The following is a 57,671-nucleotide window of genomic DNA, read 5'->3' as shown; positions in this document are numbered from 1 at the left end:
CTCCAGGTCGAGAACCCGTTCCTCTCCGTCCGGATCCGGCCTCACCTCCAGGCTCTTACTTCCGATACTGCAGGTAATATCTTCAATCATTTCCTCGGTACAGCCATTGCAGTCTACGGTTCCGCTGAAGGGAAGCTCCGACTCGTAGTATTCCATCGGATTCTCTTCATCCTCCGTGGTGTAAAGAATAAAGACCGGCAGCTCGCCTTTGATTGTAAATTTATCTTCCAGGAGCCTTACCTCCACATTGCTCAGGTTGACATCGGTAAATAAAAGGGTTCCGATATTTCCTTTATTGCCCGGAAGCATGATCTCATCCTTAATGCGGAAGGTGTCCTTTTTATTAATTGCTACGTTTGTAATCTCTATCTTCTTATTTATGTACTGTACATCCTCGGAGTCCTCCACCATGACCGCTGTTTCTTCATCATACAGCTCTTCCACAGCCACATACATCCGGACAACAGATTTGACACTGAGCTTCCGGGAATTGATCAGACCCGTGGACAGATCCTCCAACTCCCATTTCACAATGGGCTCATCATCGGAACAGTTAACATCCATGTTGATCACTTCATCAAAGGGAATGTCCCCCGCAATGTTATGAACCGGCCTCGGATCTCCCTCACAGAGATAGATTACATTAAACCGGAGGACTCCCTTCACCAGCAGTTTTCCGTTCATTGCCTTGATTTCATTGATCTTTACTTCACCCTGCCCAGTGATTATCCGGTCAATATCCGGTTTAATGTCGGGAACATTAAAATCATCGTCCAATGTAAGCTGCAGGGTGCTCTTACATTTCAATTTATTCATGTGAATATTTTTTTTAATCAAATCCACTGGTAATCCCTCCTTAGATTTGGACATACGACGGAATGCCTCTGTCATATCTTATTCGCTTTGCAAAGGATTTATGATATGGATTTGAAAAATAAAGAGCTTAAAAAAAGCTAAAACCGGGCAGGCTTTAGCTTCATTATCCAACAAATGGCAAGGGTTCTCCCCTTGCCATTGTTTTATCTTAACTGCAAAGAATCAGTTCCACATCCTTCGTAAGGACATCGGTGTAGCTATAAGAAACTGTTCTAACCGGCATCCCTTCGTTCTCTTGTATTTTAATTAAGAAAATGCTGGGATAGGTCTCGGAAATAATACCTTCTGTAATATCGACCTTATGGCGTCCCCTGTTGATCCGAATCTTGACCCTCTTTCCTGTCTGATTCATCACTGCATTCCGTACACAATTTACATCATTTTGCTTCATCATTATTTTCTCCTTATCAATGTCCACTCACCTTGGCTGGGGTTCCCATAGGATCTGTTCACATTTTCCAAATAAATCTGTAACAAACTACATGCTTCGCATGCATTATAACATAAATTGCATTTTCCGTCAATGAATTTTCAGACAATTCATAGTCTACAGCGGTAGTTGTGCACATAAATTTGCACATTAAAGTTTTAACTTTTTAGTTAAATTCATGGAATAATTTCACATACCTAGTCCATTTGAACCATTATATACTGGAGTTTTGCACAATTCCCGCACTTTGCAGCATCAAAAACTCAACATTTCGCCAAATTTTACAAAACCACAATATGTTGACCTTGGAAATAATTAGTCAACAAAATATTGTAGCTCCGGCCTATTCGCATCCATACTTTTACTGTTTTGGCCATCAAAATATCATTGGAACTCGATTTTTTCCTCCCGGAGCTCCAGCTTAACCACCACATAAGGATAGGTGACTCCCTGGGATACCACATCCTCCTGGGACGGACCGATGAGCGTGGTCTTAATATGGACGGCATCGCTGGTCAGATACAACTCATCCACTGAGATGCTGTAGCCCCCGCTGTTCTGTTTGCCATAGCCCCTCACAATATAGAGATTGTCCTTATTTCTATAGGACAGCCGGAAGGGCTCCTCCATCTTCTCATCGATGATTTCCTTCAGCTCTCCGGGCAGATCCGCATCCTCCACCACGGTAAACTCCAGATCCTTTATTTTCTTAGCCTCCGTTCCCTCCTGTTTACAGCCCGTAATTCCCAGAATTGTCATCATTATGGTAAGAAGCAGAAATAATATTCTGGATCTTCTCATCTTGACCTCCATAGATTTTTCCTTATAGAATTCTATGTTTCCATCGGCAAAATAATGAGGATTTTTCGCATAGACGATGCTTTTAAGAACCGTTACTGATTCCCCGGCGGTATTCGCTGGGGGAGACACCGAAGATCTCCTTGAACACCCGGTTGAAGGTCCGCTGGCTCTCAAAGCCGGAATCCACACTGATTCGGGTCAATGTATAGTTGGTGGATTGAATCAGTGCCTGGGCATAGTTTGCCCGTATATGGTTCAGATACTGGTTGAAATTAGTCTTCAGCTTTGCGGAAAACACACGGGACAGGTAGAATTTGCTCACATTCAGATGCTTTGCCAGCTTCGTCAGCGTCAGAGGCTCCTGGAAATGCTCCGCCACATAGCTGACAATATGATAAGTGAGGTCATAATTGCTGATATCCCGGTTTTTCATCAGAGTGATCACCGGAAGAATCCGGGAGAGTATTAGCAGTACAAGGGCGCGGCAGGCATTCAAATTCCTGCCCTCCCGGCACTCCTTCTCCAGCTCCAGCATCGCAAGGCTCACATTGGGGTGCAGCTGGTCAGCCGTCAGAAAGGGCTTCTCCGGGGAATAGCTGGTCAGCCTTTTGAAGAATTCTCCCGTAAGCTCCAGACTGCAGATGACGACAATGCTCCGTCCGGGCAGTCTTCCCTCCATTTTTCCATAGCTATGAACGGTATTGGGAAAGATGACAGCAAAATCACCCGATTCTAATATGCGGGAATGACCGGACGCTTCTACCTCGATTGCTCCGCTCTCCACATACAGCAATTCAATCTGACCGTGAAGGTGATCGGGAAATTGAAGATCATCCGAATAAAACACCCTTATTTCGTCCTTTATATTTTCATAGAATGCTTGCATAGCTATACCCGTGCCTTTCACTTTTTGATGGCCTGTTCAAAAAGTGAATAGGCCCTAATAAATAGTTTGAAAGTGACCTTTTTTCAAACCTTTCTCCTCATAATTTAAGTCCATACAGCAATATTTGGCTGATTATTTAGGTTTATTGTCCCTCATCCCGTCCAATAGATGTTATAATAGCATTATCAGACAATGCTGATATTCCAAGAATATCACAAAATACCAATTAAGAAAAGAGGTTTACAGTTATGGGACATAAGTTAGCAATCATCGGCTACGGCGGCATGGGTGACTGGCATTATCGCAGCGTAACCGATTCCATCGACAGCGCAACGGTAAAGGGAATTCTGGATATCCGTGAGGAGGCCTGCCGCAAGGCGGAGGAAAACGGACTTCATGTGTATCAAAGCCTGGAGGAATTAGTCCGGGATCCGGAGATCGATCTGGTGACTATTGCGGTACCCAATGATTTTCATAAGGACTATTCCATTGCCTGTCTGCGGGGCGGCAAGAATGTTGTCTGCGAGAAGCCCGTTACCATGAACGCAGAAGAGTTAAAGGAGATTATGGCTGTTGCAAAGGAAACCGGCAAATTGTTCACGATTCACCAGAACCGCAGGTGGGACAGGGATTACCGGATCATTAAGCAGCTGTACCAGGACGGAACCATAGGCAAGCCCTATTTTATTGAAAGCCGGGTGCAGGGTTCCGGCCAGATGCTCCACGGCTGGCGAGGACATAAGGTAAATGGAGGCGGCATGGTCTATGACTGGGGGGTACATCTTTTTGACCAGCTTCTGAATCTCATTGACAGCCCTGTGGTCTCCATTGCTCCCCATCTGGTTTATCTGTTCAATCATGAGGTGGATGATAATTTCAAAGTGCTTCTTACCTTTGAAAACGGAATCTCCGCCTTGGTAGAGGTTGCTACCAACTGCTTTATTAACCAGCCCAGATGGCATATGTGCGGAAGCGAGGGAACGGTTGTCATCAAGGATTGGGAATGCAACGGCGAAGTGGTCAGCCTGGCCAACAAGGATGCTCTGAAATGGGAGAATGATATCGTCTACACCGCCGCCGGGCCCACAAGAACCATGGCTCCCCGGCCGGATGAAACGAAGAAATTCTCTCCCCTTCCTCAGGTGGAGACCTCCTGGAGCGAGTTTTACAATAATATTGTCAATGTCCTGGACGGCAAAGCCGAGTTAATCGTAAAACCGGAGCAGGCACTGCGTGTTATGACATTGATTGATGCTATCTTCCTTGCAGCCAGGGATGGCAAGCCCGTGTCCTGCAGAATCTGATGCTGCGGATGCAGTACCCGGGAACATAGCACGTGTTTCTGCTGCCAGGGCATATATGGGTCTGTTCTTATCACTTACCATTAACCGTATTATAAAGGAGGTTACTCTATGTCTACAAACAAGAAAGTATTAATCTTACAGGGAGGCTGGGACGGTCACGAGCCGAAGCTCACCTCCAAGCGTTTTGCAGGACTTCTGGAAAAACACGGATATACCTGCACGATCTCCGATACATTGGATGTCCTTGCGGATGCCGATATGCTGACGGATCTGGATCTGGTGGTTGCCTGCTGGACTATGGACAAGATCGACAACCAATATGTTATCAATCTTTCCAAAGCAGTCGGCTCCGGTGTCGGCCTGGCAGGCTGTCATGGAGGTATGTGCGATTCCTTCCGCGACAATACGGAATGGCAGTTCATGACCGGAGGCCAGTGGGTCAGCCATCCGGGCGGTGACGGCATCGAGTATACGGTCAATATCAATCACGGTTCCAGTCCGATTACCGAGGGGCTGGAGGATTTCACGGTATGCAGCGAGCACTATTATCTTCATATCGATCCGGCAATTGAGGTGCTGGCCACCACCCGCTTCCCTTCGGTGAATTATTACCACATCTCCAACAAGCCGGTTGATATGCCGGTCGCCTGGACCAAGTTCTGGGGCAACGGCAGGGTATTCTATACCTCTCTGGGTCACCACGACGATGTGTTTGACAAATCCCCCAATGCCCAGATCATCATGGAAAGGGGCCTTCTATGGGCTGCCCGGGGAAAGGCTTATGCTCTTGAGCACAAGCTTACTACCGAACGCTTTGAAAATACAGCCAAGATGTATTAACAGATATTAACCCCGGAAAGGAGAGAAGCATCCGCGGTATGGTCCAATACCTCGGATGAAAGGAGATAATATGAATAATGCTAAAGTAAAAGCAGCAATGATCGGTGTCGGCGCCATCAGCGGCATTTATCTTGAGAATCTCACAAAGGTCTTTACAGAACTGGAATTAGTCGGCGTCTGTGACCTGATTCGGGAAAGGGCGGAGCAAGCCCGGGAGAAGTACGGGATTCAGAAATTATATGAAACCATGCACGAAGCCTTTGCCGACCCGGAAGTCGATATTGTGCTCAATCTCACCAGGCCTTATGAGCACTATGAAGTAACCAGTGCAGCCCTGCTGGCTGGAAAGCATGTATACAGTGAAAAGCCCTTGGGCGCAAGCTATGAGGAGGGCGCTAAATTAGTTGCTCTCGCCCGGGAGAAGAACCGGATGCTGGGCGGAGCACCGGACACCTTCCTGGGTGCCGGTATTCAGACCTGCAGACGCCTCATCGACGACGGCTTCATCGGGGAACCCATCGGTGCCGCGGCATTCATGATCTGCCACGGTCATGAGACCTGGCATCCGGATCCGGAGTTCTATTATAAATACGGCGGAGGCCCGATGATGGATATGGGTCCCTACTATGTCACCGCCCTGGTGAATCTCATAGGCGGCGTAAAGGGTGTCACAGGTGTGACCAAGACCAGCTTCCCTCAGAGAACCATCACCAGCCAGCCAAAGAGCGGAACCATCGTGGATGTGGAGGTTCCCACTTATGTTACCGGTATCCTGAGCTTTGACAACGGTGCGGTAGGAACTATCTTTACTACCTTTGATGTGCATTATAACCAGCAGGCCCGGCTGGAAATCTACGGAACAAAAGGAACCCTGCTGGTTCCCGACCCCAATACCTTCGGCGGCCCCATCAAGCTCCTTCGTCCAGAAGACGGAGAATACCGGGAGATGCCTCTCATGTATGATTACAGGGAGAATTCACGGGGTCTTGGCCTGGCGGATATGGCAAAAGCCCTGCAGACGGGCAGGGACTACCGGGCTGGCTACCCTCTGACCCAGCATGTGCTGGAGATTCTGACCAGCTTTGAGAAAAGCAGCGCCGAGGGCCGCTATCTTCCCCTTGAAACCCGGTATGAACGGGCTATGCCGATGAAAAACAATCCGATTCACGGCATTTTAGACTAATAACACCCCAAAAGGGGCTGTCGCAAAATAGACTTGCTGAAAATATTGCATAAAAAATGCGCCTTGACTAAGCTTCAAAAGCTATTTCAAGGCGCATTTTTGTGCTATTAATAGGATTATTTTGTATAAACTGCTATCATCGATTCATTTTGCGACGGCTCTTTTTCATCGGTTTCCGGTTGTATATAGGCCTCCTGATTATTATATCGTTTGAACCTTTGCGATCAAGGAGCTGCCGTCTGCATCAATGGTAATCGTATCCTCCGGCTCTACCTGGCCGCTTAATATAAGCCTTGCGCTTAAGGTCTCCACATTCTTCTGCAGATAACGCCTCAAGGGCCTTGCTCCATAGACCGGATCATAGCTCTGCTCCACAATAAAGTCCTTTGCTGCTTCGGTCAGATGAATGGAAATCTCCCGGTCTGCAAGGCGCTTATTCAGATCCGCGATCATCAGATCCACAATACTATGGATGTTCTTCCTGGTCAAGGGCTTAAACAGCACTATTTCATCCAGGCGGTTCAGGAATTCCGGGCGGAAGCAGCCCTTTAATTCATCCATTACCAGCTCTTCGCACCGGATGCTGATCTCACCGGACTCATCAATCCCCTCCAGCAGATAACGGGAGCCGATGTTGGAGGTCAGGATCAGAATGGTATTCTTAAAATCAACCGTCCGTCCCTGGGAATCCGTTATCCGTCCGTCATCCAGAACCTGAAGCAGCACATTGAATACATCGGGATGGGCCTTCTCCACCTCATCGAAAAGAATGACCGCATAGGGCTTACGGCGGATTGCTTCCGTCAGCTGTCCGCCCTCCTCATAACCCACATATCCGGGAGGCGCACCGATCAGCCTGGCTACCGAATGCTTCTCCATATATTCACTCATATCAATGCGCACCATATTATGCTCATTGTCAAAGAGGCTTTCCGCCAGGGCCTTTGCCAGCTCCGTCTTACCAACACCGGTAGGCCCAAGGAACAGGAAGGAACCAATGGGCTTCCTGGGGTCCTTAATTCCTGCCTTGGAACGCAGTATGGCATCCGCCACCTTATCCACGCCTTCATCCTGCCCCACAACCCGGCGATGAAGCTCGGTGCTGAGATTCAGCGTCTTAGTCCGTTCCCCTTCTGTCAGCCTGGTAACCGGAATTCCTGTCCACCGGGACACAATCCTGGCGATTTCCTCCTCACTGACATTCTCATGCACCAGTACCTTTTCTTCCTTCTTCAGCCGCTCCTCTTCCTGCTCCAGCTGCTTTAAGAGTTCCGGGAGTCTGCCGTATTTCAGCTCTGCCGCTTTATTCAGATCATAGCCCCGCTGCGCTACTTCAATTTCATTATTGAGCTCTTCCAGTGCTTCCTTGAGTTTATTCACCTTTTCCACAGAAGCCTTCTCGTTATCCCATTTTGCTTTCATGGAAGCAAAGCTGTCCCGCAGCTCTGCCAGCTCCTGCTGCAGCTCCGCCAGACGGTCGGCGCTGAGCCGGTCGTTCTCTTTCTTCAAAGCCGCTTCCTCAATCTCCATCTGCATGATCCGCCTCTGCATATCATCCAGCTCGGTAGGCATGGAATCCAGTTCCGTTTTAATCAGCGCGCAGGCTTCATCCACCAGATCGATGGCCTTATCCGGCAGAAACCGTTCCGAGATATACCGGTTTGACAGGATTGCCGCGCTCACCAGCGCACTGTCCGTAATCTTAACCCCATGGAATACCTCATAGCGTTCCTTTAACCCTCTGAGGATGGAAATGGTATCCTCCACCGTAGGCTCCTCTACCATAACCGGCTGGAACCTCCGCTCCAGGGCGGCATCCTTCTCCACATGCTGACGGTATTCGTTCAGGGTAGTGGCACCGATACAGTGAAGCTCGCCTCTGGCCAGCATGGGCTTGAGCATATTCCCGGCATCCATGGAGCCCTCTGCCTTACCTGCTCCCACAATGGTATGAAGCTCGTCGATGAAGAGGATAATCTGTCCCTCGCTCTTCTTCACTTCCTCCAGGACAGCCTTCAGCCTCTCCTCGAATTCTCCCCGGTACTTCGCACCGGCTACCAGTGCCCCCATATCCAGGGCGAAGAGCTTCTTGTCCTGCAGGGACTGGGGAACATCTCCCCGGACAATTCTCTGGGCCAGCCCTTCCACCACCGCCGTCTTACCAACTCCCGGCTCACCGATGAGAACCGGGTTATTCTTCGTCTTGCGGGATAGGATACGGATCACGTTCCGAATCTCACTGTCCCTGCCGATGACCGGATCCAGCTTCTGTTCCCTGGCTCTGTCTACCAGATCGTAGCCGTATTTCTCCAGCGTATCATAGGTTGCTTCCGGATTATCACTGACCACCTTCTGATTGCCCCGAACCGTCTGTAAAGCCTTCAAAAACTCCTCACGGGTGATGCGGAAGTCCTGAAACAGTGTCTTGACTTCCCTTCCCGGCTGGCGCAGCATGCTCAGAAACAGATGCTCCACCGATACATAGGAATCTCCCATCTGCTTTGCCTCGTTCTCCGCGTAGATCAGAACCTTGTTCAGATCATTCCCGATGTAGATCTGTCCTCCCGATACCTTCGGGCGCTTGTTCAGCAGTCCCTTCACCTGGGCCAGGAATACCTCCGTATTAACATCCATCTTCTCCAGAAGCTTCTTAATCAAGCTGTCCTCCAGCTGGAGCAGGCTGTAAAGCAGATGCTCCACAGCAATCTCCTGGTGCCCGTATTCATAGGCCAGCTTTTCACAATTCTCAACGGATTGGATTGAATTCTGCGTAAATTTACTGATATTCATCGTTTTATTTAGGAGGGATAGCCTTCCGGTTATCCTCCGTTCCTCCCTTCCCAACAGGTTTCCAAACATAGCAATCTGGTTACTATGTTTATGTTCGCATGTGTTCTATATCAACTATAACATATGAGACACAAATGTCAAGAGGTTTTTTTAACAAATATCATAAGGACAGCCAGGATGCTCACCAGCCCTTCCGTCGCCACAAACGCCATCCACACTCCGGTCATTCCCCAGACAGCGCTTAACAGGAATGCCATGGGAACAAGGATGACACATCCCCTGGCTACTGAAATAAGAAAAGCCTTCATAGCATTCTCGGCAGCACTCAGATACATACATACTATAATATTAACTCCTGCAAAGAAGAAACCGATAAAATAAATCTTCAGCCCCGGCTCGGCAAGAAGCGCAATGGACGCATTCTGTCCGCTGTTGAAGATCCCGGTCAGCCAACCGGAGCCGAAGTATACCAGGAGATAGATCGCGGATGCAATAACCAGGGAACTAACCACGGCATAACGGAGCAGCTTCCTGATCACCGGCTTCTCCCTCAAACCATAAGCCTTGCTCACCAGGGGCTGAATTCCCTGGGCGATTCCGGTGAATACCGAGATCCCCACCAGTGCCAGATTTGCAACAATCCCATAGGAGGCAACCCCCACATTCCCCTCCAGCTTCAGTATAATCCAGTTGAAGGTGATCAGAACAATGGCGGAGGACACCTCCGTAATAAATGCCGCCAGCCCCAGGCTCAGAATATCGCGGATCATCCTCAGCCGGCTTCTGACCCGCATCCAATGCAAATTACACTTTCCAAATATAAAGTGAAACGATAAGATACCAAGGCTGATCACAGGAGCCAATCCGGTAGCGAATGCGGCACCGAACATACCCATTCCCAGGGGGAACATAAACACATAATCCAAAATAATATTGGAGAAGCTCCCTGTCAGCATAGCGATCATGGATAATCTGGGGTTGTTATCATTGCGGACAAAGGCCAGCACGATATTATTCAGAATAAAAAACGGTGCGAAACATAGAATCGTCCGCAGATAATCCCTTGTCAGGGGCAGAGTCACCTCATCCGCTCCCAGCAACACGGCCAGAGGCACGGTCCACAATATCCCTATTGCGGCAAATACCGCCCCGGCCAAAATCCCCAGCTTTAAGCTGGATGTGAAAGCAATATTCTTCTGCTCCTCTTCCCTCTGGTATTTTAGGATGCTATAGCGGGTAGCTCCTCCGATACCGATCATCAGCCCGGTTCCGTGAATCAGACTGTAGATGGAGATGGAAAAGTTCAGCGCCGCTAAACCGGCGGCCCCCAATGCCTTTGATACAAAAAAGGTATCCGCCAGGATATAGCAGGAGAGCCCGATCATCCCAAGAATATTCAGACTCACATACTTTACATAATTTTTTAAGACAGATTGTTCCATTCTGCTTTCCTCCTTGAATAACGGGTCCGCTTACGGCCCTTCCTATACAATAAAAAGGGTGTCCCTTCCATATCCCTTCTAAGACCTGACGGAATATTTCAGAACACCCTGTACTCTTTACCCGGTGGCAAAGAGATGGTTTTTTCTTATACAACAGTTGTTATCATAATACATTTTGCTCCGTGTGTCAATCACCTCAGCGCCAGTTAATATCCCAAAGAAGTGATTTCAATATACTATTCTTCATGTTCCTACTTCCTTGCCAAAACAGGTCTATCCTTCCTTCTTTCCGCTCTTCTCCAGTGTCTCCCATATTCCCGTAAGATACATGGCTCCAAGTGCCCGGTCATATAAGCCGTATCCCGGCCTCCCCGTCTCACCCCAGATCATTCTTCCGTGATCGGGGCGCACGTAACCGTCGAAACCGTTCTTATGGAGAACCTTCATAATTTCCACCATATCCATGGAACCGCAGGGGGAATAATGAGCACTCTCCTCAAAGCTTCCATCCTCCAGCAGCTTCACATTGCGCATATGCATGAAATGGATTCTGCCCTGGGCGCTGTATTTATCCACCATGCTCACGATATGGTTGAAATCCGCCGAACCCAGAGAGCCTGTGCAGAAGGTAAGCCCGTTGTATTTATTATCCGCCAGCTTCAGGAAACGATCCAGATTCTCTTCCTTCGTAATGATTCGAGGAAGTCCGAAGATGCTGTAGGGCGGATCGTCGGGATGAATTGCCATCTTCACGTCACATTCCTCCGCCACCGGAATAATCTGCTTCAGGAAATACTCCAGATTGGCCCACAGTTCTTCCTCGCCCACGTTCTTATACTGGGCAAAGACCTGAGCCAGACCTTCCTTGGTATAGCTGGCATCCCAGCCCGGCAGGGAGAGCTCCCCTGTCAGCGGGTCCATCCTCTCCAACTGCTCCCTGTAATATACCAGCGCTGTAGAGCCATCCTCCAGCACCTTGTCCAGCTGGGTTCTGGTCCAGTCAAACACAGGCATAAAATTATAACAGATCACCCGGATCCCTGCCTCAGCCAGCCTGCGGATATTCTCCTTGTAATTCTCAATATACCTCTCCCTTGCCGGAAGCCCCAGCTTAATATCCTCATGCACCGGCACACTTTCAATTACTTCAAAATGCAGTCCCGCTTCCTCTACCGCCTTTTTTAGCTTACGGATACTCTCCCTGCTCCAAACCTCACCTACCGGCACATCATACACCGCCGTAACAATACTGTGCATACTGGGAATCTGCCTGATATATTCCAGCTTAACCGCATCCTCTTCTCCGTACCATCTGAACGAAAGCTTCATCGTATAATCGCTCCTTTCCAATTTCATCTTTTCCCTATTCTTCACTAATTCGTCTTCCGCGGAGCACGTTTTGCAACTCCAAACCAATCTTACCAAGATTTCCCGTCGCAATACAGCAAATATGCGTGCATTGTAACATATTTCTTTCATTATATCTGGACAATTCCTTAAATTCTATGTTATTCTTGCTTATAGACTTGCAAAAATTGCTTAGTTTAAAAGGAGCGTCTATGAACGAAAAAACACATGAATATCTGACCCGTCAGTACATGCTGCCCCGGGATTATGAGATATTTCATTATTCTAATACCGATCTGACCGGAGTAAGCCTCCACCATCACGATTTCTACGAATGCTACCTCTTCCTGTCCGGGGATGTCACCTATTTGATCGAAGGCAAAGCCTATTCCCTTAAGCCCGGGGATATCATTCTGATCAATTCCAGGGAATTGCACCAGGCATACGTCAATTCCAGGGAAACGGCTTATGAACGGTTTGTGCTCTGGATCAGCCCAGCCTTTTTACGCCATCTGTCAGCCGACAATACAGATCTCACCCGGTGCTTTGAAAATCCCGGAAGAAAAAACGTGCTCCGGGTCAATGTGGAGTGGCAGCAAAGCATCCGGGCGCTGATGAATAAGCTGATTTCTCTGGAGCATTTCCGGGGAATCGGCAGATCCCTCCTGTACCGGGCCTATATCACCGAGCTGATGGTATATCTGAATAATCTGACCTTCAATGATCAGGTTCTGTTTGATGTGGATGTTAAAAAGAGCCGCTTGATCGACAGCATCCTTGAGTATATCAACTCCCATCTTGAGGAGGAGATAGCCCTGGATACTCTGGCCAAACATTCCTACCTGAGCAAATTCCATCTCTCCAGGGAATTCAAAAAACATACCGGCACCACGCTTCACCGCTACATTCTTCAGAAGAAGCTGATCGCCGCCAAAGAATTGATCCTTAAGGGCCTTCCCATAATCCAGGTCTGTGAGCGGTGCGGCTTCGGCGATTATTCCAACTTTTTTCGCGCTTTCAAAAATGAATACGGCATGACCCCAAGGCAATTCTACGAGGCCATGAGAAAATAACTCCGCTTTCTTGCCATTTTCGATTTATTATAATATAATGAAGCGTAAGTGCACAACAAGCAGGATTATGAAATAAATATCAGAGAGGTCTTTTATGGCAAATAAGAAGAATTCCACTAAGGAACCACCAAAGCAATTCATTGATTTATTTTACATGACGCCGGCCAAGGTATCGGCGGCTGATATCGGCAGACTTTTTCACAATACCAAAGGCCTGACGGTAGAGCTATGGACTGACATGGATGTGATGGAGCTTGTTCTTCCAAACGGCAATTCAGTGGACCTGGAGGCTATGGAGGTTGATTTTCAGAGCCCCTCCGACGCCGCTTTTGTGAAGAACAGAGGGATACAAACCATTTTTGCCATCACCCTGTGCGAGGCGGATCTGTCCCTGACTATCCCGTATTTTGAGCAGCTTACCGCTGAATTCTCCGGCTTTGTCTGCGCCGACAGCGAAGACTTTACGCCCGTTTATGCCGGAAGCTCAAAAAGATAATGAGGCCGCCATTACCGCCTGGCCGCTACTTTACACGTCTAAGGAGCATACATTATGAAGCAGCACTCAGCAGCCCTTAAGGCTGCTTTTCCGCATACCATCCCTGTTCTTACCGGATACCTTGTCCTTGGAACAGCCTACGGCATTCTCATGAATGACAAGGGCTTCTCCCTCTTTTGGATCGTTCTGGCCAGTGTCTTTGTCTATGCCGGTTCCATGCAGTTTGTGACCGTTGCCCTTCTGGCTGTCGGTTTCGATCCTCTCGGCGCTTTTCTGATGACCATCGCCGTCAATGCAAGACATATCTTCTATGGCATCTCCATGCTCAACGCCTACCGGGGAACCGGCAGAATGAAGCCCTATCTCATCTTCTCCCTGACGGATGAGAGCTTTTCTATCCTGTGCTCCGCCAATATCCCGGAGGGAGTGGAGAAGCGATGGTTTTATCTGTTCGTATCCCTTCTGGATCACATCTACTGGGTCCTCGGCTCCATCCTGGGCGGTGTCCTGGGAAGCCTGCTGACCATTAATACCAGGGGAATTGATTTTGTGCTGACCGCACTCTTTGTCGTGATCCTGATCAATCAATGGAGGCAGACCTCCAACCACCTGCCCGCCCTCATCGGCATTCTCAGCGCCATAGTGTGCCGGCTTCTGTTCGGAGCCTCGGATTTTATTATTCCATCGATGATCTGCATCCTGCTATGCGTCACAATTCTGAAGAAACCTATGGAACAGGAGAGGAAGCAATGAACTATACCACACCGCAGTTAATCATCTTTTTTATAATTGTATCCCTGGGAACCTTGCTTACCCGGGCCCTGCCCTTTCTTCTGTTCCCCGAGAATAAACCCATCCCAAAATATATGAAATATCTGGCGGATATCCTTCCCTTTACCATCATCGGAATGCTGGTAATCTACTGCCTTAAGGATATCTCCCTCCTCAAGTCTCCCTATGCGCTCCCGGAGGCCATCAGTATTCTGGCCATTGTCCTGCTGCACTTATGGAAAAAGAACACCCTGCTCAGCATCGGAGGGGGTGCTCTTATCTACATGGTACTGGTTCAATATGTATTCGTATAGACCTTAAATTACTTCTTTGATGGAGAGCTTTCTCTCCTTGGATAAATCCACATAAACCTCTCCCACCTTTACCACCGGACGGGACAGGGAGAGACGGTTAATCATGATAACCTCGCCTTCCCGCCCATCACTGAGACGTACCATATTGTGGATGTAGGACTCTACCATCCTCTCCAGGAAGACCATCAGGTATCCCGGATCAAATTTCAGGAAGCCATCCTTCTCAAATTCCTCAATTACATCAAAGGGACTGATGGCATTGCGGTAGCGGCGGCTTGAGGTCATGGCATCGTAGACATCGGCAATTGCAATAATTTTTGCAAATTCATCGATTTGCTCCGCCACAAAGCCGTTGGGATAGCCGCTTCCGTCACATCTCTCATGATGCATCAGAGCCGCATATTTTACCCTCATGTCCACAGGGAAATCCTTCAGTACCTGAAAGCCCTTCATGGCATGAGTCTTGACAATCTTATATTCTTCCGGTGTCAGCTTACCCGCCTTTGATATGATCTCCGAGGGTATCAGCATCTTGCCGATGTCATGCAGCAGGCCGGCAATGGTCAGAATCCGGATGTCTTCCTTGGGAAGCTTCAGCCAGTTGCCGAAGACATTGCAGATCAGAGACACATTCAGACCATGTACATAGGTTAAATCATCATAATTGCGAATGCCGTGGAGCATCTCCAGAATATGGGCCCCGTTTCTTCCCTCTGACAAGATACGCTCTGTCTCTGCCAGCAGCTTACCGGGATCAAATTCCTGACCGCCCTCCAGAAGGCCGCCAAAGTTATTCTCCACATTCTGAATGGAGCCTACATAAGTACGGTTGAATTTCTTAAATTCCGGTGTACTGCGAAGCATTTCCATATAAGATACCGGCTCTACTGTTACTTCATTGGGATAAACCACAAGCCCATAAATATGATAATACCGCAGCCGGTTAATTGTTCGTCCGTCCAACACGGTTCCCTTCGGAATTATCAGCTGCCCCTGGGGGTTATACACGTCCGAAGCCGCCTTCATCCCAGCTTCAGCCTGATCCGTTCTTATTCTTATCGCTTCCATTGCACTCCACCTTCCATTCTTTTGTAGTTCGAAACTATGCTCCCCAATCCGGTCCGGTTCCGGTCTCTCGGTGCCCCATCTCCATCAATATCGCCCTGCAGGGCGCTCCTTCACATCCTCCCAGCTTCAGCGGCGGGGCAAAGAGAAAATAATCTCCCGGAGCAACCCCTTCCAGGCAGATACCCTCCAGCAGCACTACTTCCTGCCCCAACAGCTCCAGATGCACCGGCATGGTGTCGTCCTCTGAGCCCACACTCTGAGTCTCCACACCAACCAGAAGAATTCCATATTCATTCAGCAGTCTTGCCATCCCCGGGGTGATCTCGGTATTGCCCTTGATCAGCAGCCTCTTTTGGCTGGTCAGCAGCTTCTGCTCCCATTCCGCCTCTTCCCTGCTCCTTAACTCGATTACCGAACAAGGTCCGATGCAGCGGGTCAGCTCAAGCTGCTCCATGGTCTTCCCATCCTTATAGAAATGAAAGGGAGCATCAATATGAGTGGCATTATGGGCTCCCATGGACAAATTCGTCAGATTATAGGAAGCCCCCCTGGTCATATCCGATACTCTGTCATAGGAGGGTGCCAGATCTCCGGGATATACCTTCCCATGAAACAGCTCCTGCGTGATATCATAAAGCTTCATTCTCTATTCCTTTCCATCTTTCAAAACAAGCCCCACGGGACAATGATCGCTGCCCATGGTATCCTTGAAGATCAGGCTGTCTTCAATCCGGTCCTTCAGACGCTCCGACGCCAGAAAATAGTCAATACGCCAACCCACATTCTTCTCTCTGGCATGAAACATATAGGACCACCAGGTGTAGGCATCCGCCGCGTCCGGATATTTATAGCGGAAGGTATCAAGGAAGCCGCTGTCCAGCAGCGCCGTCATCTTATCCCGTTCCTCAATGGTAAAGCCTGCATTCCTTTTATTCGACTTCGGATTCTTCAAGTCGATTTCCTTATGTGCCACGTTCATATCTCCGCAGACCACCACCGGCTTCTTCTGATCCAGAGCAAGCAGGAACTCCCTGAAATCCTCTTCCCATTCCATCCGGTAATCCAGTCTGGCCAGCTCCCTCTGGGAATTGGGCGTATATACGGTGACCAGATAAAAATCCTCATATTCCGCAGTAATAATCCTGCCTTCCGCGTCATGCTTTTCAATCCCCATGTCAAAGGTCACACCGATGGGTTTCTTCTTTGAAAAAAGGGCAGTTCCTGAATATCCTTTTTTCACTGCCGAGTTAAAATACTGATGATAGCCCTCAAAAGCCACTTCTACCTGCTCCGGCTGCAGCTTCGTCTCCTGAAGGCAGAACATATCTGCATCTGCCTGTTTAAAAAACTCCTCAAAGCCTTTCCCAATACAGGATCGTAATCCATTGACATTCCATGATACCAGCTTCATAATCCTTAGTTCCTTTCTGAACATTCCATATCCATAATCACATCATACAGCTCTTCCACCGTTCCTGCCAGCCGCATTGCTCCGGCCTGCTCCAGCTCCTGTCTGCTTCCATAGCCATAGAGCACTCCGATGGCAGCAATTCCAACCTTCCGGGCTCCTTCCACATCATGCTCCCGGTCTCCCACCATCACTACCTGGGAGAGGTTCTCAATTCCGTTCTTCGCCAGAGCATAGCGGATTACGTCCGCCTTGGCAATACGGCTTTCATCCAGGGTAGCACCGCAGATATCATCAAAGTATCGCTCCAGATGAAAGTGCTCCAGTATCTTTTTTGCAAAAACCTCAGGCTTGGAGGTCGCGGTAATCAGCTTCTTCCCTGCGGCCCGCAGCTTTTTCAAAAGCTCCTCCATCCCTTCGTATACCTGATTCTCATAGATACCGGTATCCTTAAAATACTCCCGGTACTTCGACACCAGTTCCTCTGCTTCCTCCTCGTTAAAATTATAAAACTCCATAAAAGAGGTCTTAAGAGGCGGCCCAATATGCCGGTAAAGGCTTTCCAGCTCCCGGACAAATATTCCCTTTGATCTTAGAGCACATTGAACCGACTTCGTAATTCCAACTCCGGGATCTGTGATCGTTCCATCCAGATCCAGTAATACATATTTCATCTGTACCTCCAAAATATCGCCGGATCACAGTCTTGCCGTATCCGTTCTTTTCTTTACCATAGGGGATGAATTGCCGGACAGGCCTTGCTTTTTACCGCTGCCCGAAATTCCACAAAGCAGCCGCAGATTCGGCAGATTCCCTCTCTCAGATTCTCACATTCCCGGCATCTGGACAGCCGCTCAAGATAGAGAGGCTCCTCCGCTTTCGTATCCTCGTTCAGCCCGTTCAGATAAATTTTCATATGCTCCAGATATTCCTCCGGTGCGATATCCTGCAGAAGACAGCGCTTACATCTTCTCATTTCATTCTGTTCCATCAGCCGTCGGTTTCCTTACCTGTTTCATATTCTTTTCAACCAGCTTGCGCGGCAGCATTACCTGATGCCCGCAGCCCAGACATTTCAAACGAAAATCCATCCCCACCCGGAGAATCTCCCATTCAAAACTTCCGCAGGGATGCGGTTTTTTCAACCTTACAATATCCCCGAGATTTAAATCCATAATACACCCCAGCCTTTCCACCGGAGACACGCTCCTTCTGTTATTGGCAACCAGGTTCATGATCCGGCTGACATAAGACAAGCAGCTCGCAGCCCGGCGTTGTTTGCTCCAAGCAAAAATTGCAAGCAGACTTACATTTCCGCTTCCATTATATCATGAACAAAGAACATGTTCATGATCTCCGGCTCCGATCACATGATTACGAGCAAGCTCGTATCATGTTCACTACGCATTCATTATATCATAATACATTAATTAATAAAAACAAAATTTTTTCTTGCATTTTACAATGCGTTGTTGTAGTATGTAAACATAGATTACGTAGTTTTTATAACTACATGCCAAATCAGCAATTCTATGTCATGCATTTATACTGTTGAATTTGACAATACTAATAACCACAACATAATTAATTACAAGGAGTTGATTTTATGACCGTCAAAAAAGTAAAAGCAAAAGATCCCGGCAGCGCCATTACCCATCTGATCGGCACTCTGATGACTGCCTTTGCTGCAACTCCGCTTCTTATCAAAGCGGCACACCATCCCGGCCCGATCCATCTTCTTTCCCTTGGTATCTTTGTACTCAGCATGATCCTGCTGTATGTTGCAAGTACAGTGTACCATACCTTTGGAAAGACTGCAAAGATCCATGTCCGGCTCAAGAAATTTGATCACATGATGATTTATGTTCTGATTGCAGGAACCTATACTCCCATCTGTCTCATTGCACTGGGAGGCCGCACCGGTCTGGCTATGCTCGTACTGATCTGGAGTATTGCTCTCATCGGGATTATTGTAACCGGCTTCTGGGTGCATTGTCCCAAATGGTTCTCTTCTGTGATATATATTGCCATGGGCTGGACCTGTGTGCTTGCCTTTACCCAGATTATTAACGCTCTGCCTGTCGCTGCTTTTGTATGGCTGCTGGCCGGCGGAATTATTTATACCGTCGGTGGGATCATCTACGCCCTGAAGCTTCCCATCTTCAACAACCGGCATAAATACTTCGGCTCCCATGAGATCTTCCATCTCTTTGTTATGGGCGGAAGCATCTGCCACTTCATCCTGATGTACAACTATATCGCCGTTATGCCTTAACCGAACCCCTCAACCTTATGCCGTTAGACTTGCCGGGTATTTCGCAGAGGCTTGGTACACTACAATCGGACATACAGGCAAAAAACCGGGCTGCCTGCCGCATTCCCTCCCTATATCAGGAAAGAAATGCGGCAGGCAGCCCAGTCATATCTATGTTAAGCAGCCGAATGTTCGGGTAAGTTATCAGAACAGCAATGCTTCGTGCTCTTGATGAGGTATAAGGATTCGGTTGCGAATTCTCAAAGATATGTATCCCCATTCCACATCACTGTTCCGGATCAGTCATTATCTGGCCTCCACTAGCGATCCTTTTCACCTCTTCTATTCTGGCACCGATACGGCATCTATACATTATTATACTCTGCAAATTATGAATTGTGACTGTTCTCCATAAGGCCGATAAAAGAAAGCTGGAAGCTCAAATTCATAGGAGCGTTCCAGCTTTCCCGCTTACAGTCTCTTCAGCAGCTCTTCTCTCTGTGCCTCAAAGCCGGGCTTTCCCAGCAAAGCAAACATATTCTTCTTATAACTTTCCACTCCCGGCTGGTCAAAAGGATTCACTCCCAGAAGGTATCCGCTGACACCGCAGGCAAACTCAAAGAAATAGAACAGCTCGCCCAGATAGAACTCGTTCTGCTCCGGCATGGTTACACTCAAGTTAGGGACATTGCCGTCGGTATGCGCCAGAAGCGTCCCCTTCATGGCACTCTTATTAACAAAATCCACACTCTTGCCTGCAAGATAATTCAAGCCGTCCAGATCAACTTCCTCTTCCTCCAGAATAATCTCGGTCGCTGATTTCTCCACATTGATTACGGTTTCAAACAGGGTCCTCTGTCCATCCTGGATGAACTGGCCCATGGAATGCAGATCGGTGGTAAAATCAACGGATGCCGGATAGATTCCCTTCTGATCCTTGCCCTCGCTCTCTCCGTAGAGCTGCTTCCACCACTCGGAAACAAAGTGCAGGGAGGGTTCATAATTTACCAGAATCTCTATTCCCTTGCCTTTTCTAAGCAGAACATTGCGCACTGCCGCATATTTTAAAGCATCATTCTCTTCAAAGGGCAGGTTGAGACAAGCCTCTCTCATACTGGCTGCGCCTTCCATCAGCTGAACAATATCCGCACCGCTGACAGCGATCGGAAGAAGGCCCACCGCCGTAAGCACGGAATAACGTCCGCCAACATCATCGGGCACCACAAAGCTTTCATAGCCCTCTTCTGTAGCCAGCTTCTTCAGAGCTCCCCGGGCTTTGTCCGTGGTGGCATAGATTCTCTTTGCCGCCTCCTGTCTGCCGTATCTCTCGTTCAGAAGCTTTTTAAATACGCGGAACGCGATTGCCGGCTCTGTTGTAGTGCCGGATTTACTAATGATATTGATGGAGAAATCTCTCTCCCCGATGACCTGGATCAGATGATTCATGTAATTGCTGCTGATATTATTTCCGCAGAAATAGATCTCCGGTGTTTTTCTGATCTCCCTGGAAACACTGTTATAAAAACTGTGTCTCAAAGCTTCAATGGCAGCTCTGGCGCCAAGGTAGGAGCCGCCGATACCGATTACCAGCAGAACCTCCGAATCCTGCTGGATCTTTGCCGCAGCCTTCTGAATCCTTGCGAATTCCTCCTTGTCATAATTGATGGGGAGATCAATCCATCCCAGATAGTCATTGCCCGCGCCTGTCTTATTAATAAGTTGGTCTTTCGCTGCTACAGTGGCATTCTTAATCATATCTACTTCAGAATCTGCAACAAACTTTTTCGCAACCGAATAGTCAAAGGTAACTTTGTTAGCCATAGGATACCTTCCTTTCATTTTTTCTTCTATTCTAACAAAATCGCCCTGATTATTCAATCATTTTTCTTTCTGATTTATTTAAGCAAAGAATTCTTTTAAAACCTCTTCTATTACCTTATCCTCCTGGCTGTTCTGCAGGCTCCGGCTCTTTCCGCTTCCTTTGGCAGCCGCGGCTGCTTTCTTCTCTGCCTTTTCCAGAAGCTTCTTCTCCTGCTGGTCCCGCTCCTTGCTTGCGGCAATCTCATCCAGCCCCTGCAGCACTTTATTCAGATCCATTCTTTCCTGGCTGGGCTTTAAATCGTGTTCCATACTATGTAGAATATTCTCCCTGGTCTCCAACTCTTCCCGAAGGCCTTCTGCCGGAAATTCCGCTGAATCATCTGCGAAAAGCTCTTTTGGCACAGAGGCCTCCTTCTCTGCGGATACCTCCTTCTTCATGGATATCTCCTTCTCCATGGACCGCTCCCTATCCATAGACGATATCACCGGTTCCTCAACCCCTGATGCCTTCCCTGACTGCTTCTTCTCCGTCACTGCCTCTGCCCCTTTGCCGGATGACTTCCCCGCATATCTCTTACCCGGCTTTTCAGCTGGCTTCTCCATGGTTTCTTCCGCCTGATTATCCCCCTGGCTTTCCATGGACAGCTTCTTCAGCTCAGCCTGCCGCGCCTCCAGAGCCTTACGCTCCTCTTCTATCTTCCTCAATTCCTCTTCCCTTCGCTTGGCGGCTGCCTGCCTGCGCTCCTCCTGCCTTCGTCTCTCTTCCTCTCTGCGGGCCTCCTCCAGTCTCCGGCGCTCCTCTTCTTTCCTCTGAGCCTGAAGCTTCTTCTCCTCTTCCTTCTTTTGCTTTGCCTCCCGCCTGCGTTCCGCTCTCTCCTTCTTACTCTCCGTCCTTTCGGCAGATGTGCCCACCTGTTTCTTGGCTTCCGTTACCTGGGCATACTCCCGGCGCATCTGCTCATACAGCTCCGGATAGAACGTCTCCTGCTCCAATCGTATCTTGCAGAAATTATCCAGATAATCCAGAAGGTTCAGGTGGAGCATTCTCCTCTTCGCTGATAAATTGATGCTTTTATCCACAAGAATTAAAATTGCACTTGATAAGATTCCCACAGATCCAGTCAGTAATATCTTATCTTGTCCACAACGGAAGGTTACTCCGAAAACCACACTGACAGGCACGGTTAAGAGATTAAGGAAAAGAATTTGTCCACCGAAATTGTCCCAGGTGGATAATAAAATTCCACAAAATCGATATTTTAATACATTCTTATCCACAAATGTATCCACATTATTCACACCAATTTTTGCCTTATAGCACGCCTCAAATCTCATTTTTATAAGCTTTACCAGCTTATTTTTTGCCTCTGCCGGATTTTCCGACGCCTTAACCAGATTCTTAAACACCTGGTTTACAATCAGACGAACCAGCAATCCCAGTCCGCAGAGTCCTGCAAAGGCGTAAATAATGATATTTTGCTCAAATAAGAATTGAATCATAAAAATCCCCTCTCTTTTCCATATATTAACATTAATTATAGCTTACAACAGCTATTTTGAAAAGAGAGAGGATTACAAATCGATTTACATTATTTTACTTATGTTTTTATATTATGATTTATTTTGCTTTGTTTCGATGAAAAACCACAGGCAGGAAGATTTATTGTTTCTTCACCATGTCCGGCATATTGAAATAGGTGTCCAGGCGGTCATTCGCCACCTCAACAGAATAACTTATGGTCTCATAGCCCTCCTTAATAAAAGTCACCACATGGTTTCCGATTATCTTTGTAAAGCTTATGGGTGATATCCCCTGGAACTCCCCGTTGAGATATACCGAAGCCCCCAGAGGGCTCTGTATGTAGATCAAGTGATTCCTATCCACTATATAATCCTCTTCCGCCAGGTTCCCGGAATCCTCTCCGTCGGCATCCGCATCCGGATTTTCATCTCCCTCCATATCAGGATCATCCCCTATGCCATCACTCTCGCCAGAATCCAAGTTCACATCCTCCTCAGAATCTGTGCCGGTATTGCTATCCATACCCGTGTCACCATTCCCTCCGGCATTGTTATTCATGCCAGTATTGTTACCAATGCCGGCATTCGCCCCAGAACCCGAACCGCTATTGGAAGCCACGTCGGGACCGGTTCCCGGCGTATCCGTCTCTGTTACGATGACCGACCGGTTACTGCTTTCCCTTGGCAGATCAATGCGCAGATTCTTCCCTGCCGTATTTAACGTAAGGCTTCCTTCATAAGTGACATATCCATCCAGGGACACTACAATATCATGCTTTCCGTAATTCATTTCCAATGAATCGGCATAGCTTGTCAGCTTACCGTCCACAAACAGATCAGCTCCAAAGGGAGATATGGTGAAGGTAACCAGACCCTGCTTTGCACCATTGGGCCCCAGATCCCCAAGGCTCACCACCGTCTCCTGATTACGCCGAACTGTAATATTCTTCGTTGCCGTATATTTTGCACTCTCCACGGTAAGGTTGAAGCTTCCTTCCCTCACCATGATGACCATATCCTTGGCAATCTGTTGAATGGCTTCATAACCGATGGTGACATAATCTCCGATAAAGCCCTCGTAATCCGTCAGCTTGACCGTGCCGTGGCCCCTGGTAATCGTGATAGACCAGATGGTTTCCTCGTAGCCCCGCACCGTCAGCTCATCCATCGGCGCCAGATCATATACTGTCACAAAATCCGCACCGTCCAAAATAATCAAGTCATCCGTATATTTGTATTTGGTGGATCCAATCTTCATAACCCGGTTGCTGCGGTCAATACTGAGATTGTTCACTCCTATGTATTCCCATGCTTTCGTGGATATCTTCAACTGGGTCAGCTTTGTCTCTGTCTTAGGATGGATCGCCTCCACCATGGTCCCCACGGGAATCTGCAGGATTGCTATGGTTTGGCTGTATTTATCCGTAATATCTGTTGATCCGCTGTAAGGGTAGACGGTACTTTCCTTTTTCGCTATGTCATACAGCGTGATTTCCTTGGCTTCTTCATTGATATCCGTAACCACACCCAGCACCTCAACAAGCTGCACCGAAGCCCCTCCCTGCTCCTGCTGCTTCGCATCTCCCACCGGTTTGTTCCTGTTTCGATTCGCCGGGGCAGATGAGAACATGGTTATGAGAAGGATGACAGACAAAAGTCCGAGTCCTGTGATCAAATTCATAATTACATTGCCGCTGATCCGAAATCTTTTCTTTTTGGACGGTTTTGCTCCCTGCTGTTTATCCAGCCTGTAGGGTGTTCTGTTCCCCCATTTATAGTCCGGTTGTTTTTTCCAATCTCTCATTTGTTGTTCCTCTGCTTATGACTGCTGCTTTATTTTACTGACATTATACCATAGTCGCAAGCTCCTATGGTATGGCACTCCGTGCTAGGATGCGCACTACGCTCCGCTCCGGCGCACACGAATAAATGCGTGAGTATAATGTCTGCCGACATTATACCATAGTCACAGGCTCCTATGGTATGCGTCATTATGCGCACTTGGCTTCGCTCCGGCGCACCACACGCATATATACGTGGATATAGTGCCTACCGATATTATACCACAACATCCAACCGTTGCAATCCCTGCGCACGCACCCTTACAAGATTCTCTCCAGCTTCTCAAGAAACATCTCTTTTTTCTCGTTCTGTTCCCCGATCATGGTCAGCTTCTGGGTGTTCCGCCCGGATATCCAGGATTTCTTTCCGTTGTAATAGAAATTAGTGATCTTCCAGAACTTCTCCGGATAGAGAAGCAGCACATACAGCACCTGAAGCTCCTCCCGGCTAATGGGCCTGATCTGATCATAGGCTTCAATCATATTGCTTCCGTAAAGAATATCCCAGTCGTTCTTCTCCATCACCTTCCGAATAAACTGGTAGAGATCAAAGATCTGAAGCCCGATATAGGATTTTTCAAAATTAGTGGTTGCAATCTGGCTTCCCGGCCCCCCAAGCTCCGTAGCGGACAACGGCTGCCGGTTTACCCAGCCAGGGGGGATCTGTGCCTTGTTCATTGCCTCCGCCTTATTTTTCAACATAATAATATTATGATAGGTATAATTACCGTGACACACACTGCGTTCCTTGACCGCCCTCTCCATCAGAGTACGGTAGGCAGACCTGGAAAGCCGTTCTGCCGCCATGAGCCCCTGCTCATAGAAGGCTTCATAATAATTCAGATATAACAATTCAAATTCGTTTTTCTGCTTCTTCTCCCTGATATATGCCCTGACCCGCTTCAGCTCCCTGTTGCGCTTGTCGAAGGTCTCCGCCAGATCCGGCGCAATATTATGCTCCATCTGCTCTCCGGCAAGATCCACCTCCTGCAGCATATTATGAAGTCTTGCCAGGTTCGCGGAAGCCAGCTCAATCTGGGACAGCTCCTTCAGATTGCATTCTTCCCCCCAGAACCAGTTCTTCATGATATACTGGCAGCCTCCCCCATCCTCGGACACAATATCCTCCTCCATGGTTTTAACAAAGAGGTCCGTATTGGAATAGCCGTGAAGCAGCAGATGCTCCTTTACCTTGTTTTCAAACATAGCCCGGTTTCTGGAGCCCTCAAAGCATTTGAAAAGCTTCAGTCCGCAATCCGTTTCCAGCAAAAATGCCCCTCTGGCCCGGTATATGTTGTAAACCTTAAGACGATATTTTTTCAGTGCCTCCTGACTTCTGTCCTCCACAGCCCATCCTCCTTACAAAACTTCATAGCATAGCAATGCGTATAACGGATCCAGCCGAAGATGAAGTTTTGAAGCTTCATGGGGATAAACCCGTCTTACTAATATTATGTTGTGTCTCTCTAATTCATGATAACTTATACCATTGCTTTTGGAAAAGTTTTGTATGAAAACGTCAGTGCATTGATTGTTTTTCTTTTGCCAGCTCCAGCAGAGTCTCCCGCCGGTTCAGCTCCGGCCTCTCCAGAACCCTGGACAGCAGATATTCCAGCAGCTCCCCCAATTCCCTGCCCGGCTTCATGCCAAGAGCGATCAGATCCTTCCCGTTTATCTTCAGCTCCTTCTGGCTGACACATTCCTCCCTCTCTATAATTTCCCGATACAGCTGCCGGCCCTTGGCCAGCCGCCGGAACTTTTCATCGGTATGCTGTGGATTTTTGGCGGAGATATCTGCCCGGTTCACCTCAAACAGCAGTTCCATGTATTCTTTTCCGATTTGCGCTGCCGCCCTGCGCATTCCTGCCGGTGTCAGGCCATAATGGTAATCATGCCAGCGGATCAGATGCACCACGGAATCGATGGTATCATTGTCAAACTTAAGACGTCTTAATATGGCTCTGGCCGTTACTGCTCCTTTTTCCTGATGACCGTAGAAATGGCTCTGGCCGTCCTTCCCTATGGCGGCCGTGCCCGGTTTTTCCACATCGTGGAGCAGCATGGTCCAGCGCAGTATCGTTCTCTCCCGAAGAGAAAAACGCTGCTCCTTAAGGCTTCCCGCTACCTCCGAGACCGCATGGATGGTATGTTCCCCCACGCTGTAGATATGATGTATATTCTTCTGCTCCGTCTTCATCATGGCGTCAAATTCCGGAAGAATGATCCTTGTAATTCCCGTCTCATAAAGCAGCCGCAGCCGGTCCGGCGAATCAGATAATAAAAGCTTGGTCAATTCGGTCCTAATCCGCTCCGCACTGATATTTTGCAGCTTTACCGCCTTATCTGTGACCGCCTGCAGGGTATGCTCCTCAATTCCAAACCCCAGCTGGGCGGAAAAGCGGACAGCCCGCAGAATTCGGAGGGCGTCCTCTCCAAAGCGTTCCGCAGCGCTTCCGACACACCGGATGATCCCCCGCTCCAGGTCCTCTCTTCCTCCGAATAAATCAACCAATCCCTCCGCCTCATTATAAGCCATGGCATTGATAGTAAAATCCCTTCGCTTTAAATCCTCTGCCAGACTGGAAGTAAACTCCACCTGTTTGGGATGGCGGTTATCCTCATACTCACCGTCCAGCCGGTAGGTGGTCACCTCATAATGCTCTTTATCCAGCAATACCGTCACCGTACCATGTGCAATTCCCGTATCTACCGTCCTGCGAAATATTTTTTTCACCTCATAGGGCGTTGCTGAGGTAGTGATATCCCAGTCCTCCGGCTCCCTGCCAAGTAGCATATCCCTGACACAGCCGCCTACGGCGTAGGCCTCGTAGCCGTGGGCCTTCAGCTCTTTAATGATCTCATTCACTTTATCGGGAATACAAAACCTCATAAGCGCCCTCCTCACATTCGTCTCACAGATTAAAATCTATACCGATTATAGCAAAGCCCCTTTACGATTTCAAGAAAAACCCATAAGGCGTCCGCGAAGCATTTCTTAAGAAGACTTTAAGAAATTCTTAAGTTGTATTATTGCCTTGGTAACGCTATAATTACATGAGTTGGAATTTTAAAGTAATTTTACATAGGGGAGGGGGAGACTGCCATATGTATCCGGCAGGTAAGCATTACCGGTATCGAAATGACATTTATAATAGATTCATCAGCATGAATGCATTATGTGAATCCAATGCAAAATCTTTGGGAGAATTGGAGCTGTCTCCTGATGGGATGTTTCATCACCTTATGACCACCGGTGTCATCCTTCAGATTAAAAACCGGTATTATCTCAATGAGGAGAAGGCCATCCGGTATTTCCGCAGGCGAAGCCTGCTGATATCGGCAACTGTCATTCTTTTTCTGCTGCTTGCTTTAATAGGCTATCTGGTGCTTTTATAATAAAAGACAGAATAAGGGCTTTGTATGCCGGAGCGTAATTTCGCTCACGGCACACAAAGCCCTTCCTATCTCTTTTCCTAGTACGCTTTTCCCCAATAAGCCATTACCTTAGCAGGCTTTCCGCAGCATACGCAAACCTCGGAAATCTGCTCCTGCTCAAAGGGCATACAACGGGAGGTTGCACCGGTCCGGTCCTTGATCTCCTTCTCACAGGCCTCGTCCTCACACCACATTGCCTTGACAAAGCCGGGCTTTTCTGCAACCGTCTTCTCCAGCTCTTCCATATCGACGGCGGTATAGGTATGAGTGTCACGGTGCTTTCTTGCTCTTTCCAGCATCTCGGACTGCATTCTCTCTAAGATCTCGCCGGCCTTAGCCTCAATCTCATCCAGAGATACCACCGTCTTCTCTCTGGTATCCCTGCGGACGATTACCGCCTGATTGGCTTCTATATCCTTGGGGCCGATCTCCACACGGATGGGAACACCTCGCATCTCCTGCTCGCTGAACTTCCATCCGGGACTCTTGTCGGAATCATCCACCTTAACCCGGAAGCCGCCCAGCCTCTGCTTCAGCTCGTATGCCTTATCCAGGACACCCTCCTTATTCTGGCTGATGGGTATGATCATAATCTGGGTAGGTGCAATTCTGGGAGGCAGTACCAAGCCGCTGTCATCCCCGTGAACCATAATGATGGCTCCGATAATTCGGGTGGACACGCCCCAGGAGGTCTGGTGCACGTACTGCAGGGTGTTATTCTTATCCGTATATTGAATGTCAAAGGCACGGGCAAACCCGTCGCCGAAATTATGGCTGGTTCCCGACTGCAAAGCCTTGCCGTCATGCATCAGAGCCTCGATGGTATAGGTTGCATGAGCACCCGCAAACTTCTCCTTCTCTGATTTCCGCCCCTTAATCATAGGGATCGCAAGAACTCTTTCGCAAAAATCAGCATAAACATTGAGCATCTGAATCGTTCTTTCCTCCGCCTCTTCTGCCGTAGCATGAGCCGTATGTCCTTCCTGCCACAGAAATTCCATGGAGCGGAGGAAGGGTCTGGTGGTCTTCTCCCAGCGTACAACGGAGCACCACTGATTATACAGCTTAGGGAGATCCCGATGAGATTGAATGATCTTGGAATAAAAATCACAGAACAGGGTCTCCGAAGTAGGCCTTACGCACATTCTCTCCTGAAGAGCCTCTCCTCCTCCATGGGTAACCCAGGCTACCTCCGGAGCAAATCCCTCCACATGATCCTTCTCCTTCTGTAACAGACTCTCCGGAATAAACATGGGCATATATACATTCTCCACCCCGGTTGCTTTAAAATCCGCATCCAGCTGCTTCTGGATGTTCTCCCAGATCGCATAGCCGAGAGGGCGAAGTATCATACAGCCTCTTATGCTAGAGTACTCAATCAACTCCGCTTTTTTTACAACATCCGTGTACCATTGGGCAAAATCCACATCCATTGAGGTAATGGCCTCAACCAGCTTCTTATCCTGTGCCATAATATTCTCTCCTTTTTCTTGTTTTCACTATTCCTTACCTCTTGCATTCCATTCACCGGCAGCAAGAATACTCATGGGCTTTTCCTGTTTTTATACAACAAAAAAGCCCTTCTATCCGCAAGGGACCGAAAGACTCGGCGGTACCACCCTAATTAACTGCCGCGGGGACAGTTCTCTTATCTCCGTTAACGCCGGAATACGTTGCATTTCGGGGAGTCAAAGCTCCTTTCATACAATGCTCCAAGGCCGGTTCGGCTGAATCGCTATAAGAAGCTTCCACCACTGCTTCTCTCTCTGGAACAACGGCAACAACCTACTCTTCCTCTTCTTCGCACACATCAGATCTGACTAATAGGCTAATTGTATGCCAGAATAACCGCTTTGTCAAGCGGTTATTCTTCTTCACAGCCGTTAATCTCCTGTCGGTCAGCAGCCTCCTGTGCCTTTTCGTTGATCACCTTATACACAGTGATAATAATCACCAGTCCTACCGGCCCCAGGATAAACCCTGCAATGGAGAAGAGCTTTACTCCGATATACATGGATATCAGCGTATACAGCGGCTTTATTCCAATCCGGCTTCCGATCAGCTTCGGTTCCAATACCTCACGGATAATCTGACACAGGAGATAAATCGTGATTAGTATTGCCGCTGAGTAGAGGTTGCCGTTCATCAGTATAATAATCGCCCAGGGTATGAATACCATACCGCTTCCGATAAAGGGCAGCGCATCCATAATGGCAATTCCTATTCCCGCCAGCGCGGCATATTCATTGCGAAGCAGTGTAAGCCCCAGCACACAGATCACCGCCACAATCAGCATAATGATTGCCTGGGAACGCAGGTAGGCTATTCCGGCTTCGGACAGCTTGGACGTAATCTTATGAAAATCTTTGTATAAGGGGTGCTCGCTGTATTTCTCCTGAAACAGGGGCAGCTCCTTGGTAATGAGCACCGCCGACACAAAGACGATCAGCAGAATTCCGATAAATGCCACTGTTCCTATGGTAAAGGATATGGTATGCTCTGTAATCTCCGGCATCAGATTGTTCTTCACCCTCTCCAGCAGAAGCTTCAGATTCTCGTCAACCATAGCCCGGAGCGTTCCTCCGTCCAGCCCAAAGAGATCGTCGCAGCCCTTGCAGATATGGTCCAGCCTGTTAGCGATCAGACTGAGATAGATGGGAAGATTACGAAGAAAGGCGACGGCCTGTTTAAATAAAATATTGATCAGCAGAATGAGGCTGACTCCAAAGACTCCAAACAGCAGAAGCAGCGCCGCCGTTCCTCCCAGCAGGCGCGGCACCTTGAACCGCCGGTATAAAGTGTCTGTCACCGGACGAATCAGCCATGCCAGAAAATAAGCTGCCAGAAACGGCAGAACTAATCCAAGAAAATACTTAAATCCCAGATACACTGTGACAGTAATAAGTACCAACAAAATAGGGCCTTTTATTCTCAATAATTTATCCCATATCGATTTCAAGCGGTTCACCCCCTAACTTTGGAATCAAAAAGAGAATTCATTTTAAGATGAATTCTCCTGTGATTATTGTCTGCCAAAGAGATATTAATATCCTCGGTGAATACTTGTAAAAATAAAGCTAAAATTATCAAAATATAAAAGTTTCAACCATGGAAATATAAGCTCATAAATTGATTATAAAATCAAAGGGTGCTGCGTACCATGGGTGCTTTTGACGCTTTAATTATAATATATTTCACTGCATCATAACTGAAACGTAGGGCACCTGCGCAATATAAGCTGCTTTCACATAAGAGAGTCCTTCCTGTACCAGATAGTCCTCACCTTGCTTGGATACCCGTACCGTCTGCCGGGCCGCATAGGCTCCTTCATACTCCTTCGCCAGCGCTTTCAGCTCCTGTCTGTCCTCCCCGGAAATCTCGCTTTCTTGAATCAAACGCCGGGGTGACAGCAGTATTTTAAAGCTCTCCGTCCCCTCTCTCTGATACTGCTCCTCATAGATCTCCGCTTCCTTCAGAATAATCTCCGCGATCTGATCCGGTGTGCCGTAGGTGCTGTCGATAATCAGGTTGTAATTGGAATATTCCATGTATTTTAAATTGTAAATATCCTTATACCGCACATTCTCCGTAGCCGCACGTTCCGCCAGCAGCTTCTTGGCTTCCTCCAGGGAACTGTATTTCTCCTCCGCTCCCCGCTGATCCTTCATGACACGCTCCGCCGCCACCTCAAGGCTTACGGATACAAACACCTTAAAAGAATGCTCCACAAAATGCCATGCCAACCGGGAATCAAAAATAATATTTTTATCCCTGTTTTCCCTGGATATTCTGGCAGTCTCATCATCAATCATCTTGTCGTATTTCCGGTCAGAACACATCAGCTTGTTTAATTCCAATGTCGTCATGTTCATCTGGCGGGCCAGCTCTCTTTGAACCTTTCCCGTGGAATAGATTTCATATTGATATTGGTCGCTTAACAGCCTGCATACGGTTGACTTCCCGCTGCCCAGGTTACCTGTAATCGTAATATGCATGAATTTACCCTCTTTTCTTCGCATCCCTTATTGATTCTTGCCGAAGCCTTCCCTAAATTATACACTTTGTAAAATGGTGCACTTTATGAATAATACAGTATTATAGCGGAAAACAATTAAAAAAACAACCATAACAAGCCTCTGTTTCGTAGATTTTCGTATGGATGTTTTTGTAAACCTTGTTTTTTTCCGGAAAGAGGTAGATCAAGCTCATGAAATAACGACCGGTTCTGCCCCAAATTCCTCTGCTTCTCCCCTGTCATGGGTCACCAGAAGGACAGTCTTTCCCCTGGTGTTCTCCTTAACATAGGCCATCACCTGCTTTTTCGTCTCCTCATCCAGGCCCTTAAAGGGCTCGTCCAGGATCAGAATATCACTTTCCGCCAGCAATGCCCGCACAATGGCAACCCTTCTTCTCATACCGCCGCTGAACTGCCTGACCGCTTTTTTCCGGCCTTCGTCAATCCCTACCTTTTTCAGCCCTTCTTCTATCTCCTGCCTCGTCACGGCTCTGGCACAAGCCAGCTTCACATTCCTTACGGCATCCCAGTGCTCGATCAGACGGTCCTCCTGGAATACTGCTGCAATCCGTTTTCCCTCCACGCCCCGAATCTCTCCGGAATCCGGCTTCTCCAATCCCATCAGCATGGATACAAGCGTGGTTTTCCCGCTGCCGGAGGCTCCCATAAGACAGCTGACACAGCCCTCCCGGAAGGTAAGGTTCAGATCCGTGAACAGCCGTTGGTCTCCAAAGCTTTTGGCTACATGCAATAATTGTATCCCCATTACTGCCTCCTTTCGGAGCGGAACAGAAGGACCACCGCTTTTTCAAAAATAATACTGATCAGAATAATCACAACGGTCCAGGCCAGCAGTTCCTTCGTCATCAGATACAGCTTCGCTTCATAGAGCTTCTTGCCGATGGAGCCGGAAGGAATCCCAATCACCTCAGCCGCAATGCCCGCCTTCCAGCAAAAACCAAGCCCCACTGTAATCGCGGTCATAAAAAACGGCTTTACTGAAGGGATATAAATTGCCGCCGCCTTTTTCACAAGCCCCAGCCGGAAGACCCGGGCCATCTGCAGAAGCTTCTCATCCGCATTGCGCAGGCCTTGCAGCACACTGGAATAAATCATCGGCACTACCATCATAAATGAGATCAGTACGGATAAATTTCTGGATTTAATCCAGACCAGGGCAAGGATAATAAAGGATGCCACGGGCATTGCCTTGATTATCCTCATCAAAGGGGAGACCAGATCCTCCAGAAGGCGGCAGCGATAGGACACCACCGCAAGCAAAGTTCCGGCAGCAAGGGCCATGGAAAAACCGGCAATAATACGAAGGGAGGAAGAAAGAATGCTCCGCCAGAAATCAAGTCCCCGGATCAGCTCCAGCAAGGTGGTAAATACTGCTGCCGGAGCTGCAAGCAAAATCTCATTTCCAATCCGTCTGCTTATCAGTTCCCAGACCAGCAGCCAGAAGCAAAGCACAAATAACTTTCGACCGATTCCCCTGGCCGATTCCCGGAATGACATCGGAGCTTTCATCAGCCTTCCTCCTTTGCTCCTATTTCATATAATAGAAATTCTCTGCCGGAAGCTCACCGCCCACAGATTGGGGGTTCTGACCGTGAAGCACCTTAAGATAACCCCCCGCCTTCTCCTTCATTTCATCTCCCTGAATCAGAGTGATATTGCAATAGGGTATGGCTTGTTTTATCACGGCAGCTTTAAAGATATCGAACTTTTCCACCAAAGCGGAGGCTTCCTCCACATTCTCATTTACAAAGGAAACGGAAGCAGCATATTCCTCCAGAAAGGCATCAAAAGCCGCCTTATTCTTCTCCAGAAAATCACTGCGTACCACAACCACGCCGGTCACTACGGAGCTATTATCCTCACTTACCGCTTCCCATTCCTTTGCTATATCAAGAGCAATCCTCACCTTATCGTTATTCATTAACACCGTGGTCACATAGGGCTGGGGCAGCATGGCAACCGCATTCTCCGTCTCGCTGAGAATTGCCGCAACCTCTGTGGCTTCTGTCTTATATTCAATGGTAACATCCTTCTCCGGATCAATTCCGTAAGCGGCAAGAAGGTAATTCAAGGTATACTGGGGCGTTGTTCCCAAGCCGGTAGAATAGATGGTCTTGCCTCTCAAGTCCTCCACCTTCTGAATCTGGTTCCCTGTTTCCACAATATAAAGAACTCCCAGAGTATTAATTCCTGCCAGCTTAATCTGTCCCTGGGTCTTGTTATACAGTACGGAGGCAAGATTGCAGGGAATGGCGGCAACATCCAGCTCTCCCTTTGCCAATCCGGTACTGATCTCATCCGCCGCACCTGCCAGGGTAAAGCTGTACTCATTGGCGGCGGTGCCGTTAGACGCATCCTCCATTATCTTAATCATGCCGATGGCCGTCGGTCCCTTCAAGGCCCCGACGCGGATACTTACGGTGTCAGGCACCGTCTCCTCCGGCGTTGCGGTAACCTCCGGTGAAGGCTCCTTCCCTGCCGGCTCTCCGGTCTTTTCACCACATGCGGCCAGAATCAGCACACATAAAAACATTGATACTATCAGGCTTAATTTTTTCATATCTATCCGTCTCCTTTTCTTATCTCTGCTATTTTTTTGAATACACGGTCTTCACATTTACACCCTTAATCATTCCCAGCTTTCCCGCCAGGGTGCTTATGGTATCTGAATCCGCGTTGACCACGACACTAATGATATTAATATTCTTCTCACGATAGGGAATTCCCATTCTGCCGATAATATACTGGCCATACTCGTGGAGCAGCCCGTTAAGACGTTCTACGGCATCCATATCCTCCACAATAATGCCGATTAATGCAATTCTTGTCTCCATCCCGATTTCCTCCCAATTCGGATATTTTTGAATAAAGAGTCTGCTTGCCGACTCTTGCGCTGCCGCGGTTGCCTTCGGGCAACATCTGCCCATGCACAGAATGTACATTTTGCGCGGCATGTGCATCCTGCGTAGCATTTTGCCGTATACGACAAAAATCCCTATGCCATAATAGCATAGGGAACATGTGCATACCTGTCTTCCTCGTCTTCTTGCCCGGATATACCTGCCGTCAGAACGATTTGCTCATATAATTCCTATGCCTTTTCATCAGGAAACCCTTTTGAATTGGCAAGGATAATAGTAGCATTTCGTTAATAATTTGTCAAGACTTTCCCTGGCTCGCTGCCAGGAATTCATTGCAGCATGACCTATGGCCGTCTGATATGCCAAGCTGCGGTGAACTCTTATACTTTAAAACGATAACCAACACCCCATATTGTTTCGATATACTGGGGCTTTGAGGTATTGTATTCGATCTTCTCCCGGATCTTCTTGATATGAACCGTCACCGTGGCAATATCCCCCACGGATTCCATATCCCAGATCTCCCGGAACAGCTCATCCTTCGTATAGACATGATTGGGATTCTGGGCAAGAAAGGTCAGAAGATCAAATTCCTTCGTGGTAAAGATCTTCTCTTCCCCGTTGAGAAATACCCGTCTTGCTGTCTTATCTATCTTAAGTCCGCGGATTTCAATGATCTCATTCTCCTTTACTCCGGAGCCGATGAGCCTTTCATATCTGGCAAGATGGGCCTTTACCCTGGCCACCAGCTCGCTGGGGCTGAAGGGCTTCGTCATATAGTCATCCGCCCCCAGACCCAGGCCGCGGATCTTATCGATATCATCCCGCTTTGCGGACACCATGATAACCGGAATGTTTTTAATTTCCCGAATCTTTTTACAAATCTCAAAGCCGTCCACGCCTGGAAGCATCAGATCCAGAATAATCATATCAAATTCCTCTGAAAGCGCTCTATTCAGCCCCACATCCCCGGTGGTCTCCACCTCTACCTCAAATCCGCTGAGCTCCAGATAATCCTTCTCAAGCTCCGCGATTGCCACTTCATCCTCGATAATTAATAGCCTGCTCATCATTACACTCCTTTCACAATCCTTCTCATTTCATGCCGCTTTCCGCCTTCCGCAGTGTAAACAGGACGGTGGTTCCCACTCCCTGCTCACTGGAGGCCCAGATCCTGCCTCCATGATCCTCGATGATCTTCTTCGATATGGCTAATCCCAGACCGCTGCCTCCTTTTTTGGAATTTCTTGAGGCGTCCGCCCGGTAAAAGCGTTCAAAGATATAAGGAATATCCGCCTTAGGGATCCCCGCGCCATTATCCTCTATCTCCACCTGGATATAGGGGCCTGCATCATGTAATCTGATTTGCAGAATGCCCTTGGGTTTATCCAGATATTTTACCGCATTCCCTATAATATTATTAACCACACGCTTCAGCTGCTCCGCATCAGCCACGACCCTTGTCTGGGGGCTTATTTCATTATAGTACTGGACCTCGATATTTCTGACCTCCAGATCCAGGCCGATTTCTTCCATACAATCATCAAAATACTCCCCGATCTTAATCTCCTTAAAAGAGTAAGGGATGGTGTTGCAGTCTATCTTCGCATAAAACCCCAGTTCATCCACCAGAATTGCCATATCATTCGCCTTGCTTAATATGGTCTGCAGATACTTTTCCTGCTTCTCCGGCGAACCGGCCACTCCGTCAATAAGACCCTCCGCATAGCCCTGGATCGCTGTCAGCGGGGTCTTCAGATCATGGGAAATGTTGCTGATCAGCTCCTTAATATCCTCTTCATATTTCAGACGGTTATCAATCAGCTCCTTCAGCCGGATTCGCATTTCCTCAAAGTCCTCGCAGAGCTGTCCGATCTCATCCTCCGTCTCTGACTGCACCGAATAATCCAAATCCCCGTCCCTGATCTGGCTCATGCCTATTCTCAGTATATTCAGCGGCCGGAGGATTCCCCGGTAAATCCAGATCATGAGCATCATTGCGGTAAATAACAGCACAAACAGAAAAGAGATCAGCGTCTGCCTGATCAGCGCCTTGATCTGGGGGAACAGGGTATCCAGATCCGTAATGATGAAAATCGTCCCTTCCGAGCCGTCGGAAAAATAAAAATCCTGGGATTTTACCAGAAAGGGCTTCCTGCCGTTGACATACATACCGCCGTCCACATCCGCGCTGTACTCACCAAACTTCTGCAGGGAATCCTTGATACTGTCCAGCAGCTGCTCATTGCCAGCGTAGACGAATTCATGACCCTTTCTCACCGCTATGAAGGAATACCGGCTCATCAGCTCGTCGCCGAGATGTTTGATGAAGGCCTCATCCTCCAGCTTCTGCGGTTCCTTAAGAGCGGTCAGCTTTATCTCGTTATAGATTCCCCTGGTCAGCCGGTTAAGAATCTGAATGGGATTCGCTATCACTTTCAGCGTATCCGTCTCCACATCATAGGATTCCTGAATGGAATTCGTCTGGAAGCTGATGATGGTTCCTGCGGCTATGGAAAGCAGCATGATGGGCATCGCTATCATTATAAAGAAAGCTGTTATCAACCTGTCCTTCAGTTTCAAAGCCTTCACCTGCATCCTTTCGTAAATATTACTTCCATTATAGCATTTATTTTTACTATATGCACAGAAAAATACTCTAACCTTTCTAAAGTTTCCATGAAATACGGAAACCAAGACAGGCCTTCCCGGTAAAGAGAAAGGCCATAGGAAACATCCTTCCCATGGCCTGAGGGTTATATTACTTTAATTACTGCTCCTACTTCATTTCCCGTTCAGATACTGCTTCAGCTCCTCTGCCTTGTCCAGACTCTCCCAGGGAATCTCCAGCTCCAGTCTTCCGAAATGTCCGTAAGCAGCGGTCTGCTTATAAATCGGCCTGCGAAGGTCCAGCATCTTAATGATGCCCGCGGGGCGAAGATCGAAATGTCTGCGTACAATAGTTACCAGCTCCTCCTCCGGCAGCCTTCCGGTTCCGAAGGTATCCAGCATGATGGAAGTAGGTTCTGCCACTCCGATGGCATAGGATAGCTGAATCTCACAGCGGTCCGCCAGGCCGGATGCCACAAGATTCTTAGCGACATAGCGGGCTGCATAGGAAGCCGAACGGTCTACCTTGGTGCAGTCCTTGCCGGAAAATGCTCCGCCGCCGTGTCTTGCATAACCGCCGTAGGTGTCTACGATAATCTTCCTTCCGGTCAGGCCGCTGTCTCCGTTGGGTCCGCCAATAACAAAGCGCCCTGTAGGATTAATATAGAATTTGGTTTTCTCATCAATCAATTCTTGAGGAAGGATTTCATCCAGGACATATTTTCTGATATCCTTTCTCAGCTGCTCAATGCTGATCTCCTCATCGTGCTGCGTGGACAATACCACCGCATTGAGATGGATCGGTTTTCCGTTCTCATCATATTCCACTGTCACCTGGGACTTGCCGTCCGGTCTGAGGTAGGGCAGGGTCTTATCCTTCCTTACCTTCGTCAGCTGTCTGGTCAGCTTATGAGCAAGAGAAATGGGATAGGGCATATACTCCTCTGTCTCATTAGTCGCATAGCCAAACATCATGCCCTGGTCTCCGGCACCGATCTTGGACAGCTCTTCGTCCTCCGCAAGGTGTTCCTTCACTTCAAAGGCCGTATCCACTCCCAGCGCAATGTCCTTGGACTGCTCGTCCAATGCTACGATGACTCCGCAGGTATTGGCGTCAAAGCCGTACTCCGAACGGTCATAGCCGATTTCACGGATGGTATCACGTGCGATTTTCTGGATATCCACATATCCGGAGGTGGTAATCTCGCCCATTACCAGCACCAGGCCGGTGGTAATGGCTGTCTCACAAGCAACCCTGCTCATAGGGTCCTGCTCTAACAATGCATCCAGAACCGCGTCTGAAATCTGATCACATATTTTGTCGGGATGCCCTTCTGTCACTGATTCTGATGTAAATAATCTCTTTTGCATATTTCCTCCATTCTGCCGCATTCCGCGGGATTAAACAACGGCAAGTAAAGATCATCTTGCCTTATGTTCACAACGGCAAGTAAAAATCGTCTCGCCTTGTACACTTCAACTAGTCAAAAAAATAAGTCCGCAATATGCGGACTTGATACCCTTGTCGGTCAAATCCTCTTATTGTTCGATTACTCGCTCAGGTTGGCACCTTCCATTTCTGGGGTTGCCGTGACTTCATAGAGCCTTACTCTCCGTCACTCTGAATAAGAGAAATATTAAAATATTTAATTATGCTGTCTGGTAACAATAGAATATAACGAATGACTGAATTCGTCAAGTAATATTTTTATTCGCCATCTTTATCTCAATCTTATGCTCGTCTCAGCCTGCCTTAATCATCCAACCTTCAGCTTGAACTTCCGAATCGCTTTCATATCGGCAGAATCCACCTTCACCATGGCGGCGCCCAGCTGCTGCATCTTTTTCTCAAACTTTTCATAGCCGCGCTCGATAAATTCGATATTCTCCACAATGGTATATCCTTCCGCCATCAAGCCTGCCATCACCAGGGCAACGCCTCCTCTGAGATCAGGCGCGCATACGCTGGCACCGGTAAGGCGCTCCACTCCCTCGATAATAGCGGTATTGCCTTCCACTTTAATGGATGCCCCCATACGGGTCAGCTCATCCACGTATTTAAAGCGGTTTTCAAAAATACTCTCTGTTACGATACTGGTTCCCTTGGATATTGCCAGCAGGGTGGTCATCTGAGGCTGCATATCCGTTAAAAAACCCGGATACACCAGGGTCTTTACATGGGAGTTGCCTAATTTACGATCCGCTCTTACACGCACCATATCATCAAACTCCTCCACCTGCGCTCCGATTTCCAGAAGCTTTGCTGTAAAAGCCTCCAGATGCTTCGGAATTACATTCTTAATCAGGATATTACCCTTCGTTGCTGCCGCCGCAAACATAAAGGTCCCCGCTTCAATCTGGTCGGGAATAATAGAATACTCACTTCCATGGAGCTTCTGCACGCCCTTGATACGGATCACATCCGTACCTGCGCCCTTGATATTGGCGCCCATACTGTTTAAAAAGTTAGCCACATCAACTACATGGGGCTCTTTGGCCGAATTCTCCAGAATCGTAAGACCGTCCGCCATACAGGCGGCCAGCATTACATTAATGGTAGCACCAACACTGGAGCAGTCAAAATAAATATGGGCTCCCTTTAATTCCTCCGTCTCGGCACAAATCATACCGTGCTCTATCTTAACCTTTGCCTCCAAAGCCTCAAAGCCCTTGATGTGCTGCTCAATGGGTCTGCTGCCGATATTGCAGCCGCCGGGCAAAGCCACCTTGGCACATTTATATTTACCAAGCAAAGCTCCTACCAGATAATAGGAGGCACGAATTTTCCTGACATAATCAAAATCAACATCTACTGTATTAATCTTACTTCCGCTGATGGTAATGGTATTCCTGCCAACCCGTTCCACCTTTGCTCCAATATCTTCAATCACCTGTAACAGAACGTCAATATCTCTGATGTGTGGTACATTCTCTATTTTAACAGTTTCATCGGTCATAATTGCTGCGGCGATAATTCCAAGGGCCGCGTTCTTATAACCACTGATTGTCACCTCTCCAAAAAGCGGTCTGCCGCCTTTAATAATATATTGCTCCATTGTGCACCTCATAATTTATCGAACTTCAGTTTGTTAATATTGCATATAAAATGCCTTAAGATTTTGTTAAATTTTTATTGCCAATTTGATTATACCACAATGTGGTGTTTTGTAAATTGTTTTTTAAAAAAACTGACGCGCCGGATGTCCCTCCCCTTCCTTGGGTGTGGAAATCAACTAAAAAAATAGCTAGTTATATTTTAAGTAGTAACCGCTATTTTATTCCTTTTTTTTATTTCCATTTTCAACTTACTCTTCCCGACTGCCGTAAAATCACTCTTCTTGGTTGAAGTTTTCATAATATATGCTATAATACAAGTGAATTAGATATTAGCAAAGGGAGATGAATAAAGTATGCCCAGCAATTTTATAACCATCGAATCAATTGTGGGGAGTCCTGCTCATAGAGTAAAACAGAATTTAAAATTTAAAACCAACAGCTTTGTTTGGAAGATCAAGTTTACAGCTCCGCTCAATCCCGCTACTGTAAATAACCGTAATCTATATGTAACTTCCATGAACCAGAATCCCCTGCAGACAAATATCCGATATAATTCCGTCGAAAACTGCATCGAGATCGAGCCTTTGGCCCCCTATAACAAAAATGAATCCTATCTGCTTCATGTGACAACCAATGTAGCATCTAAAAAAGGGCAGAAGCTTCCCAATAATATTACCATCCAGTTCAAAGTCTGATCCTAACGCTGCGCGGCAGCAGCACTGCCAGGCGGGCTGCAGGCGGCACCACCCGGAGTTGCCTGCCAGGGTACAGCTTTTTAGGCATTACCGATAAAATCTTCCGGCAGTATTGTCAGCATCTCCATTTCACCCGATGCATTCCGGGCTGTGGGAGCATCTGACGGCCTCTCGGCTCTGACATCCGCCGCATGCGTCGCCGTCTGCATCAGCTTCTGAATCTGTGTCAGATTCAGGGTCGCTTCGGGCTGTCCGGCAATCTGGTTTATTTTATGATACAACAGGGCTTCCGCTTTCTCACTCAACCGATATCCCTGCCGCTCAAGGGCAATCCCGGCAAAGCCCATCCAGTCCTTTGGAGTGTATCCGGGAAGATGGATCCGGTTCTTGAACAAATCCATAAGCTTGGGGTATACCCGGAACAGCTTGTTGATATTACTCTTATTTTCTTCTAGTACTACCGCTATATTCCCTCGCAGAATACGGCACAGTTCAAGTATACCGTCAATGGTCTCCCGCTTCAATTCGCTTGCATTCTCGATCACCAGACAGCAATCCCTTAACGTCTCTTTTTTGGAACGAAGGTCTATGGTATTTAGTTTACCCGCATCTATCTTCGCAATTCTGGAGGACTTCAGCTTCCCCGCCCTGTACAGGAACATGGTAATCTCCTTCGCCAAAGCGGTCTTACCTGTGCCCGCAGTTCCGGTAATAATCATTTGCACGGTCTTTGCACGGGAATTAAGGATGTCTTCCAGGCTCTTGACCAGCTGCCTCTTAATTGATTTTACATGCAAAAAATCATAAAATATCTCCCCAAGATCAAAACCCAGCGATTGAGAAAGCTGATTCAACTTTTTATCGTCTTCCTCTTCGTTCGATTCCTCCGGTGCAGCTTCCTCGTTCCACTCATCCTCTTCTCTGAGTTCCTGTTCCGTGTCCAGCTCCGAGCTTCCGGCCAATTCCGCTTCTCCCGCAATGTATGACTTCCCGCTAAAATATGCTGCCTCTTCTGTCAGCTCTGTTTCTTCGTCAAGATATGTCTCTTCTGCCAGCTCTGTTTCCTCGTCAAAGTATGCCTCTCCTATCAGCTCCGTTTCTCCCGCAAAGTCCTCGCCTTGGGTCAAGTTCGATTCCCTTGCAGGTGTTTCCTCTTCGGGCAACTCTGATTCCCCACCGGAGTATTCCTTTTCGGACAGTTCTGCTTTTTCTCCGGAATATCCCCCTTCTTCCCGTTCTGATTCCTCGCTAAGGTAATTCTCTCCGGACAATTCTGGTTCCTCGCCAAGATAATCCTCTTCCGACATCATGCTTTGGATATCCCTTCTCAGGACATCTTCCAACCCCGCAGAATCCTGCCAAAGCGTTTCATCCGGTACATCGGTTTCATTCTGCTGCTCCCTTTCCTGTTGGGAAGCAGGCTCCTCCTCTGTTGTCTCAAAAAACGACATTTCTTCTGCTGCCGCATTCTCTTCTGTCTTATGAATATCAGCGGCGTGCCCTTCCGTATCGCTCTTGCCATGTCTGTCATCCTGCCCCGCTTCCTCCTGGGCACGACGCTTCAAATTCTCAATAATCTTTTGCTTATCTGCTCCGTCGGAAAAATAAGACCGCAGAATTTTTGCTTTTTCTACATAAACCCCTTCCCCAAACCACAGTATAATATCAGAGCATTCCCGGATGCATTCCTTCTCCATTCCTGCTCTATAATAGGTCTTAGCCAGCTCATAAGCCCACTGCTCCATGTATTCGGTTTTCTTCAGTGTCTCCAGCGTTTCGATTAACGTTTCGAAGGGTTCATTACTCAGGAGCTCAATCCGGTAACGAAATATATACTTGTAAAAATCCCTGGGTGCCAGCTTCTGATACTCTTCCAAGTAATACCGGGCATCTTCGATCTTCCCCATCTTTATTGAAAGTTCCACCAGATAGAACAGAGATTTTCTTGATCTGGTTTTCTCATATATTTTAAGAAACAGCCGGGCTGCCTCCTCATATCTTTCGTTTTCTGCATTAACCTCCGCAATCAGGCTTAGGTCCGACATGTTTTTTATTTTCTTAATATCCATTGTATCAAGAACCTTCTGAGCAGATGCCGCGTCGCCTTCTTCAAGTCTTTTTCTCATCTCTTCTATTTTTACAATGTTCTCATAGCTTCCCATGCTGCAACCTCCTTCGTATTTTCGTACATTGTAAACAAGGTATCTATTGTTTGCAATGTATGTCCTTCCCTATCACTGCCCAAGGCTTGTTCTCTTTTTCTATAATACTACCATTTGTCACCTATTTAGACAAGTGCAAAGAGCTGGAATTATATGATAACTCAGTTGATATTAAGATTGCTCCATCCATGCGAATCATCTCCTTTAATCGATCTTCACTAAGGTTTCGGTTAAAAAACATTAACCAACGATGCAACGGATTATTAATGTCAAAATCTATGTCTTTATAAAATTTCTTAAGTTCTAAAAAATGCAGCATGTACATAAATTTACAGTTTCATTTTGTCTATTTCTTCTATAGCCTCACAGAATACTCCTCTACATATTCGCAAAAAACAGGGTTTCTGAATAAAAGTTCAGAAACCCTGTCAATGGGCATAAAACACTGGATCTTCCCGCTCTCATCACAGATCGCGGTAATAATTCAACGTATCCACTAATTCTTTGGGAATTTCTATATTCTCCTTCTGCAGCAACCGATGCCGTCCTTCTATCTCACGGACTTTCCTTTGCTTCTCACGGTTATAACGGGCCATAGCCTCCTCGAACAGGGGCTGCTGCCGGATCTGTTCCCGGATTTCCTTGCTGAAGGGACAATAGGTAGCCATTATCTCCCTGACCGGCTTATTGAGCTTGATTGCTCCCGTGGACTCATATCCGATCCACTGTTCATAATCCATCACAAATATTTCCCGGCTGTTATTGCGTCCCTTCTGTATCTGGTTCTTGATCTTCTCCTTCTTCTCCTCCGACAACTCCCTGTTCTTGCGGTAGAACTGGAGATAATCACTATACTCTGAGGTGAGGGACCTATTTTGAATATCGTTCCATGCGATTCCCTCGATAGTACGGCACAACTCCCATCGGAAACGTCCCAGAATACGGATTAACAGCACTCCCAGATTCATATCGGAAAAGATGGGCAGAAGGAAGCGCCCCGGTGTATCCCGCCGTTTACCCGAAATCTCCTGCCACATGATTCCGTTTGTCCCCACCGTGGGCATCAGAATGATATCCGGGAATATCCGTCGGATCACATATTCCTTCGTAATATTTTTCTCCTGGCTGAAATAGATCACCTCACGGTCAAAAACAGAATAATCAATCCGCAGGATTGACGCAAGCGTCTCAGTTACCTTCTCCGTCTTTACCAGAAGCTTCTCCACCGTGTTGGACCACTGATCCTTATGTAAAAATGGCACAAAGCTGCTGATCTGTCCGTTGGTAATACGATTATTGCAGCGGAACATATTCTGTATCTCATAATGAAGCTTGCCCGCGTTACTCGTCAGTTCCTTTGCCATATCTGCTTCTTTCAGCCTGTTCTGTTTGCGCAGGCCTGCCAGATATTCCGGATACTCCATATCAAATTCATTTTTGGAGGGTTCCTTCTTTCCTTCGTAAATCAGCGTCAGCCATTCCTTAATATCATATATCTTGCAAATTTTCGCTTCCCGCTCCTCTTCCTTGAGGAAATAGAGCGCCAGCAGCTGATCCTGTGTAAGCAGCCTCTCATCCGCAAAGCCATATCTTAAGAACATGTCAATAATACGTGGAATCTTCTTCTCCTTGTAAGCCCTGATAAATACCGGGAGATAGATCTCATAATGATGCTCCGCAAGCTTCCTTCTCAACCGGCGGGCGGTATCCTCTGTGGAGAACTTGTCCTTCATATAGACAAAATCCTGCATGGCAGCCTGCATCTCCTCTGCCTTCTCTCCCTGAAGCCTTCCATAAGCCAATATCTTGGAGAAAGAATCCTTCATTTCCTCCAGGGCATTGGCCGTATCCTCCTGGGAATACTTCAAAAGAAGCTCAGAATCTACCCTCTCCTCTTGATTCGAGGAAAGCAGCAGGTGATAAATCTCCTCCATTCTCTTGCGATTCACATTGAACTGGATTCCTAGCATCCTCTCCACCAGAGTCTCCGCCTGATTCACCTGTTCAATGATACTATCCATCATCTCCATTATTTCATTGCTGGTACCGTTTCGGTTATCCATGGATATGGACAGTTCGGCAACCAGCCGAAACAGACAGGTATCCGTCTCATCTATGAGACAGTAAGCCATGGCCACATAGTCCTGCGCCATCTCTCCAAGAAGCTCGATCTGCTGGTTGACGATATTCACCTGATCCTCCACCTGGTACAGAGTGACCAGATTCCCATAGGAATAGAATGTTTTCACCGCATCCAAAGGCAGATTTCTGCACTCGATATAATACTGAATCCGGTCCGGCAGCAACTCCATATCGCTGTCCCTCATCTTCAGTCCGGCTATCCGCTCCACCGCCTTATCCCTAATTCCCTGGCGTGCCGCCAAATTCAAATATTTTTGCTCATATTCCTTCAAGAAATTATAAAGAGCGGAACTGCCTCGAAGTAGCCCGTGATAAATCTGATCCAGCTCATAGATTATCTTATAATAAGAAGCCACCATAAAACCATGGTAATCCTTATTCACACTTAATATCGTGTCCAGCTCCTCCACCCTGCTGATGGGATAAGCAAAGAGTATTAAGTCATCTATCGCCGTGTAGGTACTCTGATGTTTTCCTTTGTATAAATCATGAATTCCAAGAAAGGAGCCCGAACCCAGAATTATTCTCGCCCCTTGGTTATGCAGCATTACCCGACCCTTGATAATCATTCCAACGCTGTCTACCGGTTCCCCTTCCGTATAAATAATGCTTCCTTTCGGAAATTGGTTGACCGCATTGGGATTCATTTTCCACTCCATGTTAGCACCGCCTAATCAATACATTTAATAACAGCACCTCTATTATATACCAATTCCGGAGAATCAAAAAGAAAAATGTCGCCGAAAAGGATTATTTAGTACGAAATGCTCAGTAAATGTCGGTATAACGGGTATAAATAACGGTATCTCCCGTATAAAAGGAAAGATACCGCCATTCTTGGTTCTATTTAATTTAATCCGTGCGCTCTGCTTCGAATGCTTACCATAGGCGTTACCCTTACAGTTGACTCGGCCCAGGCGACCCTACGGCACACAAGAGCTTTTGCTTAGTGCTGCTTCATTCCTGACCTGACACGGTTCACAAATTCCTGTTGCGTAAGACCCAGACGTCAACATCACTTATAAGGGGCGGCCCTACAGTAAGTCACCCTAGGCAGAGCATCACCCCTGCTGTAGCGGATTGCAGGTACAGGGCACCGCTATCTCCCCGGCTGCACGGAAATTTTATGACAAAATTGAACAGCCAAAAAAGCTGTATGCCAAGTATAAAGCATCCCAAAAGGATTGTCAAGCCTTAAGCATTTCCATATTTATGATATTTCGATGTTTCTGATATATCAGTATTGGAATATCGATATCCTTTTTTTGAATTTCACAATCCAGAAAAAGATTGTTAAAGTATAGACAAACAGAAGTGAGACTTTAAATTATATCATAAGCAAAGGAGATTAGAACAATGGCAAGATTTACACTTCCAAGAGATCTTTATCATGGCAAAGGCTGCCTGGATGCATTGAAAACATTAAAAGGCCGGAAAGCAATTGTAGTTGTCGGCGGAGGAAGCATGAAACGTTTCGGATTCCTGGATAAGGTTGAAGCATATCTGAAGGAAGCCGGAATGGAGGTCCGCTTATTTGAAGGGGTGGAACCCGACCCTTCCGTTGAGACTGTTATGAAGGGCGCCGCGGCAATGCGGGAATTTGAGCCGGATTGGATCGTATCCATCGGCGGCGGATCACCTATTGATGCTGCCAAGGCAATGTGGACGTTTTACGAATATCCGGATACGTCCTTTGAAGACCTTTGCGTTCCTTTTAATTTCCCGGCTCTGCGTACCAAGGCAAAGTTCTGCGCCATTCCTTCCACCTCCGGCACGGCTACCGAGGTGACGGCTTTTTCTGTAATTACCGATTATGCCAAGGGGATCAAGTACCCTCTGGCTGACTTTAATATAACACCGGATGTTGCAATTGTGGATCCGGATCTGGCAGAGACCATGCCGGCGAAGCTCACTGCGCATACCGGTATGGATGCCATGACCCATGCGGTAGAGGCTTATGTATCAACCCTGCATTGCGATTACACCGATCCCCTTGCCCTTCATGCAATCAAGATGGTAAGTGAGAACCTGGTAAAATCCTATCAGGGGGATATGGAAGCCCGGGCCAGGATGCATAATGCCCAGTGTCTGGCCGGAATGGCATTTTCCAATGCGCTGCTTGGTATTGTGCACTCCATGGCTCACAAGACCGGTGCGGCCTACAGCGGCGGGCATATTGTACATGGCTGTGCCAATGCCATGTATCTTCCCAAGGTAATTAAATATAATTCCAAAGAGGAAGCCGCTGCACAAAGATACGCTGAGATTGCGGCGTTCCTCGGACTGGAGCCCAATACGGACGCTCTGATCAAGCATATCAACGACTTAAACAAAGCACTTGATATTCCGTCCTGCATCAGGGACTATGAGGGCGGCATCATTGATGAAGCGGAATTTCTTGAGAAGCTTCCCTTGGTGGCTGAACTGGCGGTAGGCGATGCCTGCACCGGCTCTAATCCCAGATCCATTACCCCCGCGGAAATGGAGAAATTATTGCATTGCTGCTATTACGATACGGAAGTTACTTTCTAAATTAAAGCAATAAGAGGAATAAGAAGATGCCCCTGATACACAGAAGGAATTCGTTCTGTGCACCAAGGGCATCCCTTTTTTATCATCATCTTTTTATCATTGCCTTTTTAATCCCTGATTTATCATAAGCCGTCATGTGAATTTTCCTGCTTTTTTTCCTGCTTTTCCAGCTTGTTGCGAATTCTCAGGTCCTGGAAAAACTCCTGGAGCACCCCCGCACATTCTTTCTCCAATACACCGGTCTCCAGCTCTACCTGATGGTTGAACTCCTCCCGCTGGAGCAGGTTCAGAATGGAACCGGCGCAGCCCGCCTTAGGATTCATGGTTCCTACCACCACTCTCTTCATCCTGGACTGGACAATGGCTCCCGAACACATCTGGCAGGGCTCCAGGGTCACATACATCACGCAATCCTCCAGCCTCCAGTCACCCATGACCTTACTTGCCTTCTCAATGGCAATCAGCTCCGCATGGGCAAGGGTTGTTTTCCTGGTATTGCGTTTATTATACCCTCTTCCAATGATCTTGTCCTGATACACGATAATACAGCCGATCGGAACCTCACCCAGGCGGATGGCCTTTCTTGCCTGCTTCAAGGCTTCCCGCATGTATTTTTTATCTTTATCCTCATCACTGCCTTTATTTTGTTTCTGCTCTCTGCTTTCTTTGTAATCTGCTTTACTCATTTTTTTATTCCTTTGCATATGGACTAGTTTGTCCTCTTTTGATATAGTATATTACAGGAACAAATGCGTGTTCCTGTAATCGTGGTGTACGATTTAGATATAGTCGTTCTGATAACTTATATTATAACATTCGCAGATTAGAAACTCAAGGAGGTGACACCATGCTGATCCATGGTTTCAATAAGACAACACTGCTGGATTATCCCAGGCATCTGGCGGCAACTATTTTTATCGGCGGCTGCAATATGCGCTGCCCCTTCTGCCATAATGCTTCCCTGGTAACCGGAACCGCCTCACAGCCTGTCCTGCCAGAGCAGGAGATTCTCTCCTATCTGGCAAAACGGACCAATATCCTGGAGGGCGTATGCATCACCGGCGGCGAACCTACGCTACATCCGGATCTTCCCGGATTAATCACCCGGGTGAAGGAGCTGGGGTACCGGGTCAAGCTGGACACCAACGGAACGAATCCCGCGATGCTGAAAGATCTGGTCAGCCGGGGGCTGATCGATTACGTCGCTATGGATATCAAGAATTCGCCGGAGAAATATGCCCTTACTGCCGGCGTTAATCTGCCTCTCCTTAAGCCGGTCATGGAGAGTGTTGATTTTCTGCTGTCCTCGCCTCTGGACTATGAGTTCCGGACCACCGTGGTAAAGGAATTGCACACGGCCCAGGATATGCTGGAGATCGGCCGCTGGCTGTCCGGTGCAAGAGCCTATTTTCTTCAGGCCTACAAGGATTCCGGTGACATCCTGTCTCCGGGGCTCAGCAGCCCTTCTGCCGAAACTCTGAAGGAGTATGTCCGGCTTCTGGTGCCCTTTATTCCTGCCGTATCCCTTCGGGGTGTGGATTGACAAGGGGGCTGCGGATGATCAATTACTATGAAACAGAACGCCTTATCCTGAGGCAGTTAGGGAAAGAGGCCGCTCCTATGGTTCTGGCCTTCTACCTGGAGAACCGGGATCAGTTTGAACCCTGGGAGCCTAAGCGCAGTCCTAATTTCTACACCCTCTCTTACCAGAAGGCTTTTCTCACCGCAGAATACAACCAATCTGCTGAGGGAAAGCTCCTTCGTTACTGGGCATTTCTAAAAAACAAGCCGGATGAAATTGCGGGTTCTGTCTGCTTTCAGAACATTTTGAAGGAGCCCTATCACAGCTGCAGCATCGGGTACAAATTCGGAGGAAAATATCAGCACCAGGGCTATGCACTGGAGTGCATCCGGAGATCCATCGAGCTGATGTTCTCCGAGTATCATCTGCACCGGATTAATGCTTTTATTATGCAGGAGAACACGCCCTCCCTGCAATTAATCAAACGTCTTTCCTTCCACTACGAAGGAACCTGCCAGGCCTTTGCCCGGATTAACGGAATATGGACCGACCATGAGCATTATGCGCTGGTGAATCCTGTTTATTAAAGGGCGACCGGCACATACCAATAACCAAAATCTCCTTGGCGGAGTTCCCTTTTACGGATGGATTTAAAGTTTTCAAAACCGAACATTTTTGCCATAAACCGTTCCCTGTTGTGGTAGATCCCCGGTACCCCCAGGATATAACGGGAGCCGTACCGATCCTTCATTTTTGCAAAAATCAAATGGTGGTAGCAGTAATATCCATGCACCAGAAAGCTGTTGCTGCTCAGGGCCCATAGCTCTTTCGGAAACAGTCCCAGGTCTTCCGGCTCTATTTTCGCACAGAGCAGGATCTCATTATCTTCAAAGGGATAGATTCTTGGATGCTTCTCGAAGATCTTTGCCACAATTCCGGGTTCCGCCTCCTCTTCCTTCTCCTCCGGCCGTCTTCCCGTTTCTTCCGTCTGCACCGCATCGACCTCCTGGGTCCAGGCCTCCGCCTTCTGCGTTTCCGAAGGAAGTCCTTCTGCGCCGGCCGTGAGTACAGCTTCCTGCCGCTCCCTGTTATCTGTACCATGCGTCAAAGTCTTCACCGCCTGCCCGAAGACACTGCCGCCTCCTGACAGGCTGGAGGCGGCACCCTGTAAACGCTCTACTGTTTTATAGCCGCCCGGCAGCCGGTATCTGGGACGCGAAAAATCCTCCTCCGGCGCCCAGACCTGCTGCTTATTTCTGGGTCTTAAGGCTGCCAATACCTTCTCCGCCTCAACCGGCCTGTCATCCCATTCCGTAGCAAAAAACACACTATCTTTCAGAAAGAGAAGAAGCCCTCCCACCTCTGAAAGAGAATGCCCGGAATCCATAATGTTGGCGGCATTCACCGTCAGCTTGCTGTCCATAACCTGATTCTTCAGCACCGCATCTCCCACATAGATTAAGTCCATACTCTTATTATCCCTGCGGATCAGATAGGTGGGAAAAATGCTGTCCAACTGGCCGATCAGCTGCATATGTAAAGTGATTTTACATTGCCCGTCCCTTGTTTCCACCCGCGCAAAGCCGATATTCTTTTTCTTCTCTCCGTTCTCGTATTGATACATGTAGGATACCATTCTTTTATAATCAGTCACAAGCATTCCCTCACTTTCCCGCTTTCCATGAATATTTCCGCTCCGCAGGGTAAACTTTTCCCATTGGCTTGTTTCACAATTCTATTAAATATATTCCCGGCCGTCGGCCAATATTCCAACGAGAAGCCAATACACGCTTTTTTACAGAAACCTGATCATAAAAAGAGGTCGACCCGGTAATCTCCGAATCTCCCTCTTTGGCTGTTATAGCTTTTGCTGATTACACCAGGCTTTCGCACCAGGCATAATTCTATCCTTTTAATCACATCTCACTGATTTCCCCATGGAATTCCTGCAGGGACTTCACTCCCACCGCATTGTTTCTTACGGCCTTAATGCCCGCGACAGTTGCCTTGGCGGCCGCCATAGTGGTGACGTAGCTGATTCTCCCTTTGATGGCCGCTTTGCGGATATAGCTGTCATCAAAGGCCCCCTTCTTATCATCAGGGGTATTGATTATAATATCAATCTCGCCATTGGTTATGGCATCCAGGATATTGGGCCTTCCCTGCTGCAGCTTAAAGATCTTCCTTGCCGGGATTTGATTGGCCGTGATCATGTCATAGGTGCCTCCGGTGGCCAGTATCTGAAAGCCGCATTCTGCAAAGCCTTTTGCAACCTCTACCAGCTCCGCCTTGTCCCTGTCATTAACACTGATTAATACGGTTCCGCTCTGGGGCAGCTTCGCCTTGGTCGCCTCCTGGGATTTATAAAATGCTTCTCCAAAGGTCTCCGCCATACCCAGCACCTCGCCGGTGGAGCGCATCTCCGGCCCCAGCAGCGGATCTACCTCAGGAAACATATTAAAGGGGAATACCGCTTCCTTTACCCCGTAATGGGTGAACTTACTTTCCTTCAGTCCCGGAACGGGAGAGACTTTGCCGGTCAGCGTGCCGGTAATGATCTGTGTCGCCAGCTTTACCATCTGGATATTGCATACCTTGGATACCAGCGGCACGGTACGGGATGCTCTGGGATTGGCCTCCAGAACATAGACGGTTCCATCCTCGATGGCATACTGCATATTCATCAGTCCGCATACCTTCATTTCCTTGGCGATCTTCATGGTATATTCACGGATGGTATTGCGGTTCTCGTCACTGATATGCAGGGAGGGGATTACACAGGCCGAGTCTCCCGAATGAATTCCCGCCAGCTCGATATGCTCCATAATCGCAGGCACAAAAGCATTGGCTCCGTCACTGATGGCATCCGCCTCGCATTCCAGGGCATTATTCAGGAAACGGTCAATGAGGATCGGACGGTCCGGCGTTACCCCGACTGCCGCCTTCATGTAGATTTCCAGGCTTTCATCGTCGTGTACGATCTCCATTCCCCGTCCGCCCAGCACATAGGAGGGACGAACCATAACGGGATAGCCTATTCTTCCTGCAATCTCCAGAGCCTCCTTTCCATTGACTGCCATTCCCGATTCCGGCATGGGGATGTCCAGTTTCTCCATCATCTCCCGGAACAGATCCCGGTCCTCGGCCAGATCGATGGTCTCAGGCGAAGTGCCAAGAATGTTCACTCCGTATTTCTTTAATTCCGCCGCCAGATTCAGCGGAGTCTGGCCTCCGAACTGGGCAATTACCCCCAGAGGCTTCTCCTTTTGGTAAATGCTGAGAACATCCTCCAGTGTCAGCGGTTCAAAATACAGCTTATCCGAGGTGTCATAGTCCGTGGAAACCGTCTCCGGATTACAATTGACAATGATGGTCTCAAAGCCCAGCTCCTTTAAGGCAAAAGCAGCGTGGACGCAGCAATAGTCAAATTCGATACCCTGGCCGATTCGGTTCGGCCCGCCGCCCAGGATCATGACCTTCGGTTTATCAGAGCAGGGGGATTTATCCGCCTTTAAATGATAGGTGGAGTAATAGTAGGCCGCGTCCTTTGTACCGCTTACATGAATCCCCTCCCAGGCCTCCTTGATACCGGCCTCATAACGGGCATTCCGGATACTTTCCTCGGCAATCCCCAGCAGACCGGCAAGATATCTGTCAGAAAAGCCGTTCAGCTTGGCGCTTCTAAGGGCTGCGACGGGAGGCACATTGCCATGCCAGGATTTTAATGCCTCTTCCTCTAATACCAGCTCTTCCATCTGCTCAATAAAGTAGTGCTTTATTTTCGTCAGTTCATGGAGTTCATTGACCGTTGCACCTTTTCTCAAGGCCTCATACATGATGAACTGACGCTCGCTGGTGGGGATATGAAGCATGTTCAGCAGCTCCTGCTTCGACTTGGAGGCGAAATCCTTGGCATAGCCCAGACCGTAACGGCCGGTCTCCAGGCTTCGGATCGCCTTCTGGAAGGCCTCCTTATAGGTCTTGCCAATGCTCATTACCTCACCCACTGCTTTCATCTGGGTTCCCAGCTTATCCTCGGCACCCTTGAATTTCTCAAAGGCCCAGCGGGCAAATTTAATTACCACATAATCGCCGTCCGGTACATAGTTATCCAGGGTTCCGTATTTGCCGCAGGGGATATCCGACAGATCCAGGCCGCAAGCCAGCATTGCCGATACCAGCGCGATAGGAAAGCCGGTGGCCTTGGAGGCAAGGGCGGAGGAACGGGAGGTTCTGGGATTAATCTCAATGACCACGATTCTTCCGCTCTCAGGATCGTGAGCAAACTGTACATTGGTGCCGCCGATCACCTGGATCTCATCTACAATCTTATAAGCCTGTCTTTGCAATTCCTCCTGGACTTCCTTGGAAATGGTCAGCATCGGTGCCGAGCAGAAGGAATCTCCCGTATGTACGCCCAGGGGATCGATATTCTCAATGAAGCATACCGTAATCATCTTACCGGTGGCATCCCGCACCACCTCAAGCTCCAGCTCTTCCCAGCCCAGTATGGATTCCTCCACCAGAACCTGACCCACCAGGCTGGCCTGTAAGCCTCTTGCCACTACGGTCTTCAATTCTTCCACATTATAAACCAGGCCGCCGCCGGCGCCGCCCATGGTATAGGCCGGACGGATAACTACCGGATAGCCCAGGTCTTCCGCGATAGCCAGCGCTTCCTCCACGGTGTAGGCTACCTCGCTGCGGGCCATTTCAATACCGAGAGCGTTCATCGTCTTCTTAAACTCAATCCGGTCTTCCCCCCGCTCGATGGCATCCACCTGAACACCGATCACTTTGACATTGTATTTCTCCAGAACACCGGCCGCGGCTAATTCAGAGCAAAGATTTAGACCTGATTGTCCGCCCAGATTCGGGAGCAGACCGTCGGGTCTTTCCTTTTCGATGATTTGTGTCAACCTCTCCACATTCAGTGGCTCAATATAGGTTACATCTGCCGTCCCCGGATCTGTCATAATCGTTGCAGGATTGGAGTTCACCAATACGATTTCATACCCCAGCTGCTTCAACGCCTTGCAGGCCTGGGTGCCGGAATAATCGAATTCACATGCCTGCCCGATAATAATCGGGCCGGAGCCAATAATCAGTACTTTGTGAATGTCTTCTCTCTTCTTCATAAAAATCCCCTCTCGATTGGTTTGGAAAAGCTTTTCCGTCGTTTACTAAAAATGGGCAAAAAAAATTTGTCATTTTCTTTTTGTCTTTTCATAGCTTTGAGTTGTTTCAATGCATGGGTCCTCCAGCTGCCCTCTTTATTGTTATATATCATAATCGATTACTAATCATTATGCAACCGGAGAACTTATTAAATTTTACATCCCTATTCATAAGCATTACTTATCTCTTAACCTTAGTTCCTGCTCATGTATATATAATAACATACAGCTTATAATTATGCAATAAAATTTTTAATTATTCTATACTTTTATATTTTCACACTTCTCACAATTCTTCAAAGTGTCCATAAGCCCGACATAATTAAGGATTATTGGCCCCTTGTATAATTATTAATTAAAAATGATGTTGTATATTTAAAACATAAATCAGATAAATCGGCAAGGAATCATACCGATAAATATAGGGAGTGTTATGTAAAAGCTATACTGCCGATCTTTACATAATACTCCCTGCATATAAATCAAATCATACTCGCACCGCATCCAACTGATCCGCCAGAGCAGCAAATTGTTCCAGCGTCAGCGCTTCTCCGCGGATATTCCCCGAGACACCGATTGCGGAAAGCGCCTGTAGAATCTCTTCCTTAGAAAAGGACAGCTCCGATGAATTATTCAGGCCATTGACCAGGGTCTTGCGCCTCTGGTTGAAGGATGCACGGATCATGCGAAACAACAGCCTCTCATCCTTTACCACAACCGGAGGTTCGGTATGCAGCGTCAGATTAATGACGGCCGACCCCACATTAGGCCTGGGCATAAAACAATTAGGCGGGACGTTGGCAGCAATGTAGGGCCTTGCATAGTACTGCACTGCCAGAGACAGGGCGCCGTAATCCTTACTGCCGGGAACCGCCTGCATCCGGTCCGCCACTTCCTTCTGCACCATCACCGTGATATTCTTCAACGGAAGGCGGCGCTCCAGCAGATCCATGATAATGGGTGTCGTTATATAATAAGGAAGATTTGCAACCACTTTGATAGGGCGGTTCTGATTTCTTTCCTTTACCAGCTCATTTAAATCCAGCTTCAGAATATCCTCATTGATGACGGTGACATTATCATATTCCGACAGGGTATCCTCTAAGATGGGGATCAGCATCCGGTCAATTTCCACCGCTACCACCTCTTTGGCATGTTCACACAGGTATTGCGTCAACGTACCGATTCCCGGACCCACCTCCAGGACAAAATCCTCCTTTGTAATATCCGCTGCCCGGATTATCTTATCCAGGACATGGGTATCAATCAAAAAGTTCTGTCCGAATTTCTTCTGGAATACGAATTTATATTTATTCAAAATCTCTATTGTATTTTTGGGATTGCCCAGCTGCGCCATAAATCTCTCCATTCTTCCTTATTCTTCAACCCTTCGGGTCAGGTGGTTTATTCCTTGATCCGATAGAAGCGCTTTGCGTTCTCAGATGTTACTTTCACAACCGTATCATAGTCCACCTGCTTAATGTTTGCAATTTCTCCGGCAACATAGGTCAGATAGGTTGAGTCATTGCGCTTTCCCCGATAGGGCACCGGTGCCAGGTAAGGACAGTCCGTCTCCAGAACCAGCTGCTCCAGAGGAGCATAAGCTACAACTTCCTTTAGCTTCCTGCCATTGGTAAAGGTCAGCACCCCGCCGATTCCCAGGAAAAAGCCCATATTCAGATATTGGCGTGCTTGCTCCACGCCGTAGGAAAAGCAGTGGATAATTGCTCCCAGCTCGCCTGCCTTTGCCGATTTCAACATTTCATAGGTATCATTGGCGGCATCCCGGCTATGAATGACCAGGGGCAAGCCAAGCTCCCGGCCCAGTTCGATCTGTCTCTCAAACCAGATCTTCTGCACAGCAGGCTCCGAGGTGTCCCAGTAATAATCCAGGCCAATCTCTCCGATTGCCAGATTCCTGGGATGTGCCGCTTTCCCTTTCAGCCATGCGAAGTTCTCCTCGTTAAGCTCTCCGGCGGATTCCGGATGAATGCCCACCGCAGTGTAGATATACGGGTATTGCTCAGCCAATGCCAGCACCCTGTCGACGCTGTCCATGGTGGAACAGATATCTACCACATATTCAATTCCCTCCTTGGGCAGCCTGTCCAGCAATTCCTCCCTGTCTATGTCAAATGCTTCGTCTTCATAATGCGCGTGTGTTTCAAATATCATAATCTTTCATGGTTCCTTCCGTAATTAATCATTCCAACTTATAGAATAGATCAAAACTATAGTTTTCGCAATCCTGTTTTGATTTTATTCCTTATCCATATGCTTCCTTCCCTCTCATCCGCATCCCTGTTCTGTTTAAACCCCTCTTCCTCTGTTCATAAGAAAGCTGGTTTTAGATCTGTAGCAAGAAAGCCCAGGAGGGGTCTTGGGCTTACAATTCTGTTATACCATTAATCATACATAACGTCAATAAATACGGGCAAGAACCACTATCACACGGCCTTGCCCATAACACTTTTTATATCATTTCTTTAAGCCGGCCCATCATCCCCCCGGAATACCGTTTCTCTATTCCACGGTCACGGACTTGGCCAGATTCCTCGGCTGATCTACATTATAGCCGCGGTGTACGCAGGAGTAGTATGCCAGCAATTGGAGCACCACTGCGGAGGTAAAGGGGGTAAAGTAATCCGACGTCTTCGGCAGCTCAATATGGTAATCATAAGCAGACTCTTCTACCTCCGCCTTGCCATTGGTGATCATCACCACAAAGGCTCCTCTTGCCCGAACCTCCCGAACATTGGATACCATTTTGGAAAATACTCTTGCCTGGGTTGCCAGCGCAATCACAGGAACTCCCTCGGTAACCAGGGACAGGGTGCCGTGCTTCAGCTCTCCGGCGGCGTAGGCCTCGGAATGGATATAGCTTATTTCCTTCAGCTTGATGGACCCTTCCCAGCACAGGGCGTAATCTAATCCACGGCCAATGAAAAAAAGATCCTCTTTATCCACAAGATGCCT

The 57,671-nt window shown here is 47.9% G+C and carries 50 protein-coding genes, 1 other RNA gene, 1 riboswitch and 1 other annotated feature (2 of these 53 cut by a window edge); of the genes, 13 read left to right on the top strand and 38 right to left on the bottom strand.

Annotation, left to right across the window (positions count from 1 at the left end; genetic code table 11):
* From HNQ56_RS14115 to HNQ56_RS14100, 4 genes are all read right to left on the bottom strand, one after another.
* Positions 1–843, bottom strand: partial view of a DUF3794 and LysM peptidoglycan-binding domain-containing protein gene (locus HNQ56_RS14115; RefSeq protein ID WP_429147333.1) — the 5' portion only. It extends 717 nt beyond the left edge of the window; 843 of the gene's 1,560 nt are visible here — the first part of the coding sequence; it begins with the start codon at positions 841–843; its stop codon lies beyond the left edge, outside the window.
* Between the two features lie 181 nt (positions 844–1,024).
* Positions 1,025–1,267, bottom strand: coding sequence for a Veg family protein (locus HNQ56_RS14110; RefSeq protein WP_429147330.1), 243 nt, complete (start codon positions 1,265–1,267; stop codon positions 1,025–1,027).
* A gap of 423 nt (positions 1,268–1,690) precedes the next feature.
* Complete coding sequence (locus HNQ56_RS14105; protein ID WP_429147327.1) at positions 1,691–2,107, bottom strand: protease complex subunit PrcB family protein; 417 nt, start codon at positions 2,105–2,107, stop codon at positions 1,691–1,693.
* 82 nt (positions 2,108–2,189) lie between these two features.
* Complete coding sequence (locus HNQ56_RS14100; RefSeq protein WP_429147324.1) at positions 2,190–2,954, bottom strand: helix-turn-helix transcriptional regulator; 765 nt, start codon at positions 2,952–2,954, stop codon at positions 2,190–2,192.
* A 287-nt stretch (positions 2,955–3,241) separates the two neighbouring features.
* Between HNQ56_RS14100 and HNQ56_RS14095 the strand changes: the two genes are divergently transcribed.
* From HNQ56_RS14095 to HNQ56_RS14085, 3 genes are all read left to right on the top strand, one after another.
* Entirely contained in the window at positions 3,242–4,297 is a 1,056-nt protein-coding gene (locus tag HNQ56_RS14095; RefSeq protein ID WP_429147321.1) for a Gfo/Idh/MocA family protein, read from the top strand.
* A 108-nt stretch (positions 4,298–4,405) separates the two neighbouring features.
* Positions 4,406–5,137 carry a ThuA domain-containing protein gene (locus HNQ56_RS14090; protein ID WP_429147318.1) on the top strand — a complete coding sequence of 244 codons (732 nt, stop codon included), beginning with the start codon at positions 4,406–4,408 and terminating at the stop codon, positions 5,135–5,137.
* A 70-nt stretch (positions 5,138–5,207) separates the two neighbouring features.
* A complete protein-coding gene (locus tag HNQ56_RS14085; RefSeq protein WP_429147316.1) occupies positions 5,208–6,320 on the top strand; it encodes a Gfo/Idh/MocA family protein in 1,113 nt (370 codons plus the stop codon).
* Between the two features lie 201 nt (positions 6,321–6,521).
* On the opposite strand, the gene clpB is transcribed toward HNQ56_RS14085, so the two are convergent.
* The 3 genes from clpB to uxuA form a co-directional block, all read right to left on the bottom strand.
* On the bottom strand, positions 6,522–9,110 hold the full coding sequence (gene clpB, locus HNQ56_RS14080; RefSeq protein WP_429147313.1) for an ATP-dependent chaperone ClpB: 2,589 nt from the start codon (positions 9,108–9,110) through the stop codon (positions 6,522–6,524).
* Between the two features lie 137 nt (positions 9,111–9,247).
* Positions 9,248–10,552 carry an MATE family efflux transporter gene (locus tag HNQ56_RS14075; protein ID WP_429147310.1) on the bottom strand — a complete coding sequence of 435 codons (1,305 nt, stop codon included), beginning with the start codon at positions 10,550–10,552 and terminating at the stop codon, positions 9,248–9,250.
* 273 nt (positions 10,553–10,825) lie between these two features.
* Complete coding sequence (gene uxuA, locus HNQ56_RS14070; protein ID WP_429147307.1) at positions 10,826–11,881, bottom strand: mannonate dehydratase; 1,056 nt, start codon at positions 11,879–11,881, stop codon at positions 10,826–10,828.
* Positions 11,882–12,111: 230 nt separating this feature from the next.
* On the opposite strand from uxuA, the gene HNQ56_RS14065 reads away from it, so the two are divergent.
* From HNQ56_RS14065 to HNQ56_RS14050, 4 genes are all read left to right on the top strand, one after another.
* Complete coding sequence (locus HNQ56_RS14065) at positions 12,112–12,972, top strand: helix-turn-helix domain-containing protein (protein ID WP_429147304.1); 861 nt, start codon at positions 12,112–12,114, stop codon at positions 12,970–12,972.
* Between the two features lie 94 nt (positions 12,973–13,066).
* Positions 13,067–13,468 carry a hypothetical protein gene (locus HNQ56_RS14060; RefSeq protein ID WP_429147301.1) on the top strand — a complete coding sequence of 134 codons (402 nt, stop codon included), beginning with the start codon at positions 13,067–13,069 and terminating at the stop codon, positions 13,466–13,468.
* A 54-nt stretch (positions 13,469–13,522) separates the two neighbouring features.
* On the top strand, positions 13,523–14,221 hold the full coding sequence (locus HNQ56_RS14055) for an AzlC family ABC transporter permease (RefSeq protein WP_429147298.1): 699 nt from the start codon (positions 13,523–13,525) through the stop codon (positions 14,219–14,221).
* Positions 14,218–14,553 carry a branched-chain amino acid transporter permease gene (locus HNQ56_RS14050; RefSeq protein ID WP_429147296.1) on the top strand — a complete coding sequence of 112 codons (336 nt, stop codon included), beginning with the start codon at positions 14,218–14,220 and terminating at the stop codon, positions 14,551–14,553. Before HNQ56_RS14055 ends, HNQ56_RS14050 begins: the two co-directional genes overlap by 4 nt.
* 3 nt (positions 14,554–14,556) lie before the next feature.
* Here the strand turns inward: HNQ56_RS14050 and HNQ56_RS14045 are convergent, their stop codons facing one another.
* Genes HNQ56_RS14045 through HNQ56_RS14020 form a run of 6 tightly spaced genes read right to left on the bottom strand, consistent with a single transcriptional unit; the run spans position 14,557 to position 18,204 of the window.
* Positions 14,557–15,621 carry an HD-GYP domain-containing protein gene (locus HNQ56_RS14045; RefSeq protein WP_429147293.1) on the bottom strand — a complete coding sequence of 355 codons (1,065 nt, stop codon included), beginning with the start codon at positions 15,619–15,621 and terminating at the stop codon, positions 14,557–14,559.
* A gap of 34 nt (positions 15,622–15,655) precedes the next feature.
* Positions 15,656–16,264 carry a cyclase family protein gene (locus HNQ56_RS14040; protein ID WP_429147290.1) on the bottom strand — a complete coding sequence of 203 codons (609 nt, stop codon included), beginning with the start codon at positions 16,262–16,264 and terminating at the stop codon, positions 15,656–15,658.
* A gap of 3 nt (positions 16,265–16,267) precedes the next feature.
* Positions 16,268–17,032, bottom strand: a complete 765-nt coding sequence (locus HNQ56_RS14035) for an exodeoxyribonuclease III (RefSeq protein ID WP_429147703.1) — start codon at positions 17,030–17,032, stop codon at positions 16,268–16,270.
* A gap of 5 nt (positions 17,033–17,037) precedes the next feature.
* Positions 17,038–17,703: an HAD family hydrolase gene (locus tag HNQ56_RS14030; protein WP_429147288.1), complete on the bottom strand. Its 666-nt coding sequence runs from the start codon at positions 17,701–17,703 to the stop codon at positions 17,038–17,040.
* Between the two features lie 53 nt (positions 17,704–17,756).
* Positions 17,757–18,005: a DUF6171 family protein gene (locus HNQ56_RS14025; protein WP_429147286.1), complete on the bottom strand. Its 249-nt coding sequence runs from the start codon at positions 18,003–18,005 to the stop codon at positions 17,757–17,759.
* A gap of 1 nt (position 18,006) precedes the next feature.
* Entirely contained in the window at positions 18,007–18,204 is a 198-nt protein-coding gene (locus HNQ56_RS14020) for a DUF951 domain-containing protein (RefSeq protein WP_429147701.1), read from the bottom strand.
* 431 nt (positions 18,205–18,635) lie between these two features.
* Here HNQ56_RS14020 and trhA point away from each other — a divergent pair, with 431 nt between their 5' ends.
* The gene (gene trhA, locus HNQ56_RS14015; protein ID WP_429147283.1) at positions 18,636–19,304 is read left to right on the top strand and encodes a PAQR family membrane homeostasis protein TrhA; all 669 of its coding nucleotides are present in this window, start codon (positions 18,636–18,638) and stop codon (positions 19,302–19,304) included.
* Between the two features lie 450 nt (positions 19,305–19,754).
* Here trhA and HNQ56_RS14010 read toward each other — a convergent pair whose 3' ends face one another.
* The 5 genes from HNQ56_RS14010 to HNQ56_RS13990 form a co-directional block, all read right to left on the bottom strand.
* Complete coding sequence (locus HNQ56_RS14010; protein ID WP_429147280.1) at positions 19,755–21,104, bottom strand: glucose-6-phosphate isomerase; 1,350 nt, start codon at positions 21,102–21,104, stop codon at positions 19,755–19,757.
* Positions 21,105–21,182: 78 nt separating this feature from the next.
* Positions 21,183–22,604, bottom strand: a complete 1,422-nt coding sequence (locus HNQ56_RS14005) for a hypothetical protein (RefSeq protein WP_429147277.1) — start codon at positions 22,602–22,604, stop codon at positions 21,183–21,185.
* Between the two features lie 160 nt (positions 22,605–22,764).
* Complete coding sequence (locus HNQ56_RS14000) at positions 22,765–24,429, bottom strand: PEGA domain-containing protein (protein ID WP_429147275.1); 1,665 nt, start codon at positions 24,427–24,429, stop codon at positions 22,765–22,767.
* 298 nt (positions 24,430–24,727) lie between these two features.
* On the bottom strand, positions 24,728–25,813 hold the full coding sequence (locus HNQ56_RS13995) for a hypothetical protein (RefSeq protein WP_429147272.1): 1,086 nt from the start codon (positions 25,811–25,813) through the stop codon (positions 24,728–24,730).
* Between the two features lie 172 nt (positions 25,814–25,985).
* Positions 25,986–27,356 carry a CCA tRNA nucleotidyltransferase gene (locus HNQ56_RS13990; protein WP_429147269.1) on the bottom strand — a complete coding sequence of 457 codons (1,371 nt, stop codon included), beginning with the start codon at positions 27,354–27,356 and terminating at the stop codon, positions 25,986–25,988.
* 215 nt (positions 27,357–27,571) lie between these two features.
* On the opposite strand from HNQ56_RS13990, the gene HNQ56_RS13985 reads away from it, so the two are divergent.
* A complete protein-coding gene (locus tag HNQ56_RS13985; protein ID WP_429147267.1) occupies positions 27,572–27,862 on the top strand; it encodes a hypothetical protein in 291 nt (96 codons plus the stop codon).
* 77 nt (positions 27,863–27,939) lie between these two features.
* On the opposite strand, the gene proS is transcribed toward HNQ56_RS13985, so the two are convergent.
* The 11 genes from proS to murA form a co-directional block, all read right to left on the bottom strand.
* On the bottom strand, positions 27,940–29,373 hold the full coding sequence (gene proS / locus HNQ56_RS13980; protein ID WP_429147264.1) for a proline--tRNA ligase: 1,434 nt from the start codon (positions 29,371–29,373) through the stop codon (positions 27,940–27,942).
* 117 nt (positions 29,374–29,490) lie between these two features.
* Positions 29,491–29,712, bottom strand: a binding site (T-box leader).
* Positions 29,713–29,765: 53 nt separating this feature from the next.
* The gene (gene ytvI / locus HNQ56_RS13975; protein WP_429147262.1) at positions 29,766–30,860 is read right to left on the bottom strand and encodes a sporulation integral membrane protein YtvI; all 1,095 of its coding nucleotides are present in this window, start codon (positions 30,858–30,860) and stop codon (positions 29,766–29,768) included.
* Positions 30,861–31,095: 235 nt separating this feature from the next.
* Complete coding sequence (locus tag HNQ56_RS13970; protein WP_429147259.1) at positions 31,096–31,920, bottom strand: cytidylate kinase family protein; 825 nt, start codon at positions 31,918–31,920, stop codon at positions 31,096–31,098.
* A 186-nt stretch (positions 31,921–32,106) separates the two neighbouring features.
* Complete coding sequence (locus tag HNQ56_RS13965; RefSeq protein ID WP_429147256.1) at positions 32,107–32,682, bottom strand: ATP-binding cassette domain-containing protein; 576 nt, start codon at positions 32,680–32,682, stop codon at positions 32,107–32,109.
* On the bottom strand, positions 32,682–33,446 hold the full coding sequence (locus tag HNQ56_RS13960; RefSeq protein ID WP_429147253.1) for an ABC transporter permease: 765 nt from the start codon (positions 33,444–33,446) through the stop codon (positions 32,682–32,684). The genes HNQ56_RS13965 and HNQ56_RS13960 overlap by 1 nt, the downstream gene beginning before the upstream one ends.
* A gap of 19 nt (positions 33,447–33,465) precedes the next feature.
* A complete protein-coding gene (locus tag HNQ56_RS13955; RefSeq protein ID WP_429147250.1) occupies positions 33,466–34,497 on the bottom strand; it encodes an ABC transporter substrate-binding protein in 1,032 nt (343 codons plus the stop codon).
* A gap of 28 nt (positions 34,498–34,525) precedes the next feature.
* Entirely contained in the window at positions 34,526–34,771 is a 246-nt protein-coding gene (locus tag HNQ56_RS13950; RefSeq protein ID WP_429147247.1) for a TM1266 family iron-only hydrogenase system putative regulator, read from the bottom strand.
* Between the two features lie 407 nt (positions 34,772–35,178).
* Complete coding sequence (locus HNQ56_RS13945; protein WP_429147244.1) at positions 35,179–35,868, bottom strand: response regulator transcription factor; 690 nt, start codon at positions 35,866–35,868, stop codon at positions 35,179–35,181.
* A 25-nt stretch (positions 35,869–35,893) separates the two neighbouring features.
* Positions 35,894–37,390 carry a sensor histidine kinase gene (locus HNQ56_RS13940; protein WP_429147241.1) on the bottom strand — a complete coding sequence of 499 codons (1,497 nt, stop codon included), beginning with the start codon at positions 37,388–37,390 and terminating at the stop codon, positions 35,894–35,896.
* A gap of 192 nt (positions 37,391–37,582) precedes the next feature.
* Positions 37,583–38,779 carry a methionine adenosyltransferase gene (gene metK, locus HNQ56_RS13935; RefSeq protein WP_429147238.1) on the bottom strand — a complete coding sequence of 399 codons (1,197 nt, stop codon included), beginning with the start codon at positions 38,777–38,779 and terminating at the stop codon, positions 37,583–37,585.
* A 165-nt stretch (positions 38,780–38,944) separates the two neighbouring features.
* A riboswitch (SAM riboswitch) is annotated at positions 38,945–39,040 on the bottom strand.
* A 125-nt stretch (positions 39,041–39,165) separates the two neighbouring features.
* The gene (gene murA / locus HNQ56_RS13930) at positions 39,166–40,464 is read right to left on the bottom strand and encodes a UDP-N-acetylglucosamine 1-carboxyvinyltransferase (RefSeq protein ID WP_429147235.1); all 1,299 of its coding nucleotides are present in this window, start codon (positions 40,462–40,464) and stop codon (positions 39,166–39,168) included.
* A gap of 354 nt (positions 40,465–40,818) precedes the next feature.
* Here murA and HNQ56_RS13925 point away from each other — a divergent pair, with 354 nt between their 5' ends.
* Entirely contained in the window at positions 40,819–41,160 is a 342-nt protein-coding gene (locus HNQ56_RS13925; protein WP_429147233.1) for an Ig-like domain-containing protein, read from the top strand.
* 80 nt (positions 41,161–41,240) lie between these two features.
* Here HNQ56_RS13925 and HNQ56_RS13920 read toward each other — a convergent pair whose 3' ends face one another.
* From HNQ56_RS13920 to ffs, 3 genes are all read right to left on the bottom strand, one after another.
* Entirely contained in the window at positions 41,241–43,322 is a 2,082-nt protein-coding gene (locus HNQ56_RS13920; protein ID WP_429147230.1) for a hypothetical protein, read from the bottom strand.
* A 464-nt stretch (positions 43,323–43,786) separates the two neighbouring features.
* Entirely contained in the window at positions 43,787–46,123 is a 2,337-nt protein-coding gene (locus HNQ56_RS13915; RefSeq protein WP_429147228.1) for a cyclic nucleotide-binding domain-containing protein, read from the bottom strand.
* A gap of 198 nt (positions 46,124–46,321) precedes the next feature.
* Positions 46,322–46,583: signal recognition particle sRNA large type (ffs, locus tag HNQ56_RS13910), an RNA gene on the bottom strand.
* A gap of 237 nt (positions 46,584–46,820) precedes the next feature.
* On the opposite strand from ffs, the gene HNQ56_RS13905 reads away from it, so the two are divergent.
* A complete protein-coding gene (locus HNQ56_RS13905) occupies positions 46,821–47,996 on the top strand; it encodes an iron-containing alcohol dehydrogenase (RefSeq protein ID WP_429147225.1) in 1,176 nt (391 codons plus the stop codon).
* A gap of 122 nt (positions 47,997–48,118) precedes the next feature.
* Here HNQ56_RS13905 and tadA read toward each other — a convergent pair whose 3' ends face one another.
* A complete protein-coding gene (gene tadA, locus HNQ56_RS13900) occupies positions 48,119–48,682 on the bottom strand; it encodes a tRNA adenosine(34) deaminase TadA (RefSeq protein WP_429147222.1) in 564 nt (187 codons plus the stop codon).
* 161 nt (positions 48,683–48,843) lie between these two features.
* Here tadA and HNQ56_RS13895 point away from each other — a divergent pair, with 161 nt between their 5' ends.
* Both HNQ56_RS13895 and HNQ56_RS13890 read left to right on the top strand, forming a co-directional pair.
* Positions 48,844–49,539: an anaerobic ribonucleoside-triphosphate reductase activating protein gene (locus HNQ56_RS13895; RefSeq protein ID WP_429147219.1), complete on the top strand. Its 696-nt coding sequence runs from the start codon at positions 48,844–48,846 to the stop codon at positions 49,537–49,539.
* Positions 49,540–49,553: 14 nt separating this feature from the next.
* Positions 49,554–50,105, top strand: coding sequence for a GNAT family N-acetyltransferase (locus HNQ56_RS13890; RefSeq protein ID WP_429147217.1), 552 nt, complete (start codon positions 49,554–49,556; stop codon positions 50,103–50,105).
* On the opposite strand, the gene HNQ56_RS13885 is transcribed toward HNQ56_RS13890, so the two are convergent.
* The 5 genes from HNQ56_RS13885 to glmS form a co-directional block, all read right to left on the bottom strand.
* Positions 50,102–51,172, bottom strand: a complete 1,071-nt coding sequence (locus tag HNQ56_RS13885; RefSeq protein WP_429147215.1) for a DUF6128 domain-containing protein — start codon at positions 51,170–51,172, stop codon at positions 50,102–50,104. The two genes, HNQ56_RS13890 and HNQ56_RS13885, sit on opposite strands and share 4 nt — an antisense overlap.
* Before the next feature lie 262 nt (positions 51,173–51,434).
* A complete protein-coding gene (gene carB, locus HNQ56_RS13880) occupies positions 51,435–54,656 on the bottom strand; it encodes a carbamoyl-phosphate synthase large subunit (protein ID WP_429147212.1) in 3,222 nt (1,073 codons plus the stop codon).
* Between the two features lie 526 nt (positions 54,657–55,182).
* Complete coding sequence (gene rsmA, locus HNQ56_RS13875; protein ID WP_429147698.1) at positions 55,183–56,052, bottom strand: 16S rRNA (adenine(1518)-N(6)/adenine(1519)-N(6))-dimethyltransferase RsmA; 870 nt, start codon at positions 56,050–56,052, stop codon at positions 55,183–55,185.
* A 47-nt stretch (positions 56,053–56,099) separates the two neighbouring features.
* Positions 56,100–56,870: a TatD family hydrolase gene (locus tag HNQ56_RS13870; protein WP_429147209.1), complete on the bottom strand. Its 771-nt coding sequence runs from the start codon at positions 56,868–56,870 to the stop codon at positions 56,100–56,102.
* A 348-nt stretch (positions 56,871–57,218) separates the two neighbouring features.
* A protein-coding gene (gene glmS / locus HNQ56_RS13865) for a glutamine--fructose-6-phosphate transaminase (isomerizing) (RefSeq protein WP_429147207.1) crosses the window boundary here: on the bottom strand, positions 57,219–57,671 show its final stretch. Its footprint extends 1,371 nt past the window's final position; 453 of the gene's 1,824 nt are visible here — the last part of the coding sequence; its start codon lies beyond the right edge, outside the window; its stop codon occupies positions 57,219–57,221.

This window comes from Anaerotaenia torta (assembly GCF_050433395.1).
GTDB lineage: Bacteria > Bacillota > Clostridia > Lachnospirales > Lachnospiraceae > Mobilitalea > Mobilitalea torta.
The sequence above is the reverse complement of the archived record's forward strand: the minus strand, read 5'-3'. Positions and strand labels throughout refer to the sequence as shown.

Excerpts from the sequence above, each read along its gene's own strand:
- HNQ56_RS13945 (WP_429147244.1), bottom strand. The coding sequence starts at position 35,868 with ATGAGCAGGCTATTAATTATCGAGGATGAAGTGGCAATCGCGGAGCTT.
- HNQ56_RS13920 (WP_429147230.1), bottom strand. The coding sequence starts at position 43,322 with ATGGGAAGCTATGAGAACATTGTAAAAATAGAAGAGATGAGAAAAAGA.
- HNQ56_RS14045 (WP_429147293.1), bottom strand. The coding sequence starts at position 15,621 with ATGGAAGCGATAAGAATAAGAACGGATCAGGCTGAAGCTGGGATGAAG.
- metK (WP_429147238.1), bottom strand. The coding sequence starts at position 38,779 with ATGCAAAAGAGATTATTTACATCAGAATCAGTGACAGAAGGGCATCCC.
- HNQ56_RS13955 (WP_429147250.1), bottom strand. The coding sequence starts at position 34,497 with ATGAAAAAATTAAGCCTGATAGTATCAATGTTTTTATGTGTGCTGATT.
- HNQ56_RS14110 (WP_429147330.1), bottom strand. The coding sequence starts at position 1,267 with ATGAAGCAAAATGATGTAAATTGTGTACGGAATGCAGTGATGAATCAG.
- HNQ56_RS13990 (WP_429147269.1), bottom strand. The coding sequence starts at position 27,356 with ATGAGGTTTTGTATTCCCGATAAAGTGAATGAGATCATTAAAGAGCTG.
- HNQ56_RS13965 (WP_429147256.1), bottom strand. The coding sequence starts at position 32,682 with ATGGGGATACAATTATTGCATGTAGCCAAAAGCTTTGGAGACCAACGG.
- HNQ56_RS13895 (WP_429147219.1), top strand. The coding sequence starts at position 48,844 with ATGCTGATCCATGGTTTCAATAAGACAACACTGCTGGATTATCCCAGG.
- HNQ56_RS14000 (WP_429147275.1), bottom strand. The coding sequence starts at position 24,429 with ATGAGAGATTGGAAAAAACAACCGGACTATAAATGGGGGAACAGAACA.
- proS (WP_429147264.1), bottom strand. The coding sequence starts at position 29,373 with ATGGCACAGGATAAGAAGCTGGTTGAGGCCATTACCTCAATGGATGTG.
- HNQ56_RS13915 (WP_429147228.1), bottom strand. The coding sequence starts at position 46,123 with ATGGAGTGGAAAATGAATCCCAATGCGGTCAACCAATTTCCGAAAGGA.
- trhA (WP_429147283.1), top strand. The coding sequence starts at position 18,636 with ATGACCGTCAAAAAAGTAAAAGCAAAAGATCCCGGCAGCGCCATTACC.
- HNQ56_RS13960 (WP_429147253.1), bottom strand. The coding sequence starts at position 33,446 with ATGAAAGCTCCGATGTCATTCCGGGAATCGGCCAGGGGAATCGGTCGA.
- HNQ56_RS13985 (WP_429147267.1), top strand. The coding sequence starts at position 27,572 with ATGTATCCGGCAGGTAAGCATTACCGGTATCGAAATGACATTTATAAT.
- HNQ56_RS14040 (WP_429147290.1), bottom strand. The coding sequence starts at position 16,264 with ATGAAGCTTTATGATATCACGCAGGAGCTGTTTCATGGGAAGGTATAT.
- murA (WP_429147235.1), bottom strand. The coding sequence starts at position 40,464 with ATGGAGCAATATATTATTAAAGGCGGCAGACCGCTTTTTGGAGAGGTG.
- clpB (WP_429147313.1), bottom strand. The coding sequence starts at position 9,110 with ATGAATATCAGTAAATTTACGCAGAATTCAATCCAATCCGTTGAGAAT.
- HNQ56_RS13925 (WP_429147233.1), top strand. The coding sequence starts at position 40,819 with ATGCCCAGCAATTTTATAACCATCGAATCAATTGTGGGGAGTCCTGCT.
- HNQ56_RS14020 (WP_429147701.1), bottom strand. The coding sequence starts at position 18,204 with ATGGATTTAAATCTCGGGGATATTGTAAGGTTGAAAAAACCGCATCCC.
- HNQ56_RS14065 (WP_429147304.1), top strand. The coding sequence starts at position 12,112 with ATGAACGAAAAAACACATGAATATCTGACCCGTCAGTACATGCTGCCC.
- HNQ56_RS13905 (WP_429147225.1), top strand. The coding sequence starts at position 46,821 with ATGGCAAGATTTACACTTCCAAGAGATCTTTATCATGGCAAAGGCTGC.
- HNQ56_RS14060 (WP_429147301.1), top strand. The coding sequence starts at position 13,067 with ATGGCAAATAAGAAGAATTCCACTAAGGAACCACCAAAGCAATTCATT.
- HNQ56_RS14105 (WP_429147327.1), bottom strand. The coding sequence starts at position 2,107 with ATGAGAAGATCCAGAATATTATTTCTGCTTCTTACCATAATGATGACA.
- HNQ56_RS13950 (WP_429147247.1), bottom strand. The coding sequence starts at position 34,771 with ATGGAGACAAGAATTGCATTAATCGGCATTATTGTGGAGGATATGGAT.
- HNQ56_RS14025 (WP_429147286.1), bottom strand. The coding sequence starts at position 18,005 with ATGAGAAGATGTAAGCGCTGTCTTCTGCAGGATATCGCACCGGAGGAA.
- HNQ56_RS14075 (WP_429147310.1), bottom strand. The coding sequence starts at position 10,552 with ATGGAACAATCTGTCTTAAAAAATTATGTAAAGTATGTGAGTCTGAAT.
- HNQ56_RS14095 (WP_429147321.1), top strand. The coding sequence starts at position 3,242 with ATGGGACATAAGTTAGCAATCATCGGCTACGGCGGCATGGGTGACTGG.
- carB (WP_429147212.1), bottom strand. The coding sequence starts at position 54,656 with ATGAAGAAGAGAGAAGACATTCACAAAGTACTGATTATTGGCTCCGGC.
- HNQ56_RS14010 (WP_429147280.1), bottom strand. The coding sequence starts at position 21,104 with ATGGCTAACAAAGTTACCTTTGACTATTCGGTTGCGAAAAAGTTTGTT.
- uxuA (WP_429147307.1), bottom strand. The coding sequence starts at position 11,881 with ATGAAGCTTTCGTTCAGATGGTACGGAGAAGAGGATGCGGTTAAGCTG.
- HNQ56_RS14030 (WP_429147288.1), bottom strand. The coding sequence starts at position 17,703 with ATGAAATATGTATTACTGGATCTGGATGGAACGATCACAGATCCCGGA.
- HNQ56_RS14005 (WP_429147277.1), bottom strand. The coding sequence starts at position 22,604 with ATGATTCAATTCTTATTTGAGCAAAATATCATTATTTACGCCTTTGCA.
- HNQ56_RS14035 (WP_429147703.1), bottom strand. The coding sequence starts at position 17,032 with ATGAAGCTGGTATCATGGAATGTCAATGGATTACGATCCTGTATTGGG.
- HNQ56_RS13870 (WP_429147209.1), bottom strand. The coding sequence starts at position 56,870 with ATGATATTTGAAACACACGCGCATTATGAAGACGAAGCATTTGACATA.
- HNQ56_RS13970 (WP_429147259.1), bottom strand. The coding sequence starts at position 31,920 with ATGCGAAGAAAAGAGGGTAAATTCATGCATATTACGATTACAGGTAAC.
- HNQ56_RS14055 (WP_429147298.1), top strand. The coding sequence starts at position 13,523 with ATGAAGCAGCACTCAGCAGCCCTTAAGGCTGCTTTTCCGCATACCATC.
- HNQ56_RS14085 (WP_429147316.1), top strand. The coding sequence starts at position 5,208 with ATGAATAATGCTAAAGTAAAAGCAGCAATGATCGGTGTCGGCGCCATC.
- rsmA (WP_429147698.1), bottom strand. The coding sequence starts at position 56,052 with ATGGCGCAGCTGGGCAATCCCAAAAATACAATAGAGATTTTGAATAAA.
- HNQ56_RS14050 (WP_429147296.1), top strand. The coding sequence starts at position 14,218 with ATGAACTATACCACACCGCAGTTAATCATCTTTTTTATAATTGTATCC.
- tadA (WP_429147222.1), bottom strand. The coding sequence starts at position 48,682 with ATGAGTAAAGCAGATTACAAAGAAAGCAGAGAGCAGAAACAAAATAAA.
- HNQ56_RS13890 (WP_429147217.1), top strand. The coding sequence starts at position 49,554 with ATGATCAATTACTATGAAACAGAACGCCTTATCCTGAGGCAGTTAGGG.
- HNQ56_RS14090 (WP_429147318.1), top strand. The coding sequence starts at position 4,406 with ATGTCTACAAACAAGAAAGTATTAATCTTACAGGGAGGCTGGGACGGT.